Below are 50,717 nucleotides of genomic sequence, written 5' to 3' on the forward strand. Positions count from 1 at the left end.
GCCTGCGCGCCCAAATCGATGATAAGCTGCGCCTGCTGCAAACGCCTGTGCGCTTGCTCCTGGTCAAATATCGGATTAATGCTGCCGTTGGCGTGGTCAGTATCCCGGCTCAGCTCGGCCACATCCTGCCGCTGCTGGTTCTTGTCCCGAATCATCAACTTACCCGCGCTGACGGCCGCTTTGGTGGTACCATGCGCATGATCGCTCTTATTGACGCCGCTTATGGGTAGGGCGGAAAGGTTGCTGAGAATATTGCCGCCTACCGGCCCGCCGCTGTTGAAACCCGCGCTTTGATGTTTGACTTGATAGTCGGCCTGATTGTGGATATCGCTCCAGCCCAAGGTGCCGGTATCCAGGGTATTCTTAGCGACTCCGGCCTGGCTGGCGATGACCGCGCCATCCAGTTGGGTATGTCCCTCGACCTTGATGTCATACCCGCTCCCGCGCGCAAAAAACCCGGTCTGCTCCGCCACGCTGTTATAATCGCTTTTGATCGTGTCCCGACTGACGTTGACGCTGGCCGAGCCGCTCATGGTGCCGAAGGTGAAACTGCCACCAGCGCTCATGTTCTGCTGTTTGGCTTCGTAATGGTCGCTGTTGCGCTCGCTTTGCAGCGTGAGATGGCGGCCGATGTCGGCGGTGATGCGATCGCCGCTCGCCTGCGCGCCCTTCAAGGTCGTATCCCGGCCGCTGGTGAGTGTCAAGCGGTTGCCCGCATCCAGTGTGGTATCGGTATGGGTCAGGCTATGGCCTTTATGGTAACCTTTGCCTTTGTTAACGCTGGCCGATACGCTCAGGCCGGCCCCGCCTGAGCCGACACCGATACCCACGCCAATGCTGCCTCCCTTGCTGCTGTTTTTGCCTTCCGTTTGTTCAGTGCTGTGCGCTGAAAGCAGGTTGATATCCCGCGATGCATTAAGAGACAGATCATTGCCCGCCTTCAATTGGTTGCCGGTAATTATAATGTCCCCGCTATGGCGGGCATGATTTTTCCCTGTGGCCGTTATCGACAGATTTTGTCCGGCAGTGAGTATGCCGCTCCGCGCCTGGGTGCTTTGGCTGCGCGTTTCACTCTTGGAGGACTGACTGCCGTATGACAAGGTCACGCCCACGGTATTGGTAGCGCCACTTTCCGCGCCCTGATCGCCGGCCTTCAGGCCGGCCGCGGCATTCTTCGCATCCGCCGCTTCCGTTAGCGCATTGTCATAATGATATGCCTGTACCGCCTGAATTCCCGACAGGGCGGCTTTGGTGTTTTGCAGGGCGCTGAGACGGCTGTCGCTTTCCTTCCTTGCCCGTTGCGCCGTGGTAACCGCCGCATTGACCGCGCTGCCTACTGTTCCCGACAGCGCCAGTGTCAGGCCACTTTGTTTTGTTTCAAATGTTTCTTCTCGCGTCCATTTATCATAGCCGGCGTCAATCCGCACGCTATCGCCGGTCAGGTTAAGATCTTTACCGGCCACCAGATCGGCTCCGTCAATATGCAACTGATTGCCCGCCTGAATATTGACACTGCCTTGACTGCTCCCCACCGTACTAACGCTTTGACTATGGGTGACGCCGTTTTCGTCCACTTGATGGCGGGTCGATTGGCTACCCACACTGAAACCAATACCGCCGCTGCCGCTCAGGCCGCTTTTCTTGTGCTCCTCCAGCAAGTAATGGGATTCGGTTTCTGTGGCGGCGGCAATGACGACATCACGCCCGGCTTGCAAGTCGACGGTCTGGTCGGCGGCAATGGCCGAACCGGTGAGCACCAGGTCGTTGCCTGCGGTAACGCTGATACTCCTACCGCTGAGCAAAGAGCCTATTTCATGGGTAACCTTATCATCCTTTATCGTGTGGCTGGCGCTCTTGCTGGCAACGCCGGTTTTATTTGAGTGCGTTTCCGAGAATTGCGATTGCCGTTCGGTGGCGCTGTTGAGTTTCACATCCTGTGCAGACTGTAGTGCAATGGCGCCCTGTTCGCTGTGCAGGGTGCTGCCGGTCATGGCGATGTTTCCCTTACGGGCAATAACCGCGACGCCGCCACGCCCGCTGAAGGTGCTCCCCATGGCCTCATCCCGTGATGTCGACATATCACGGCGGCTTTCGGTATTGTTTAGCCGTATCTGCTCGTTGTCCTCATCAATGACTTGCTGGCGCGCTTCCCTGAGGAGGATATTTTCAGCGCTCAGGGTTAAGCGCCCCCGTGTACTGTCAACCTGCGCGCCCTCGGCAAGCAATGTCTTGCCGGCAGCCAGAAAAACGTCTTGCGCGCCGCTTAGCATGCTGGGCAGCAAACGCTCTTCCTCCCGCCTATTGCTCACCAATGACGTGCGGCTGTTGGCGGTCAGTTGCGTTGTGTTGGTTGTGGTCTGTGTCAGTAATTTGACATCGCCGCCCGCCTGTATGTTTAGCTGTGCGCCGGCTTGTGCTTGACTGCCTTGAACCTTGATATCCTGTCCGGCCTTGATATTGAGCCGGCCGCCAGCGCTAAGCTGGCTTCCCAGCGCCTGCTGCCACTCACCTTGGATTGTTGCCAGGCGTCCGCCGGCATGTATATCCCCCTCGTTGAGGGACGAGCGCCCCGCAGCGAAAAGCGTTCTACGCCCGGCCGAACGATCGCCCATCGCCCCGGCGAGCACATCCAGACTGGCAGTATGACTGCTTTTGGCCGTAGTGATCTCCAGGTTGTTTGTCGCGTTCAGGCCAAGAGTATTCATGGCGTCGATTTTCGCGCCCCGCAAGCGAATATCGGTTCCACTCAGGTTGATATCTCTAGCGCTCATGGCGGCCTGCCGCAACGCATCTTGCAAATTCGTACTGAGCGTTAGACTCTCCGCCTGTATATCGATGGCGTCGGCTTTAATATCGCCGCCCTGATGAAGGACATGTTTAGCGTCGAGCGTCAGCGCCTGATCGGCACAAAGCGTGCCGGCGTTGTTGATGCTCTCGGCCGAGAGGTGCAGTTCACCCCCCGCGATCACTGCGCCATCGCCGGTTAGACGTAACCTGGCGTGTGATAGATAGACTTTCGGTACCCAAACCGTTTGCGGCCCATTCACCGTCTCAACCGTCTCGCTTACCAGCCAAACGATATCCTGCGTCAGCGCCGCAATCTGTTCTGGCGTCAGCGCCACCCCGGGCACCAGATGGAAATCCGCCGCAACCCTCACGCCGTTATTCATGAGTTGTTGATAAGCAGCCAAGGCATTTTCACCGCGTGCCGATGACCGTCCGGTAAGTTTTAGCCACTGTTCACGCACCAGACGCTGTTCATAGAAACCATCCCCCAGGCGTTTAAGCGTTTGCGCCGGAGAAAAACCGACCCGCGAGAGCAGGTAGTCACTGCTGATAAACTGGCTTCGGCTGGTGAAGCGTGGGTCGGTTACCACAAGGAACGGGCTGTCCGACGCGGTATGTTGCCGGAACAGGCCGTTATCGGGTATGGTCGTCGCCACGCGGCTCAAGTGTTGCTTTTGCGTCAACGGCAATTCGGCCGGCAGGAAAGGATAGTCGGGTGAATGGTTTGAAAAACGGCCCGTTGCACGTTGGCTATCGTCGTCCTTCTGGCCTATACCCTCAATGCCGAATGCCAGAGGGTTGCGCTCCCACTCGGCGCGTTCGGCGTCAAGAGCATGCAAGGCCGCCTCGGTACTGCTGATTTGCGCCTGGTTGACCGTGTTATTTCTGATGCTTAACCCGGTAATGGCGGTTTTGCCGCTACTCTCTATGTTGCCCTTTATGATGGCCAGCTCGGTGGATTCGTCGCGGTTGAATGTGGGATACCAGTGCACGGTGTCTTTGTCATAATGGTCGACAATATATTCCTGGCGCCGTTCGTTAATAGAATAGCTTTTGTTTTCCACCCGACCGCCGCCGTTGATGTCGAGATTATCGTTCGCCGTTATAGTGCCGGCATCGTTGAGCAAGTGCCCGGTAACACGCATCGTCATGTTACCGCCAGCCTGGATTCGGGGGCCTGTCCCCTCGGATACAAGGATATCGCGCGCCACCGTGCCGGTGACGGTACGCTCGCGGAAGTTACTATAATCATCTACCCAAGGCGCTTGGGCGATATCGATGTGTTTCTCGGGCGTCCACTGTTCAATGCGTCCACGATTATATTCGCGCCATACGGTATTGTGATAGGGCGTCGGCGCGTTGTCCTGCCGGTGTCCGCGCGTTTCGTAGAAGGTCATATCGTGACTGCCGTCCGCGTTAGGCTTCAGGGCCAGATAATTCACCCACAAGTCCACAAGCGGTCCTCTGGCCGTCTTGACCCGCACTTGGGCGCGTTTACCGGTTGCATCGATATTCAGCAAGGTGCCATAGCGGTTATGTCGCGCCTCGGCATCATCCCGGAAGCTCAAGCGTTGAACGGTCGGCGTCATGGTATTTTTATCATAATTGATGCCCGAGCCGTAAGAGCGCCAATAATAGTTATAACGGCGCCATTTGTATTCGTTCTTTTCAGCGGCGCGTTCGATTAGCAGTCCTTCGCGCAAATTGTGCAGCCGGCCCGCCGCCACCTTAACCTCGCCTGCCGCCTCAATGACGCTAGCGTTATTCTCAATCAGCCCCTTGCTGTCGAGGTTAAGATCGCCGCCGCTGTTGAGAAGGGCGCCGTCCCGGTTGGTCAGGCGCTCCCCGGACTGAAGACGCAGCGACCGGCTGGCCGCTATCACGGCATCACGGCCATGGTTGTCAATGTTGCGGCCGTGCGCTTCGATATCATCGCCAGTTATGGTTGCCGGATTATCCAGAGTATCGATATGCAACAACATACTGTCGGCGTCGATTCGACCCTGATTAAGCAATTGCCCGGTGGTCAGTTGCAAAATCTTGCTCACTATCTGCCCTTGATTGATAAGTTGCGCGCTGGTGATAGCCAGACTGGCTGGCAATTCCCATTCAGTCAGGTTGGTCAGTACGCCCGCCACCGATAGGGAAACAGCGCCATTACTCATCAGGGTACTGTCGGCCCGATGGGTGTAATCATGCGGTAAGGTCAGCGCCAGAGCCCGCCCCCCCTCAAGCGTGCCTCCCTGGTTATCAAGCGAGTGGGCATTAATGGTCAGACTCTCACCGCTCTTTATCATACCATTTTGATTATTAATGGCTTTTATGCGGTAAACACTATCGCGCTGGCCAATAAGCCGACCTTGATTGTTGTGTAATTCACCTGTCGTAAGCGTTAAGCCGCCGCGTCCGTTAAATTCGCCTTGGGCATTGACGATCCGATCGGCGGTTATTGCCATGTCATTATTGCCGCGTATGGCGCCCGCGTTGTTGTCCAGTAAAGTGGAAACACTCAGGGCAAGATAGTGCTGGCTCGCTATCGTTCCCCCGGCATTTTGCAACGACCGCGTATCCAGCGTCAGCGTTTTACCGCTTTGCAGTTTGCCTTGGCGGTTATCAAGCCGGCCCGTTAGACGGATCTGTAAGGCATCGTTACTGCGCAACAGACCATTGCGGGTGTTATCGAGGCTAAACCCAGCTATGTTCAGCGCCTCACCCGCCAGCCATTGACCGCCGACATTGTTTATTTCGCCAGTTGAACTCTCTTGTGCGGCGCCACTCGCGTCCAATCGCCCCTTAGCCATTATCTTGCCGGCGGCGTTGTTGATAGTCTGAGCAACATGCAATCGCTGATTAGCATTTGATTGAAACAGGCCCTGGTCGTTATCCAACCCAGCCGAAGTGAGTGTCATGTCTCGCTGACTTTGTACACTGCCCTCCCGGTTGTCAAAGAGGTCACTGACAGCCGTCCACGCCCCCAGGCTCTTCATTTCCCCCCGCCTGTTGGCGATGCTTTGCGCTTGCAGTGTCTGAGTTGATCCGCTGAATATGCGGCCCTTGCTATTTTCCAACATGCCGGTAGATTGCATGTTCAGGTCGCCCTGACTTGTGATTTGACCCTGCGCATTGCCAAGATGGACTGAGCTCAGTTGTAATTGCTCGCCATAAAGCAAACCGGACTGATTGTCGATAACCCCCCCGGCATTGATGACTAATTGTTTCCCCGCACGGAGTTTTCCCTCGGCGTTATGAACGTCGGCATTTGCATTAACATACAGGGAAGATCGGCTAGTGAGTATGCCAGACCGGTTGTTGAGGCTGCCGGCATCGACCCACAAATCGCCGTTGGCGCTTAATTTGCCGCCATCATTATCAACCTTGCCGCTAATCCGCCAATGCTGCGCTGCGCCGCCTATCCCCAAAACGCTACCACGTTGATTCATCAGGGCGCCCGCAGTGATGTCCTGTTGACGCGCCTCAATAATGCCCCCGGTATTGTCCAGGACGCCGGTCAAGGCGAAGCGGCACTCCCCGTCATTGACCTGCGACCACACGGCATGCTGGTTGAAAAGACTATCGGCATGGATTTCCCAGCGCCCGGCCCAGACCTGCGACTGCCGCGCATCAACCTTATCCTTGGTATGGATTGTTAACTGACCGCTGTCGATCTTCGCCTGGCGCAAAGCGACCCCGCCTTTCTTTGACGTAACGAGAGTATGAACGGCCGACAATGTACTTTGGCTGATATCGACTTGTCCGGTGGCATTGAGATGAATATCACCCGACGCCACCAACGTACTCGATTGCTTGATTGCCCCCTCACAGCTGTGTATCGAAATCGCGCCGCCGCTGTGTAATTTGCCGCCATGCTCAATTCCATTTCTGGCGGCAAGCGTAATATTACCGCCGGCTTTCGTCACCGCTTCAGGTTCATGGACTTGCCAACTGAGACGGCCGGCGCTGCTTACAGTCAGGGTTTTGCCCACATGGATATAACCGCCCTGATTACGCACGCCCACGCCCGCCTCAGTGCCGATCATGCGGATACTGCCGCTGTACATGCCACCCATCTGTCCCATATCTATCGCCACTTCCGGCGTATCGTCGCCGGCGTTCTGCGGCGTGATGGTCTGTCCATCCGCACTGATATGGTTTACGCCGGCGACTATCGATAATTTTTCATTGGCCCAAATCCCGGCGTTGATCTCCACGGCACGCGCCAGAATATCCACGTATGGGGTGTCGCCTCGACCATTGTTATTCAGTCCGCTCCCCTCTACGCGCACCACGCCGCGCTCGACCTGATAGCCCGCCAAACTGCCGTCGGCATTCAATCGTGGTTTCCCCGTGGATAACGTCATTTGCCCAGCGTTAATGGTGCCGCAGCCATTGCACACTATCCCCGCCGGGTTAGCGATAATGACATGCGCGCTTGACCCGGCCACCTCGAGGAAACCGCGCAATTGGCTTGGATTGTTGCTATTGATTTCATTGAGAATAACTCGCGCCGGCGCGGCATCCGGATGCAGATTGGGGTTACCCTGGATCATCCCGGCCAGCTGGGTGGACGTCATTAGCGCGGAGTTGTTGAGAATGGCGCCGCGACTGCCGATATCGAACTGCTGATACGCGTTGTGCGACACCCCCGCCTGATTGGGCGCGGAAATATTGACTTGCGGCAACCCGTTGTGGGTGGCAATGACTTCCGCTTGCTGCCCCGGCATGGCGCCACCGTCCGCAACAATGCCGTGCGCCGCCACAGGACCGGCGATCATCGCGCATCCCAGAAACCACGCCATTGGGCGTATTGTCACCCACAACCGCGACGTTCCACCGCCCCGGTTCCGCCCCGATGCCGTATGGCAACGGCGGGCCAGTTCACTTACTACGCGTAACTCTCCGCGAGCGCGGCTAAAGATAAGGCGGTAGCAATGTTTATTCATGGGCAATATCCCTCTAACGGCGATCACGACCGCCAGCATCCGTTTGGATACAGGTCGATATTTGATAAGTGCGGAGCTTCTTCGGACGACGTCTCAGATCGTCAGATTGAGATTGAAGCCGGCTGTCACGCCGGAGGTGGTAAAATTTTGGGGTTTGTAAAGCGGTAGGCCGACAAAGAGGTCGTAGTTGACTTGTCCTGGCAATGCGCCGCGCAGGCCGATGGCGCCGCCCGCCAACTGACGCCCGACCAGATTACGCGCGGCGGGGCCGCCCACATATCCATAGTCCATGGCAAGATAGACTTCATGGCCGCGCGAGCGCACATTCCATGCCAGCTCATTGCGCCATAACAGGCCCCGATCGCCGGAAAGCACATGCTCGCCATCGAATCCGCGTACCGTATAACGACCGGCAATATCCATCCGATCCTGGGACGTCAGCGCCTTCGGACTCGATTGTCCGCGTATCACGCTGTAGTAACGCCACGGTTGCTTTGCGATGGAGAACGGTTGGTGGAGGCTGATGTCTCCAAGCAAGATCCCACTGCGGGCGCTGCCGGTGTGGGTGGCTTCCCCCGGGGCCGGCCGTGCGCCGAACATGCCGGTACCGCTGCGCCAGCTAAGATTGCCATCCAATGTGGCGCCGCCAGGGTAGCTGCGCTGGTTAACCCCCATTTCCCAGCCCGCGGTGCGACGGCAGTACAATTTCATCTCATAATCGTTTACCGCGTTGGTGGAGTTCCTGCGATAAACCGTTACATTGATTGTGGTTCTGTGCGATTGATTACGAAATATCAGTCGTGACGCGGTTAGCTGCCATTCATCGCTTTTACCACTGAAGTTCAGCACTTGGTTAATATTGGAAACGACCTGTTTGTAGGTTAACCTGTTGTAATAAGCCGAAAATGCCCAGTAACCCAGCGGGAAAACATAATTCAGGGTTTTCGAACGCTTACCGGAAGGGCCTGACTGGAACTGGTTTTCACTAAGACTGATATAAAACAGATCGTTATGCGCCAAGGGGGCGTCCACCGATAGGGTCGCACTGCCCAAATAGACGCCCGTTTTTTTGGAGTTGCCGTCTTCCAGCCCAAGACGCAGTCGTACCGCGCGGCTCTCTTTCCAGCTTACCTGTAAGTCACTGGTCGCATCGCGCGCGCCGGGCATAATTTTAATATCCGCGGCGGCGCTGGGGGCGCGAGTCAGGTTCTCCAATCCCTGCTCGATATCGCGCAGGTTGAGGATATCCCCCCTGGATGCCGGGATGGCATTCCATATCCGGCCGCGCCAAGAAACCGACTCATCGAAACGAATATCATTTATACGACCAGGCTGCAGGGTGAGCGTCAGAACGCCTTTTGTCAGGTCTTGCTCCTGCGCCATTACCCGGGTGGTGATATATCCCCTGGCCAGGATGGCGTTTTGCACTTTATTGATGACCAGAACAATCCCTTGTCCGCCCAAACATCGACCCTTGGCGTCGTTTGCCGCATGGAGCGCCCATTGGAACCGTTCTGATGAATCTCCTTTTAAAACCAGGTTATGAATGGTAAAGCACGGGTGTTCTTCTTTCGGATAATCCGGCAGGACGGTCGTGGGGTGCGCCAAGCGTACATCGGAATCGTAAGAATTCTTCTCGCGTTGGGCGCGCTCGCGGATTTGGTGGCGCTGTCGTTCACGCTCGTCCAAAATCGCCGCCTCTTGAACTGGCTTGTTAGACAAGGCAGTCGCCGAAAGCGCGCCGGGAAAGATAAACAGAACCGGCATTCCACACTTGAACAGATAATGTAAAACATGCGCATAACGGATGCTCATCCCTGGCTCCTCGTCATTTTATCGTCTTAAAAACATCATGTGTGTTTCGCCTTTATCACGACGAAGGTGTAAAAAGAAATATCATTATTGATACAGTGAAATATCATATTTTATTTCGAATAATATTATGAGAACAACATACGGGAAGTTAATCGTTTTTGGCTGGTGTGTGCCGTTGGAGGTTTGAGAACGCATACAACATGCGGGCGAGCATTACCTATTCTGAAGGAGACTGCTGAATTCAATGAGGCGCGACCTCTGTCGTCGGCGTTATCAACTCATTGTTTTTAAAGAACCACGTGAGCTTAATAAAGTTAGGATTTATATCTTCTCTTCCCTAGGATATTTATTTTATTTGAATTATATGAAGTAAATATCGATAATATTTGACAAGGCTACCGCCTACGTTAATTTACCGCGACCGCATGGACACAGTATAAATATCTTTTTGAAGCGGTGGGCAATTATCGTTTTTCGTTGGTGCTTTGTTCAAAAACATATTGGCTGAGGAACCGCTTGGACGATAAAAGCGGGTTAGACGTTGCCCAGGAAAGATCGAAAGAGTTGGTCGGCGAGAGAGGATTTGAACCTCCGACCCACTGGTCCCAAACCAGTTGCGCTACCAAGCTGCGCTACTCGCCGATAAGATGGTGCCTGATAGAACCCCGGAACCTCCGGCATCCAAAGCGCGGCCTGCCATCGCCCGCAGATACGCTAACGATGCCCCGCTTTTATCGCCTTTCCCACCGCCATCGCCTGCCCGATAATTCAGCGGCTAACGGAAACAGGGGAAGAAAGAGGACGATTGCCGACTATCATCGATAAGGGTGTGGTGCGAAGAGAGGGACTTGAACCCTCACGTCCGTTAAGACACTAACACCTGAAGCTAGCGCGTCTACCAATTCCGCCACCTTCGCATGCCCACATATTCTGGGGTGACTGATGGGGCTCGAACCCACGACAACTGGAATCACAATCCAGGGCTCTACCAACTGAGCTACAGTCACCATTATCGATTACCGCAACGCGGCTATGCAACTACTGCTACAGCGCTTGCGCACGACAGCAAAATGGTGCGCCCGACAGGATTCGAACCTGAGACCTCTGCCTCCGGAGGGCAGCGCTCTATCCAGCTGAGCTACGGGCGCTTAGCGCCGTTGCGGGTGGGGATAGTACGGAATCGCGGGCTGACTGTCTAGTGCTTTTTCATACTTTTGATGCGTTTGATGACGCTTTGCTCATTTCCTACCCGTTAAGAGCCTTTTCCCATCACCAGGATAACACCCGTCCCCACCGCCACTTTGCATCAAGCAAAGTATCCACATATCACGGGCAGAGTTTAACGGCGCAAGGGCCGCCCCTCCCGCCCCGCTTTTTCAAAGACGCCCGCTAAGATAGTAGCCGACATAACGCAACAGTCTAAGCTGGCGCCAAGCCCGTCCCGGCTGGCGCAGCAACCGGTAAAACCACTCCAGCCCCAATTGCTGCCAAAAAAGCGGCGCGCGTTTGACGCGCCCGGTAAACACATCATATGTCCCGCCGACCCCCATGTACAACGCCCCGGGATAAACCCGCCGGCACGCGCGCATCAGCTTTTCCTGTCGGGGAGAGCCCATGGCAACCGTGACTATGGCGGCGCCACTGGCCTGAATTCGCTCAAATAACGCCCCTTGCTGCTCGGCGGGGAAATAACCGTCCTGGCTGCCGACAATGTTCACCCGCCATGTATCGCGCAATTTGGCCGCGGTTTGCGCCAGCACATCCGGTTTGCTGCCCAGTAGAAATACCGGCGTGCCTTCCCGGCCGGCCCGCGCCATTACGGCCTGCCATAAATCAGCGCCAGCGATGCGCGAAACCCGGGCCGCGGGATATTTGCGTCGGATGGAATGCACAATGCTGATACCGTCGGCATAGTTAATTTCCGCTTCGGCCAGCAATCGCGCCAAGGCCGGATCCCGCTCAGACCTCAACACTTTCTCGGCATTGATCGCCACCAGGCAACCGGTTTTCACCCGGCCATCGGCAAACAGATAATCAACGCATTGTTGCTGATCGCGAAACCCCCAGAGGGTCAAGCCACGGATCAGATATTGGGTCACCCCGATATGATTATTCATCTTTTTCCCTACAGAGGTAAGCCATTACAACGCCTCTGTTGCGCCGCGCGTCCGCCGGGGACGGATCAGTCCCGCGCGGTTGAACACCCAGTACATAACTTTAGCCATTACCAGGCAAAGCACATAGACAAAGGCGAAAAACACCACGCGTGACACAAACGCATCGACGCCTTCCCGAGCCAGTACGATCATATTGAACACCGCGCCGAAGCAGAACGATTGAAGCAACGCCGAACGATAGCGATCGGATGCCGCCTTGCCTCGCTCGTAGAGACTATCGAATCCCTTCAGGATCAGCCCCACCACGACGGCGCCCAGGGGTATGAACCACACGCCGCCCATCACCACCAGCGAGCCGATGAGCGTCGGCGAAATCGCCAGCCCGGAATGGTTGTTCAGCACGTCCCAAGTGAAATAATTGGCGCTGTTAAACACCAGATTGGGACGATCCGGCCAAAGCCAGGACGGGATGAACACATAGAAATCCCGCACGATGGGCGCCAGCCCCTGAAAATCGATTTTAGAGTAATTTTGCAGGAGCAACGCCAGATTTTCCCAGGGGGAAAACGTATCCCGGGTTAAATACAAGAACGTGTAGAACGCTTCATCGCCGCTGACGTTTAATCCATAGCGCTTAAGCGCCAGCCAGAACATCCCCCCTATCGCCATAATGCCGGCGCCGGCCAGCATCCATAAATTGATCCAGCCGCGCTGAATGCCGATGAACAGGAACAGGGCGAAAGCGATAATAATATTGGCCCGCGTACCGCCCACCACTAAATAGGTAAAAATCCCGAACGCCACCGTGCTGCACAGGAAGAAAAACCAGCGGCGCCGATCCGGCTTGAGGAAATATACCACCAGCATCGCCGGGATGAAAAAATAGAAAAAGCGCTTAAGCGCCACATCGGAAACATCGCGGGAAAAGATCTGGCTGTAGGAGTGCAATCGGAACAACAGGAAACCGTTATTTATAAAAAAAACAGCGACGGTTCCGACCGCGATCAGCGCCAACAGCAGCCAGGCCAGATGCGTCTCCACACGGTTGAATCGGACTATTCGGCGCGCAGCGGTTGCGGACGGGGCGAACCAGCGGGTTTTGTAGCTGACATAATATATTGCGTAAAATCCGGTCGCCGCCAGCAATGCCTCGAGTAAATCGCCCACCGGCGGCACCTGGACGTGATAACGAAATACCAGTAGGCAGCTGAGCGGAAAGCCCAGGTAGAAGGTCAGCAGATAAAGCAAAGAAAAAAACACATTAAAGCTGAACCTGATACGCCGGAATTCCCGATAGGCCAACGTCAGGACGAAGCTCAACGACAGCAAATAGACCACCAGCAAGCCGCCAAACTGCCCCAATGTCATAGATATTCCCCTGCCGCGATTGCCAACGCCTGCCGCCAGCCCTGTACATAGTTGGGATAAAAGAACGCGATCCGGCTTTTGTCCACCTCGGCCATTTGCCGCTGCGCCTCACGCACCGTCGCCATGTTCAGGTCGTCGCCATGAAATAAAACCGGCACCTGCTGTCCAGACAGGTCCTGCCAGAATGGGTTTTGCCGACTCAGTACAAAAGGCACGCCGAATTGAATCAACAGGCAGAGCGTACCGATGCCTTGTTGGCGATTGAACAGAAAGTAACCCAGATCGCATTGTCGCAGCAACGCCAGATAATCGTCAAACATAACCGGTTCGGTGAGCAATTGCAGTTGCCGGCCGGGAAACCATTTTTCGCCCGCCTCGCGCACCCGGGCGATATAGGCGTCGTTATGGGCCGGATACCCCAGCGGGACAATGACCCTGGTCCCGGCGCCAAATTGCCGATGGATGGACGCCAGTACGTCGAGATGACGGTTGGAGGCGTCGCCGGAGTTGCCCACCAGGACAGTCAGCGATCGGTCTGGCTCGTCCGCTGGCGGCCGATAAGACAGATTGGGGTTCATGCGGGTCGGGAAATAGAGCGTCGTTGCCGGTACGCCGGGATGCCTGCGCCGATATACCGACAGATCCCCCTGAGTGGCGAAGACATGTCCCACCCGGCCTTGGGCGTAACGGCGCGGTAAATAGAACAGTCGGTGCTTCCAACGCCGGGAATCTTCATATAAATCCGCGCCCCAAATATGCCAGCTAACCCTGGCGCCGGGCAATTGTCCGATGAGCAAGGCCAGCCACAGGCCCCGGTTGAATTGACCGTGCAGCAAAAATCGCACGCCCGGCTCGGCGGCGGCGCGGGCGACCACCGCTTTGGCCAGCGCCGCCTGGGTAGGGAAGATTTGCAGCGTCAACTGCCGGAAAGCGGCTAAGGCCGCGCCGTCTTTGGCGGTTACCATGAATTGCCGCGCCTGGCCGGCGGGCAACCCCTCGGCCAGGTGATCATTGAAAAACTTCAGCACCGTCAGGTTGTGGTGGGGAATATCGGCGCCTAGCACATGAATCAACACGGTTTTTTGTTCCTGATATAAAGGATGAACACGCCGCCGCACAGAATGAAATAGACGATATAGGTCGCCATATAGGCTTGCGTGGCGCCAAGGGCGCCATGGCGGGGTATCAGCCAGTGTGAAAATGCCATCAACAACGCGAATTGGCTTATTTCAGTTAGAAAGTAGAAGCGCAGCGAGGCTTTGGCGATCACCAGATAGCCAAATATGTAAGCACCCACTTTCAATACATCGCCGACTAGTTGCCAAGCGAATAAATCACGCATAGCATCAAATTGCGCCGACAACAGCAGGCGGATCACCAGATCGCGCAGCAGCCACAGCAGCAAGCTGACGGACGCCACCGCCGGTAACGCAAACCGCAGGGCGCGGCCGATTTCCCTGGCGATATCGCGCTTGTCCGTCAGACGGGACAGCGTCGGCAGCAGATAAACCGAGAACGATGCGGTGATAAATTGCAGGTAGGCGTCGGAGATACTGCTAACGCCCTGCCATATGCCCACATCAGCCCAACTGTATTGCCGCGCCAGCAGGTTTCGCATCATGATATAGGCCAGCGGTAAGGTAAAAGATGTCATCACCGCCATTAAGGTGAATTTACCCAGTTGCACCGCTAATGTCCGGTCCAGCATCGGTCGCAAATCGCCGATTCTGATAAAATTCCGCCGGGCCAGGATCACCGCCGCCGGCGCCAGGGCGGCGGCCGGCACCAGCGCCAGACCGGCCAAGGCGCCCGGATAACCGCCTATCAGATAACTCAGTAAGTAAGCGCCCGCTCCTAGAATGCTGCCGCCGGCTACCGCCAATGCATTGCCCGCCGCGTCACGAAATCCTTTCAGAATCGCCATCAACAGATTGGCATAGGCGATGCCAAGTTGGATGAATGCCACCGCGTAGATCACCTGGCGGTAGCGATCATGCCCGAACAACCCGCGGCCGATAGGATCGGCGGCCAGCAGGAAAACCGCCGTCAGCAGGGTGGAAAAACCCAGCACCAGGGCGGAACCGGTACCCAGCACCCTGCGCAATTGAGCCGGTTGTTGCTGGTATTGGGCGACGTATTTGGTGATACCATTGAAAATGCCCGCGCCGGACAAGACGCCCAAGACCGTGACCAGTTGCCGGAAATTGCCGGCCTGGCCGACTCCGTCCGGCCCAAACGACACCGCAAGCAGTTTCACTACCAGCAAACCGACCGCGATTTTGACCGCCGTCGACCCGGCGGTCCAGATTGACGCCCTGGCCAGCGACATGTCAGGCGAAATAACCCAAAATCGCCGCGATAACCTTGGCCTGATCGCCGTCAGCGAGATTATAAAACAGCGGTAGCCTGACCAGACGACGGCTCTCCCGGCCGGTAAAGCGGTCCATACCGTGAAAACGCCCGAAACGCAGCCCTGCAGGGCTGTCGTGCAGGGGGATATAGTGAAAAACGGTCAGAATATCCGCCGCTTTCATATGGCGGATGAACGCCGCGCGGTCCTGTTCATCGCGCAATTTGATGTAGAACATATGGCCGTTCTGCGCGCAACCCGGCGCAATTGTCGGCAAATCGATACGACCTTGCTCCGCCAGCGGCTTTAGGGCATCTGAGTAGCGATTCCAGATAGTCAGCCGACGCTGATTGATAAGCTCGGCCGAGGCCAGTTGCGCCCAGAGATAGGCGGCCTGGATATCGGCCATCAGATAACTGGAGCCAATATCGCGCCAGGTGTATTTGTCCACCTGCCCGCGGAAAAACTGGCTTCGATCGGTGCCTTTTTCCCGGATAATTTCCGCCCGCTCCACCAGAGCCGGATCGTTTATCAGTGCCGCGCCGCCTTCGCCGCCGGCGGTGTAGTTTTTGGTTTCGTGAAAGCTGAAACAACCAATATGGCCGATAGCGCCTAACGCCCGGCCCCGGTAAGCGGCCATGACGCCTTGGGCGGCATCTTCCACCACCCAGAGGCGGTATTTTTCCGCCAGGGCCATGATAGTGTCCATTTCACAGGCCACACCGGCATAATGCACAGGCACGATGGCACGGGTTTTCGGCGTGATGGCCGCTTCGATCAGGGTTTCATCCATATTCATGGTATCAGGGCGAATATCCACGAAGACGATAGCCGCGCCCCTCAGCACAAAGGCGTTGGCGGTGGAGACGAAGGTGTAGCTCGGCATGATTACCTCGTCGCCGGGACGGATGTCCAGTAACATGGCGGCCATCTCCAAGGACGCGGTGCAAGAGGGCGTCAGCAGCGCCCTGGCGCTGCCGAACCGCTGTTCAAGCCATTGTTGGCAACGCCGGGTGAAATCGCCGTCGCCGCACAGTTTGCCGCTGCCCATCGCCCGGCGCATAAATTCGATTTCGGTACCCACCACCGGTGGCGCGTTAAACGGGATCATGTGTTCACCTGTAGAACCAGTAAGCGGCGCTGTCAATGTTGGCGCCGCAGGTTATATAAAGCCGTAACGCGGCGATATTGCCAGTCTGGGTCGCAACCCGCAAGCCTTGCCGACCCTGCTGGCGGCACCAGGCCAACGCCCCTTGGAACAACAGGCGGCCATAACCCCGTCCTTTCTGGGCGGGATCCACCGCCAGCAGACCGATGCGCATTTGCCCGCCGCCGAGTTCCCGCAGGGTGACCATGCCGAGAACGGCGTCGGACCGGCCTATCACCAGACAATGGTGATCGAATCGGCCAAGCACGGCGTTTTCCGCCCAAAGCGCGTAAAACCGCCGGTTATCTTCCTGGCGATACCAGGGTTCGCGAAACCGGCTCAGGGTGAACGCCGTGGCGGCCAAACGGCGTAACGCCGGAATGTCGTCGCGTTGGGCAAGGCGAAGCCCCGCCGCCACGCAGGCCTGCCACTCGGCGGCGCCGGCCGGCGCCGTCAGTCGGACGCCAAGGTCGATTTCCCCCTCCACCAGGCGAAAACCCAGCGCCGCCAGCGCATCGGCCTGTTGCGGATCATCGGCCGCCACTTTGGCCTGCACTACCGCAAACGCATCCAGCCGCTGCGTTTCGACCGGCGGTCCCGCCGGGTCGCATACCAGTCGGGCGTTAGAGAAGCCGAAGAACCGGCTTTCCCAGCGCAGGAGGTCAATATTGCCGCAAACGCGCATTAAGCAGATTCACAAGATACTGGCCGTAGCCGGTTTTGGCCAATGCCCTCGCCGCGTGGCGAACGCCGTCGTCATCCAACCAGCCGTTGCGCCAGGCAATCTCTTCCAGGCAAGCGATTTTAAAACCTTGCCGTTTTTCCACCGTTTGCACGAAGGTGCTGGCTTCGATAAGGCTGTCATGGGTACCGGTATCCAGCCAGGCGAACCCCCGCCCCAGCAGTTCCACCGTCAATTCGCCGCGATCCAGGTACATTTGGTTAATAGTGGTGATCTCCAGTTCGCCGCGAGACGAGGGCTTGACTCGCTTGGCGAAATCCGTGACCTGTGCGTCGTAGAAATACAGGCCGGTTACCGCCCAGTTGGACCGGGCCTTGGCCGGTTTCTCCTCCAACGACAACGCGCGGAAATCATCATCAAACTCCACCACGCCGAAACGTTCAGGATCCATGACCTGATAGCCGAAAAGGGTAGCGCCCTTGTCCCTGGCCGCCACCTGTTTCAGTTTCGGACTGAACCCCTGGCCGAAATAGATATTATCGCCCAGCACAAGGCAACTTGGTTCGCCGCCAATGAATGTCTCGCCTATCAGAAAAGCTTGCGCCAGGCCATCGGGGCTGGGCTGCGGCGCATAATGCAGATGGATGCCGAACTCGTCGCCATTTCCCAACAGACGTTGGAAAAAAGGCATATCGTCGGGCGTGGTGATAATCAGGATGTCACGGATTCCGGCCAGCATCAGAACCGATAACGGATAATAAATCATCGGTTTGTCATAGACAGGCAATAGCTGTTTTGACACGCCGCGGGTGATGGGATGAAGGCGGGTGCCCGATCCGCCCGCCAGAACGATACCTTTCATAGGCTCTCCTGCCGTCATGCTTGGCCGGCGACCCGGCCGGAACGGACTGCCCATTGGCGGCGGCTCAGCGCGCCAGCCCGAGACGCTCGCCGGAATAATAGCTGCCGTCCTGAACCCTTCGCCACCACGCCTCATGGCTTAAATACCATTGCACGGTTTTGCGCAGACCGCTGTCGAACGTTTCCTCGGGCTGCCAGCCCAGCTCCCGTTGTATCTTGCCGGCATCAATGGCATAACGTCGATCATGACCGGGGCGATCGGCCACGAACGCGATCCGATCGCTATAGCTCGTCACACCGATCGGCCGAGGCGCCAGCTCGTCCAGCAAGGCGCACAGCGTTTGCGCCACCTCGATATTTTTACGCTCATTGCCGCCGCCAATATTGTAAGTTTCGCCGATTTTCCCCGACACCACCACTTGATATAACGCCCGTGCATGATCTTCCACATACAGCCAGTCGCGAATCTGCATACCATCGCCATAGACCGGCAACGGCTTGCCCGCCAGCGCATTAAGGATAACCAGCGGTATCAGTTTTTCCGGGAATTGGTAGGGGCCGTAATTATTGGAACAATTAGTGATAAGCACGGGCAGGCCATAGGTGCGATGCCAGGCGCGGACCAGGTGATCGCTGGCGGCTTTCGACGCCGAATAGGGACTGCTTGGGGCATACGGAGTTGTTTCGCTAAACAGCCCGCCGGTGTCCGCCAGGTCGCCATAGACTTCGTCGGTGGAAATGTGGTGCAGCCGAAAGCGCCCCTGCTGCGGCGCGTCCAGCGACTGCCAGTAGCGGCGGGCGGCCTCGAGCAGGCGGTAAGTGCCGTCGATGTTGGTGCGGATGAAGTCGGCCGGACCGTCGATGGAGCGATCCACATGGCTTTCCGCCGCCAGATGCATAATGCAATCCGGCCGATAGTCTTCCAGTGTCTGCCTTAGGGCCGGGCCATCGCAAATATCCAACCGCCGGAACGCGTAGCGCCGGTGGGTTGATACCGGCGACAGTGAGTCCAGATTGCCGGCATAGGTCAGTTTATCCGCCACCATTACGCTGTCCGGGGTCGCGGTAATGATAAGCCTGACCAACGCGGAGCCGATAAAACCCGCCCCGCCGGTAATCAATATGCGTCTCACCGCCATACCCCCCGGGTATCCACCACCCATGGCTGGGTAACCGCATCGGCGGGCACGGATTTAAACTGGCGGTGGTCCACCAGCATGACCAGGATGTCCGCTTTGGCAAGGGCGTCATCCAATCCCGCAAGCGTTGTTCGCTCCGCCAGCATCGCCGGCAAGGCCAGGATATTGGGTTCCACCGCAAGCGTCGTTCCCCGATGCCACTCGGCGATCCGGCGGGTGATGGCTACTGCCGGGCTCTCGCGCAGGTCGTCGATATCCGGTTTAAACGCCAGGCCCAGGCAGGCTATCACGACTTCGCCCGCTCGCTTGTCGGTGTGATACAGGCAATCCGCCACCGCCGCCTTGACCTGATCCACCACCCAGTCCGGCTTCCCGTCGTTCACCTCGCGGGCGGTACGGATCAAGCGGGCCAGATTGGGGTTCTGCGCCACGATAAACCAGGGATCAACCGCGATGCAGTGGCCTCCCACCCCCGGTCCCGGCTGTAGGATGTGAACGCGCGGATGACGGTTGGCCAGACGGATCAGTTCCCAGACATCGATTTGCTGTTCGGCGCAGATCAACGATAATTCGTTGGCGAACGCGATATTGACATCACGGAAACTGTTTTCAGTCAGTTTGCACATTTCCGCGGTGCGGGCATGGGTAACGACGCATTCCCCTTCCAGAAAGACTCGGTACAGCTCGCTGGCCCTCGCCGAACAGCGAGGCGTCATGCCGCCTATCACCCGGTCGTTCTTAATCAGTTCCACCATCACTTTGCCCGGAAGCACGCGCTCCGGGCAATAGGCGATATTGATATCGGCCTGTTCTCCCGCCGTCTGGGGAAAACGCAGATCCGGCCGGGCCTGCGCCAGCCATTGCGCCATGTGTTCGGTGGCGCCTACCGGCGAGGTGGATTCAAGAATGACCAGGTCGCCGGTTTTCAATACCGGCGCCAACGATAGCGCGGCGGATCGGACAAAGGACAGGTCCGGTTGATGACCATCCTTGAAAGGCGTGGGCACGGCGATGAGGAAGGCGTCCGCCGCCTGCGGCCGGGTGACCGCCGTCAGACAACCGTTTTCCACCGCATTTTTCACAACCCGATCCAGATCCGGCTCGATAATATGGACTTCGCCGCGGTTGATGGTGTCCACCGCTATTTGATTGACATCCACGCCTATGACCCGTTTACGGCGCGAAGCAAACGCCGCCGCGGTGGGCAAGCCGATATAGCCCAAACCGATGACGGATATTGTGTCAAAACTCATATTTTCACCTGATGATTTTTGAGGGCTTCGATAATACGCCGGCAGGCTTGCCCGTCACCATAGGGGTTGTGCGCCTTGCTCATGGTCTGGTATTCCCCGGCGTCATTAAGCAACGCCGATACGGCGGCCTGGATCCTGCCAGGATCAGTGCCCACCAGCAGCACCGTACCTGCCGCCACGGCCTCGGGCCGTTCGGTGGTCTCCCGCATCACCAATACCGGCTTGCCCAGGGCGGGCGCTTCTTCCTGAATACCGCCGGAATCGGTCAGGATCATGTACGACCGGTACATGAGATAAACGAACGGCAGGTATTCCTGCGGCTCAATAAGCTTGATATTGGCGATGCCGCTTAATATGCGATTGACCGGTCCGCTGACATTGGGATTGAGATGAACCGGATAAACCACTTGCACCTCGGGATGCAGACGGGCGATGTGGGCCAGCGCGCCGCAAATACGCTCGAAACCGTCGCCAAAACTTTCGCGGCGATGACCGGTGACCAGAATGAGTTTTTTTTGTGGGTCAAGGAAATCGTAATGCTGTTCCAGATTGGCCTGTAGCGCGGCATCGTTCATGATCCGGTCGCGAACCCAGAACAAGGCGTCAATGACCGTGTTGCCGGTAATAAAAATCCGCTCCGACGCCACCCCCTCGCGCAGCAGATTTTGCCGGGCGTTTTCAGTAGGCGCGAAATGATACATGGCCAAATGGCCGGTCAGCTTGCGATTGGCCTCCTCCGGCCAGGGGGAGTAAAGATTGCCGGTGCGCAGTCCCGCCTCTACATGACCGACCGGGATATGCTGGTAGAAAGCCGCCAGACTGGCGGCGAAGGTGGTGGTGGTATCGCCATGCACCAGCACCACGTCAGGTTGAAAAGATTCCAGCACCGGCTTCATACCGGTCAGGATCCGGCTGGTGATTTCGGTCAACCCTTGATCCGGCTTCATGATATTCAGATCATGATCGGGCGCGATGGCGAATAACCTTAGCACCTGATCCAGCATTTCCCGATGCTGGGCCGTAACGCAGATCCTTGACTCGAAAGCAGGATCCTTGGCCAGGGCCAAGGAGAGCGGTGCCATTTTGATGGCTTCCGGCCTGGTGCCGAAGACGATCAACACTTTCACAGCAATTCCCTTCCGTCTCGAGTGAACCACCGGGGTGGTTCGTTTAAGTTCTGCCGCGTGGCGGGCGGCGCATCCATCCGAGTTGATGCCTGTTATTCCGGGCTGTGACGGCGTTATCGGCGGCGAATCAGCGCTATACCCGCGCCGACCAGCATGCCCACGGTCCCCCAGAGAATAAGCAGGAAAACCCGGCGAGGCCTGTCGCGTTTAACCGGTTCCTCGGGCGTCCTTAAATAACGGTAAGTCTGGAAATGAAGTTGCAATGTCGGCCCGACATTCAGCGTCGACAACATCGCGCGATTTTGATCATATTCTACATCAAAACCGGGACCGGCGGCCTGCAATGCCAGCAATCTGGCCTGTAATTCCGGCTGCCCCAGCAGAAACAGCGCCGACGGCGGCAATGCGTCCGCCTCGGCGCTGGTTTGACTATGACCGATGCCTTGCCGCTTCGCAATATCCAGCGCTTGGCGAAGCGCGTTCACATCACGATCGTAAATCGCCTTGGCCACGGCTTCCTGCCGTTTGACCTGGGCTTTCAGCGAGACGGTGCGCGCCGCCCAGGCGACGGCGACGTCTTCGTTGAGCAGGCCGGTCGCCCGCTGGTTGGCGAACGCGACATAGGCGCGCAGCAAGGTATCGGCATCCGCCGCCGTTTCCGCCGTCAACATCACCTGATCAGGCTGGTGTTTGCCGTCGTCGCGGGGAATGAACCGGATATCGTCGATAAGTTCATCCAGCAGCACAGCATCAGCATGGGCATGACCTTCCTTACGGGCGGTGTAATAAGCGCTACCCAGCCAGAATTCGCGCCGGGTATCGTAGGAAGAGAGCTGCCGGATGAATTCCTGGTAGGCATCGTCACTGATGGACGCGGTATCCGCGGTGGGTAAGGTGGTATTCCTCACATCCAGGTTGCGTAGAAACTGCTGCTGCGAAAAATAGCTGCCCAGCATGTTCACGGTCGGCCGATCGGTAATGGCGGTGGACGTCCATTCCTGTTTGACGATAAAACTGTACACCAGGGCGATAATGGCAAAGAGCGCCGCCGTGGCGACAATCCAGCCTTTGCCCCGCCATAGCTTGAGAATGAGTCCGTGAATATCCAGTTCATTATCAAGCTGCCCAGACTGCGCGCTGGCCTGCATGTCCGATTTCATTTCCTCTCCGAAGAATGCACGGCGGTGTTTTTCCTGTTGGCGAACCGGCGTTTCGTCCGTTTAACGAAACGGGCGACGCGCCAGGCGCATTTAAGCAGATAGCCATAAAGTAGAAAGACCAGCACGAACAGGAGCATCATCACTGATTCGGGCCAGACCAGCCAGCGTTCGCCGGCAACGCCGAACGCTGCCAGTAGCGCCGCGGCAACTGTAATGATAACAAAGGCTTGACGGGAACTAAAGCCGGCTCGCATGATAAGATGATGGATATGTTGCCGATCGGGGGAAAACGGACTCATCCCCTTGCGCATCCGGCGGTACATGATGGCGACCATATCCATCAGCGGAATGGCGATAATCCACAGCGCCGTGACCGGATTCATGGGATGCCCGGTGCCTTGGGTGCTTTGCAGGATAATCCAGATAATGCTGAAGCCTATCATGGTGCTGCCGGCATCGCCCATAAACACCTTGTAGCGCCTGCCGAACACGCCAAGATTGAGCAAAATATACGGCATGATGGCGGCAATCATCGCAAAGCACCACAGACCCAGGCCAGGGTTGTTGTCCAACCACATCAGTATGCCCATGGCGCCGAGCGAGACACAGGAAAGTCCGCCCAGCAACCCATCGATGCCGTCGACCATATTGAAGGCATTGATGGCCGCCCAGACGGCGAACAGGGTCACTGGATAACCGAAAAGGCCGAGCACCATCTCCCACGGCCCGAGAATATAACCAAGACTATTGATATACAGCCCGCCATACGCCATCATGACGATAGCCACCAGGGCTTGGATTGTGGCGCGGGATTTCACGCTGATATCGTATTTGTCGTCAAGGGCACCGGTAATAACCAGAATGGCGGCGCAGAGCAAATACAACCCGACATGGGGCACAAACTGGTCAGTGTAAATAAATGTAAAACAGAGACCGGCGTATATTGAAATACCGCCGACCAATGGAACCTGTCCCTGATGACGTTTGCGGTAGTTGGGCCGATCTACCAAGCCTATTTTCTTGGCTACCTTGCGCGCTAACAAGAGAAAAACCATTGAAAAAACAAAAATGGCAATAAAGTCAGTACTCATATTGAGTAAGTTCACAATTGAAAGCTCTCTGCGTCCATCGGGCCGTTTTGAGACGCTAACGCGATGTTCGTCCCATACTTTTTGCCTCAGTCGCCATCAAATTCCATGACACTGAATTATTGTTTTGTGCATCTTTTTTCATCCTCCCTGACTGCCGGTCAGGTTTAATGAAGCAAAAAGACCGCCTGGCTTAGCCTTATTTAAAGGTACGGCAAGCAAGATGCGACTATCCTAGCATCTGAAACAAAAAACGCCACGTTTTGACGTGGCGTTGCCCGAGTTTTTATTGTTTAGGAGCGTTTCATCATGTCGAAGAATTCGTCGTTGGTTTTGGTCATCGCCAACTTATTAATCAGGAATTCCATCGCGTCAGTCTCGCCCATCGGATGGATGATCTTACGCAGAATCCACATCTTTTGCAGTTCTTCCTGCGTGGTGAGCAATTCTTCCTTACGGGTGCCCGATCGGTTGTAGTCGATGGCGGGGAATACGCGTTTTTCGGCGATTTTGCGCGAAAGATGCAACTCCATGTTACCGGTGCCCTTGAACTCCTCGTAGATAACCTCATCCATCTTGGAACCGGTATCAATCAACGCGGTGGCGATAATGGTCAAGCTGCCGCCTTCCTCCACATTGCGCGCCGCGCCGAAGAAGCGTTTCGGACGATGCAGGGCATTGGCGTCCACGCCGCCGGTCAAGACCTTGCCGGACGCCGGAACCACGGTATTATAGGCCCGGGCCAGGCGGGTGATGGAGTCCAACAGAATGATAACGTCTTTTTTATGTTCCACCAGGCGCTTGGCTTTTTCGATGACCATCTCGGCGACCTGTACGTGCCGGGAAGCCGGCTCATCGAACGTCGACGCGATAACCTCGCCCTTGACCAGGCGCTGCATTTCCGTCACTTCTTCCGGCCGTTCGTCGATAAGCAGCACCATCAACACGCAATCGGGATGGTTGTAGGCGATGCTTTGGGCGATATTTTGCAGCAACATGGTTTTACCGGCTTTCGGCGGCGCCACAATCAGGCCGCGCTGGCCGCGGCCGATAGGCGCCGCCAAATCCAGCACACGGGCCGTCAGGTCTTCCGTGGACCCGTTGCCGCGTTCCATACGCAGACGCGAATTGGCGTGCAGCGGCGTGAGGTTTTCGAACAATATCTTATTACGGGCGTTTTCCGGCTTGTCGTAGTTGACTTCGTTGACTTTCAGCAGCGCGAAGTAACGTTCACCCTCTTTCGGCGGCCGTATCTTGCCGGAAATGGTATCGCCGGTACGCAGGTTGAAACGGCGGATTTGGCTGGGGGATACATAGATATCGTCCGGACCGGCCAGATAGGAACTGTCGCCGGAACGCAGGAAACCGAAGCCGTCCTGCAAAATTTCCAGCACGCCGTCGCCAAAGATATCTTCGCCGCTTTTGGCATGCTGCTTCAAGATGGCGAAGATGATGTCCTGTTTGCGCATGCGGGCCAGGTTTTCCAGGCCCATATTCTCGCCGAGAGTAATCAGCTCAGAAACCGGCGTATTTTTTAATTCGGTAAGGTTCATAATGGTGGGTTCTTAAACTCGGGGTAATTCTCGAACTGTTTTTGTGGATGGTATGGCAGCGTAAATTCGTGCCTGTCTAACGGCATTTGATTCCAGTATATCCCGTTTGGGCTGATGAACAGCAAATCATGCAAAATGAATACTAGAAGACTGAAGGTTGAGAACGCCTAAAAGGATCAATTCAAATCCAGATTGCCTGAACACCTTGCTTGAACGCGCCAATGCTGTTCTAAAACCACGGGACAACAACGGGACTCTGGCAATGAGTAAAGCTGAGATTCAAGCTACGGGTAAGATCTAAATGCAGTGGACATAAACTTAGCACGGTTCTTGGCGGGCGTCCAGCGCTCAATACGAGAAAACGTAATGAACGCCGACACCCTGAAGGACTCACCCGCGCGACATTACAAATTTTTGTTCAGGAACTCTTTCAGTTGTCCTTTGGATAGCGCGCCAACCTTGGTGGCCACCACTTCCCCGTCCCGGAACAGCAACAACGTCGGAATGCCGCGGATGCCGTATTTGGGCGCCGTGGCGGGGTTTTCATCAATATTCAGCTTGGCGACGGTCAGTTTACCTTCATATTCTTCGGATACTTCGGACAGGATGGGGGCAATCATTTTGCAAGGGCCGCACCATTCCGCCCAGAAATCGACGAGAAATGAACCTTTGGCCTGCAACACATCCTTGTCGAAGCTATCGTCACTCAAGTGAATAATTTTATCGCTCATGTTTTACTCCACAGGATTATTTTTATCCAGTCGTACTAGGCTCTACCGACACCGGCTTGACTTTATTTCACTGGATACGCTTTCGTAATGCAATAGTTAACTGTTATTCTACCACACTATGAGCAAAACACACTTAACCGAAAAGAAGTTCTCCGACTTCGCCCTGCACCCGCTGATTATTAAAGCCCTTGAAAGTAAAGGGTTTAGTAACTGCACGCCCATCCAGGCATTGACGTTGCCCATTACACTGGAAGGCAAGGACGTCGCGGGCCAGGCGCAAACCGGAACGGGCAAAACGCTGGCTTTCCTCACGGCCGCGTTTCATCATCTACTCACCCACCCCGTCGGCGAACAGCGCCAGATCAATCAGCCAAGGGCGTTGATTATGGCGCCGACCCGCGAACTGGCGGTGCAAATCCACTCTGATGCCGAACCCTTAGCCCAGGCGACTGGCCTGAAAATGGGCCTGGCCTACGGCGGCGACGGTTACGACAAGCAACTCAAAGTGCTGGAAGCCGGCGTGGATATTCTGGTCGGCACCACCGGCCGTCTTATCGATTACACCAAGCAGAACTATGTCAACCTGGGCAATATCCAGGTCGTGGTGCTCGACGAGGCTGATCGGATGTTCGATCTGGGCTTCATCAAAGATATCCGTTGGTTGTTTCGCCGTATGCCCTCGGTTGAACAACGGCTCAATATGCTGTTCTCCGCCACGCTCTCCTACAGGGTGCGCGAGCTGGCGTTCGAACATATGAATAACGCCGAGTACATAGAGGTTGAGCCGCTACAGAAAACCGGCCACCTGATACGGGAAGAATTGTTTTATCCGTCCAATGAAGAAAAAATGCGCCTGCTGCAAACCCTGATCGAGGAAGAGTGGCCGGATCGCTGTATCATATTCGCCAATACCAAGCACCGCTGCGAGGAAATATGGGGCTATCTGGCGGCGGACGGTCACCGCGTCGGGCTGTTGACCGGCGATGTCTCACAAAAGCGCCGGTTGCGCATTTTGGATGAATTCACCCACGGCGTGCTGGATATTCTGGTGGCTACCGATGTCGCCGCCCGCGGCTTGCATATCCCGCAGGTGACCCATGTATTCAATTACGATCTGCCCGATGACTGCGAAGATTATGTACATCGCATCGGTCGGACGGGGCGCGCCGGTGAAAGCGGTTCGTCCATCAGCCTGGCTTGCGAGGAGTATGCCCTGAATTTGCCGGCCATCGAAAGTTATATCGGCCATCAGATTCCCGTCAGTAAATACAATAGCGACGCGCTGCTGACCGGGCTTCCCGCGCCAAAACGGTTGTCCCGTCCCCGTCCCGGCGCCGGCCCGCGGCGGCATTCCGTTTCCCGTCGCGGCGGCGCCGCGCCGCGTCATAACCGCAAACGCCCGGGCTAACGCGATGCACAGTGGATCCTCGCTTTATGCCGCTATCGATCTTGGTTCCAACAGCTTCCACATGCTGGTGGTTCGCGAAGTGGGCGGTACTCTGCAAACGTTGGCGCGCATCAAGCGCAAGGTCCGTCTGGCGGCGGGTCTGGATGGCGATAACCGGCTTTCCCGCGACGCCATGCAACGGGGCTGGCAATGCCTAAGATTATTCGCCGAGCAGTTGCAGGACATTCCGCCGGACCACACCCGCGTCGTGGCGACCGCTACCCTGCGTATCGCCACCAATGCCGGCGATTTTCTCGGCCCGGCGGGCGAGATCCTGGGTTGCCCGGTGCAGGTCATTACCGGCGAGGAGGAAGCGCGCTTAATCTATCAGGGCGTGGCGCATACCACCGGCGGTTCCGATGAACGGCTGGTGGTGGATATCGGCGGCGGCAGCACCGAGCTGATCGTGGGCCGCGGCGCGCAGGCGCTGGAGCTGTTTAGCCTGGAAATGGGTTGCGTCACCTGGCTGGAGCGCTGGTTCACTGATAGAAGCCTGACCAAAGAGAATTTTGACCAGGCCGAGCAGGCCGCTCGCGCCATGATTCGGCCCGTGGTGTCCCCCCTGTTGTCCCGCGGCTGGCAGATTTGCGTCGGCGCTTCCGGCACGGTGCAGGCGTTGCAAGAGATCATGGTGGCGCAGGGTATGGACGAAAATATCACCCTCAGCAAGCTGTTGCAGCTTAAACAACGCGCCATCCAGTGCGGTAAACTCGAGGAACTGGAAATCGAGGGATTGACACTCGACCGGGCGCTGGTTTTCCCCAGCGGGCTGTCGATTCTGCTGGCGGTTTTCCATGAACTCGGCATCAAGACCATGACCCTGGCCGGCGGTGCGCTGCGTGAAGGTATCATGTACGGCATGCTGAACATGTCGGTGTGCGAGGATATCCGGGAGAGGACGCTGCAAAACCTGCAGCGCCGTTATCAGTTGGATGTCGGTCAGGCGCGGCGGGTTAGCTGTCTGGCCGATGATCTCGCCCGCCAGGTCGCCGGACAATGGCGACTTGACGAACGATGTTTCGCCCTGCTGCACTGCGCGACCATGATCCACGAAATCGGCTTGAGCATTGATATCAAAAACGCCCCGCAACACGCCGCTTATCTTGTCAGCCACATCGATTTACCCGGGTTTACGCCCGCCCAGCAAAAGCTGGTCGCCACGCTATTGCTCAATCAAAGTCAGCAAATCGACGTCGCGCAGCTCAATCAGCAAAATAGCCTGCCACCCCGCCAAGCGCAATATCTCTGCCGGCTGATGCGATTGGCGATTATCTTCTCCATCCGGCGGCGCGACGGCACGGTGCCGGCGATCACATTGCGGGCGGAAGACGATACCCTGCATGTTCTGCTCCCCCAGGGGTGGTTGCAGGCACATCCGTTGCGCGCGGAGTATCTGGAACACGAAAGCCAGTGGCAAAGCTATGTCCATTGGCCGTTATTACTGGAAGAAGCGTTGCCTGCATGATTCGGCGGCCGGCGCCGTGGGTTCAGACTTTGCGTTCGCGAGATTTGGCCAGTTGTTCACGGAGGTTGGCCACATGGCTTTTGCCCCGGGACATGCGCTCCTCGGCGCTGACGGTTTTCTGTCCCCGTTCCCAGGCCAAATCGTCCTGCGGCAATTCCAGCAAAAACCGGCTGGGTTCGGGGCGGATCATCTCGCCATATTGGCGCCGCTCCTTGCATAACGTGAACGTCAGCGCCTTTTGCGCGCGGGTGATTCCCACATAGGCCAGCCGGCGTTCTTCCTCAATATTGTTTTCATCGATACTGCTTTGGTGCGGCAGCAACCCTTCCTCCATGCCCACCAGGAAGACATAAGGAAACTCAAGGCCCTTCGAGGCATGCAGCGTCATTAACTGCACCTGATCGAGCTCTTCGTCGTCCTCTCCCCGCTCCATCATTTCCCGCAGGGTGAAACGCGCCACCACCTGATCCAGCGTCATGGGATCATTCAGTTCCGTTCCCGTTAGCATTTCGCCCATCCAGGAAAACAGCTGATCGACATTTTTCATCCGCATCTCGGCGGCCTTCTGGCTGGGGGACGTCTCATAAAGCCAGTTTTCGTACTCCATGCCGCGAATTAAATCCCTTACCGCCGGCACCGGTTCGCTTTCCACTTGCCGGGCGATATGCGCCATCCAGACGGTGAAATGCTGCAAGGCCTCCAGGCCGCGACCGGTAAGCGTCTGACCGAGACCAACGTCGAAGCTTGCCGCGAACAGGCTTTTACCGCGCGTCGCCGCCCACTCGCCCAGTTTTTGCAAGGTCGCCGGACCAATTTCCCGCCGGGGCGTATTTACCACCCGCAAGAAGGCGCTGTCATCGTCCGGATTGGTCAATACCCGCAAATAAGCCAGCAAATCCTTGATTTCCGGTCGGGCAAAGAATGACGTGCCGCCGGAAATGCGGTAGGGGATGCGGTTTTGCAACAGCATTTTTTCAAATAACCGGGACTGGTGATTGCCGCGATAGAGAATGGCGTAATCGCGGTAACGGGTTTTATGGATAAAACGGTGGGCGATCAGCTCGCCCACGACCCGCTCCGCTTCGTGATCTTCGTTATTGGCGACCACCACTTTCAATTCTTCGCCATAACCCAGGCTGGAAAACAAGCGTTTTTCGAACAAATGGGGATTATTGGCGATCAGGATATTGGCGGCCTTGAGGATACGCTCGGTGGAACGGTAATTCTGTTCCAGTTTGATCACTTGCAATTGAGGGAAGTCCTGGCGTAGCAGGGCCAGATTTTGCGGGCGGGCGCCACGCCAGGAATAGATGGATTGGTCGTCATCGCCCACCACGGTGAAACGGGAACGGGCGCCCACCAGCATTTTGACCAGTTCATACTGGCTGGTATTGGTATCCTGGTATTCGTCCACCAGCAGGTAGCGCAGGCGGTTCTGCCAGCGCTCGCGCGCTTCGGCGTCCCGTTGCAGCAATAACGTGGGGCGCAAAATCAAATCGTCGAAATCCAGGATATTGCAAGCGTTGAGGTGCGCATCGTAAAGGCCGTAGCAATGGGCGAACAGCTTTTCCCGCTCGGAACGTGCCGAGGCGGCGGCCTGCGCCGGATCAAGCAGATCGTTTTTCCAGTTGCCGATGGCCGAGGCCAACTGTTTCAAAAGATCTTTGTCGCCTTCAAGCCATTTCTCGGTAAGATCTTTAAGCAGCGCCTGCTGGTCGTATTCGTCAAATAGCGAGAATTTGGCGCTCATGCCCAGCGCCCGGTGTTCCCGTTTGATGATTTCCAGGCCCAGGGTATGGAATGTGGCGATAGTGAGGCCGCGCGCCTCCTGCCGGCCCAGCGTTTGCGCCACCCGCTCCTTCATTTCCCGCGCGGCCTTGTTGGTAAAGGTCACCGCCGCGATGTGCCGGGCCTGATAACCGCACTGCCGGATTAAGTGGGCGATTTTATTGGTGATGACCCGGGTCTTGCCCGAACCGGCGCCGGCCAGCACCAGGCAAGGCCCGGTAACGAATTCGACGGCGTGTTGCTGGCTGGGATTGAGGCGCATAAGGCTTTTCGACTCCTGGCGGTACAAAAACACGGAGGAAGATTGTAGCAGAAAGCGGCGATGAAATTGACCGTAATGGGCCGGCGGAGGGAGCCTGTCCACGATTCTGTGCCATCGCCACTTCACGCGAAGAGGGTCGCCCTCACAATCACCAAACTCAATAATAATGCGGCTCATGGTCAGACGCCGGTTCTGCGACGGGGTACGTCGACAAATTCGCCCGGCCCGCCCGCCAGGTCCGTCCGTATGCCGCGGCATGAGCGATAAAAAAACCGGCGCAAGGCCGGTTTATCCCATAATCGGACATTATCGGTACAGTAACGAAGCCTCAGTTGGCCACCGCGATACGCTTCATATCCGTCATATAACCGCGCAGCCTGGCGCCGACGGTTTCAATGGGATGCTGGCGGATAGCCTCGTTGACATCGCGTAATTGAGCATTGTCAATGGCGCTGTCGGGCACAGGTTTACCGATATCCCCGGGCTGCACGCTTGCCATGAATTTCTCTTTCAGCAACGGAATGGCCGCATTGGCAAACAGGTAATTACCGTATTCGGCGGTATCGGAAATGACCACGTTCATTTCATACAAACGCTTGCGGGCAATCGTATTGGCGATAAGCGGCAGCTCGTGCAGCGATTCATAATAAGCCGATTCGGCGATAATGCCGGAACGGGTCATGGTTTCAAACGCCAGTTCCACGCCGGCTTTCGCCATGGCAATCATGAGCACGCCGTGATCGAAATATTCTTGTTCGCTGATTTTACCATCGTATTGCGGCGCATTCTCAAACGGCGTCGCGCCGGTTTCTTCGCGCCAGGTCAGCAGCTTCACATCATCATTGGCCCAATCGGCCATCATGCCGCTGGAAAACGCGCCACTGATAATATCGTCCATATGCTTCTCAAACAACGGTTTCATCAGTGCTTTCAACTGCTCGGACAAGGCCCAGGCACGCAATTTGGCGCTGTTGGACAGCCGATCCATCATCAGGGTGATGCCGCCCTGTTTCAGCGCTTCGGTGGTGGTCTCCCAACCGTACTGCACCAGCTTGCCGGCATAGGCGGGGTCGATGCCATCAGCCACCAGCTTATCGAAACACAGCAGCGAACCCACCTGCAGCATACCGCACAGAATGGTTTGCTCGCCCATCAGGTCTGATTTCACCTCGGCCACGAAGGAGGATTCCAGCACGCCGGCGCGGTGGCCGCCAGTGGCGGCGGCCCAAGCCTTAGCCAGCGCCATGCCTTCGCCCTGCGGGTCGTTTTCCGGATGCACCGCGATAAGGGTCGGTACGCCGAAACCGCGTTTGTACTCTTCCCGCACCTCGGTGCCGGGGCATTTGGGCGCCACCATGATAACCGTGATATCTTTACGGATTTGTTCGCCCACTTCGACGATATTGAACCCATGGGAATAACCCAGCGCCGCCCCTTTTTTCATCAGCGGCTGCACCGCTTTCACCACGGCGGAATGCTGTTTGTCCGGCGTGAGGTTCACCACCAGGTCGGCCTGGGGAATCAGCTCTTGGTAAGTGCCCACTTTGAAACCGTTCTCGGTGGCCTTGCGCCAGGAAGGACGTTTTTCATCAATGGCGGCCTGACGCAATGCATAAGAGATGTCCAGACCGGAATCGCGCATGTTCAGGCCCTGGTTCAGCCCCTGGGCGCCGCATCCCACTATCACCACTTTTTTGCCTTTCAGATAACCCGCTTCGTCAGCGAATTCGGACCGGTTCATAAAGCGGCATTTACCTAATTGTTCCAGTTGTTGCCGCAAACTCAATGTGTTGAAGTAGTTGGACATTCTATGCTCCATAAAGGGTATGTCGTCATGCTGTTCATGTCTTTCCGCCGGATAGGCCGCCGCTTTCGTCTGGCGGCGGCGCGCTGCCTCGGCTCGCGGGCGAAACCGGGGGCGCCTGTCGGGCGGGTTCGGTTTGGTATTCACTATAAAACATGTATTACGTTGCTTAAATTGATATATTAACAATCTCACATTGCAGATCATGCAATACAATATCAGGCGGCGCACATCATGGACCTTAGGGATCTGAAACTGTTCCTTCATCTGGCGGAAAGCCGCCATTTCGGACGCACGGCCAAGGCGACCCATGTCAGCCCTTCCACGTTGTCGCGGCAAATCCAGCGGCTGGAGGAAGATGTTGGGCGCGTACTGTTTCTGCGCGACAACCGCACGGTGCAACTTACCGACGCCGGCGAGCAATTGAAAGTATTCGCCCAACAGACATTGCTGCAATATCAGCAGTTGTCCCATCGTCTGGGCCAGCACGGGCCGTCGCTAAGCGGCGAACTACGGCTGTTTTGTTCAGTGACCGCCGCCTACAGCCATTTACCGCCTATCCTGGATCGTTTCCGCGCCGAACATCCGCTGGTGGAAATCAAACTGACCACCGGCGATGCCGCCGATGCCGTGGACAAAGTGCAATCCGGCGACGCGGACCTGGGGATCGCCGGACATCCGGAGATCTTGCCCGCCAGCATCGATTTTGCGCCGATCGGCCAGATCCCCATGATCCTGATCGCCCCCGCGTTGCCCTGCCCGGTACGCTCGCAAGCGCTGGCCGAGCAGCCCGATTGGTCCCGCACGCCGTTCATCCTGCCGGAACACGGCCCGGCGCGCCGCCGTATCGATCACTGGTTTCGCAGTAACCGGATTGCCAATCCGCTCATCTACGCCACCGTAGCCGGCCATGAGGCCATCGTTTCCATGGTGGCGCTGGGCTGCGGCATCGCTCTTATTCCCTCGGTGGTGATGGATAACAGTCCCGAGCCGGTGCGCAGCCGGGTGCAAATCATCGAACACGGCACGGCGGTCGCGCCGCTGGAACTGGGGGTCTGCGTGCAGATTAAACGCTTGCAGGAACCGCTGATCGATGCGTTTTGGCAATTACTGGCACGTTGAACCCCGCCGTAAACCCCTTGGGCGGTATTCTCCCATATGCCGGGGAATCCTTTCCCCTTGGCCAAGGCGCTCGCCGGGCCGTCATCCAGGGAGCGCGCCTTCCCGAGATGGCGGCCGGCCATCCTCAGCCTCGCAAAAAAAACCGGAAGGCGGGGTTTTGCGTTTCGTCATGACACTCGTAGCCCAACGCCGACAAATGGCGCTCGAATTCCGGCTCGTTTTCCCCGAGTTCAAAGGCGGCCAGTACCCGGCCGTAATCGGTGCCGTGACTGCGGTAGTGGAATAATGAGATATTCCAAAACGTGCCCAATGTGTGCAGAAATTTTAATAATGCTCCCGGAGATTCGGGAAACTCGAAGCTGAACAGACGTTCGCGCAGGGGTTTCGACGGCCGTCCACCCACCATATAGCGCACATGCAGTTTGGCCATTTCATCATCGGACAGGTCCACGACCTGATAACCGCCGGACTGCAATTCGGCAATGATCTCATCCCGCTCCATGTGGCCTTGCGTCAGACGGACGCCGACGAAAATACAAGCGTTATCCGCATCGGCATATCGGTAATTGAACTCGGTGACCGCCCGTCCGCCCAGCAACTGGCAAAAGGTCAGGAAGCTGCCCTTTTGTTCCGGGATCGTGACCGCCATCAAGGCCTCACGCTGTTCGCCCAGTTCGCAGCGTTCGGAAATATACCGCAGGCCATGGAAATTCACATTGGCGCCGGACAGGATGTGCGCCAGTCGCTCGTCGCGGATGTTATGCTGCTGAATATACTTTTTCATGCCGGCCAGCGCCAGGGCTCCCGCCGGTTCCGCGATCGCCCGCACGTCTTCGAAAATATCCTTCACCGCCGCGCAAATGGCGTCGCTATCGACAGTGATCACATCGTCGAGATAGGCCTGGCAGAGCCGGAAGGTTTCATCGCCGATCCGTTTCACCGCCACCCCTTCGGCGAACAGGCCGACCCGGGTCAGATTCACCGGTTCGCCGGCATCCAATGCCGCCCGCAGGCAAGCGGAATCTTCGGCCTCGACGCCGATAACCTGGATTTGCGGCATCAGATGCTTGATAAGCACCGCGATGCCGGCAGCCAGGCCGCCGCCGCCCACCGGGACGAATATGCGGTCCAGATGCGAATCTTGTTGCAGCAGTTCCATCGCCAAGGTGCCCTGGCCGGCAATCACCGCCGGGTGGTCGAACGGCGGCACAAAGGTATAGTGGAATTCCCGCGCCAGCTCGATGGCCTTGGCCTTGGCCTCGTCGAAATTGGCGCCGTAGAGTAGGGCTTCGCCGCCCAGACTGCGTACCGCGTCGACTTTGATATCCGCCGTGGCCACCGGCATGACGATAAGCGCCTTGATACCCAGTCTGCTGGCGGATAACGCCACCCCTTGCGCGTGATTGCCCGCTGAAGCGGTAACCACGCCATGGGCTTTTTGCTCTTCATTAAGGCCGGCTATCATGGCATAAGCGCCGCGCAGCTTGAAACTATGCACGGGCTGCCGGTCTTCCCGTTTCACCAAAATCGTGTTACCCAGGCGACCGGACAGCTTATCCATCGTTTGCAAAGGCGTGACCTGGGCCACTTCGTAGACCGGGGAACTCAACGCCGCGCGCAGATATTCCGCGCTATCGGGCGTGGAGGAAAGCGGTAGTAATTCTGCCATTCCCGGTTAGCCCCCCAGCTTGCTCTTATCGCGTACCGCGCCTTTATCGGCGCTGGTGGCCAGCATGGCGTAGGCCCGCAAGGCAAAGGATACCGGTCGCTGGCGGGCGGTCGGCGTCCAGGCTTCTTCGCCGCGCGCCAGTTCCGCCTCGCGCCGGGCGGCCAGCTCGCCGGCCGGCACATCCAGCGCGATAGCGCGGGCATGGATATCGATTTCGATAATATCGCCGTCACGTACCAAACCGATGAGGCCGCCGCTGGCCGCCTCCGGTGAAACATGGCCGATGGACAGGCCGGAGGTGCCGCCGGAAAAGCGGCCGTCGGTGATAAGCGCGCAGCTTTTACCCAGCCCCATGGATTTCAAAAAAGTGGTGGGATACAGCATTTCCTGCATGCCCGGCCCGCCCCGCGGGCCTTCGTGACGGATAACCACCACGTCGCCGGCCACCACCTTACCGCCCAAAATGGCCTCCGACGCGTCTTCCTGGCTTTCATAGACTTTGGCTGGACCACGGAATGTCAAAATGTTTTTATCGACACCCGCGGTTTTTACGATACAGCCGTCTTTGGCGATATTGCCGTAAAGCACCGCCAGTCCGCCATCCTGGCTGTAGGCGAATTCGCGCGAGCGGATGCACCCTTCCTGGCGATCGGTATCCAGCGACGGCCAGCGGCAATCCTGGGAAAACGCCTGCGTGGTGCGAATCCCCGCCGGGCCGGCGGCATACATTTTTTTCACGTCCTGATCGTCGGTCACCATGACATCGTACTGGCGCAGGGTTTCGGATAAGGTCATTCCCAGCACATTGCGGACATCGCGATGCAGCAGGCCGACACGGTCCAGTTCGCCAAGGATGCCCAGCACCCCGCCGGCGCGATGCACGTCTTCCATATGGTATTTTTGCGTGCTCGGCGCCACTTTACACAGGTGGGGCACCTTACGCGACAGCCTGTCGATATCCGCCATGGTGAAATCCACCTCGCCTTCCTGCGCCGCCGCCAAGAGATGCAATACGGTATTGGTGGAGCCGCCCATGGCGATATCCAGCGTCATGGCGTTTTCGAAAGCGTCTTTAGTGGCGATGCCGCGCGGCAATACGCGTTCATCGTCTTGCTCGTAATACCGTTTGGCCAAATGGACGATACGTTGGCCGGCATTAACGAATAATTGCCTGCGATCGGCGTGGGTGGCCAACAACGAACCATTGCCCGGTTGTGACAGGCCAAGGGCCTCGGTCAGGCAATTCATGGAATTGGCGGTGAACATGCCCGAACAGGAACCGCAGGTAGGACACGCGGAACGTTCGATCTGGTTGCTGTCCTCATCGGAAACCTTCGGATTGGCGCCTTGCATCATGGCGTCTATCAGGTCCAATTTAATGATTTTGTCCGACAACTTGGTTTTGCCGGCCTCCATCGGACCGCCGGAGACGAAAATCGCCGGAATGTTCAATCGCAACGCCGCCATCAGCATACCGGGGGTGATTTTATCGCAATTGGAAATACAGACCATGGCGTCGGCGCAATGGGCGTTGACCATATATTCCACCGAGTCGGCGATCAGCTCGCGGGAGGGCAGCGAGTAGAGCATGCCGCCATGCCCCATGGCAATCCCGTCATCAACGGCGATCGTGTTGAATTCCTTCGCCACGCCGCCGGCGGCTTCGATCTGTTCGGCGACCAGTTTGCCCAGATCGCGCAGGTGGACATGGCCAGGCACGAATTGGGTGAACGAATTCACCACGGCGATAATCGGTTTGCCGAAATCATCGTCGGTCATACCGGTGGCGCGCCATAATGCGCGGGCGCCAGCCATATTGCGACCGTGGGTGGTGGTCGCGGAACGGTACTTGGGCATGCTCAATACTCCAGTTATTCTTTGGGCCGGGCGGCGGATCGGCCGAATTCGAGCGGGATATCTGTGTCTGCCGCGCTCCGCCTCTCAACGCCCGGACGGACGCTTGGTCTTGCGACGGTAAGCCGCCCGCGCCCGGGACATTCTTGTTATTGTGGGACCGTTAGTCGTTGACCGGATCCAGCCAGCCCCATTTATCTTCGGTCTCACCGGTAAACAGGCCGAAGAAAGCCTGTTGCAAACGTTTGGTTACCGGGCCGCAACGCCCAATGCCGACTTGGATCTTATCGACGCTGCGCACGGGAGTGATTTCAGCGGCGGTGCCGGACAAAAAGACTTCGTCGGCCAAATACAGCGATTCGCGAGACAACACCTGCTCGCGCACTTCTATTCCCAGCGTTTTCGCCAGCTTGATGATAGCGTCGCGGGTTATGCCCGGCAGCGCCGAGGAAGTGAACGGCGGGGTAAACAGGATCCCGTCTTTGACCTCAAACAGATTTTCGCCGGCGCCTTCGGAAACATAACCGTGCACATCCAGAGCGAGACCTTCCTGGTAACCATGGCGGCGGGCTTCACTGCCCACCAGCATTGATGACAGGTAGTTGCCCCCGGCTTTGGCCGCCGTGGGAATGGTATTGGCCGCCACCCGATGCCAGGAGGACACCATGGCATCGATACCCTGATCCAATGCGTCCTCGCCCAAATACGCCCCCCAAGGGAAGGCGGCGATGATGACATCGGTGTTGTAATCCGGCGGCGGGTTCACACCCATGCCGACATCGCCTACAAATATCAGCGGCCGGATATAGGCGCTGACCAGATTGTTCTTTTTCACCACCGCCCGGGTGGCGCTCATCAACTCATCAACAGTGAAGCTGACCGGCATACGGTAGATCTTGGCGGAATCGTGCAGGCGGCGCATGTGTTCGCGATGACGGAACACCACCGGCCCTTTATGCGAATCGTAACAACGCACGCCTTCGAAGACTGATGATCCATAATGCAACGCATGGGACATTACATGGACTTTGGCCTCGCCCCACGGAACCATTTCGCCGTTGAACCAGATATAATCAGCTTTGTTCGTTGTCATTTTCTTTTTCCTTTATCGTGCCTCAGGCGCGTATTTGTTGTGTTGTCAATTGCTGGATCTCGACAGCGGCGACATCCATAAGTTTAGTTAATTGCGAAGACAGTAAATCGACCGGCCGCTGGCTTGCAACGGTCAATTGAATATTTATGTTGTCCTCATTGATTCGCGGCGCCATATTCAACGCGCAAACCCGGAATCCGCGGTGGCGGACCACCCGCAGTACGCGTTCCAGCAATTCAGGCCGAAAACGCGCTTCAATGGAAAGCTGATGCTGCATCATGATGATTTCTCCAACATGGTTTCATTACCGGCGCCGGGAGGCACCAGGGGCCAGACATTTTCGTGTTCGTCGATGGAGACATGTAACAGGTAAGGCCCCTGCTGAGAAAACATCGTTTCCAGGGCGGCATCGATCTGGTCTTTACGGGTGATGCGTTGGCCGGGGATATCAAACGCGCTGGCCAGGACAAGAAAATTGGGGTTATCGGAAAGAATGGTTTCACTGTAACGCGCATCGAAAAACAATTGCTGCCACTGTCGAACCATGCCTAATCGCTGGTTATCCAGCAAAACGATCTTTAAGGGCAGCCGTTTTCGTTTGATGGTGGTCAATTCCTGAACGTTCATCATGAACGAACCGTCGCCGGAGATACAGACCACGGTATCTTGCGGACGCGCTATCTGAGCGCCGACCGCGGCCGGGATACCGAATCCCATGGTGCCCAGACCGCTGGAAGTGATGAAATTCTCCGGCCGGCTAAAGCGCATATGCTGGGCCGCCCACATCTGGTGCTGACCGACATCGGTGGTAACGACCATATCGGCCGGCGCCCGCCGCGACAGGGTATTAAGCAGCGCCGGGGCATAAATCGCTTCGCCCGGATGATCGTATCGCCACAGGTACTCCGCTTTAAGCGCCTGGGTTTCGGTACGCCATGCCTGAATGGACAGCGGCCGCGCCAGGGCGGGCAACAACAGATTCAGATCGCCGCGCAGCGCCACATGCGGCTGTCGTAATTTCCCCAGTTCCGCCGGGTCGATATCTAAATGGATAACCTTGGCGTTAGGGGCGAAAGCATTCAATCGGCCGGTGACGCGATCATCGAAACGCGCCCCCACCGCCATCAGTAAATCGCAGCCTTGTACTGCCAGATTGGCCGCCTGATTGCCATGCATGCCCAACATGCCCAGATAACAGGGGTAATCCGGATCCGGCGCGCCCAGGCCCTTGAGAGTCGCGACACAAGGCATACCGGTTTGGTCGATGAACGCCCGCAGCGCCGGCACCGCCCGCGCTATCCCCACGCCGCCGCCGATGTACAGCATCGGTTTGTCGGCCTGGGCCAGCAGCGCGCGCGCCGCGTCAAGATCGCCGTCGATAATGCCGTCCTCGCCGCTCACACTCACCAGATGTGGATTAAGATCGCCACAAGCCAGTTGAATATCTTTGGGAATATCGATAAGCACCGGTCCTGGCCGACCGCCGGCGGCGATGGTGAACGCTTCGGCCATAACGGCGGGCAGTTCATCAAGCGATTCCACCAGAAAGCTGTGCTTGGTGCAGGCCAGGGATAACCCCAACACATCGATTTCCTGAAAGGCGTCGGTGCCAATGAACGACGAGCCGACCTGCCCGGTAATCGCCACCAGCGGCACCGAATCCATAAGCGCGTCCGCCAGGCCGGTTATCAGATTGGTGGCGCCGGGACCGGACGTGGCGATGCACACCCCGACCTTACCGGTGGCCCGTGCGTAGCCAATTGCCGCCATGGCCGCGCCTTGCTCATGACGGCAAAGCACATGTTCCACTCCGCCATCATATAGCGCATCGTATACCGGCATTATAGCGCCGCCGGGATAACCGAAGACCATGTCCACACCTTGTGCGCGCAGCGCTTGCACTACCCACTGGGCCCCATTCATATTGACTTCCCCGCCTGTGTAGGGCAGGAACAGGATTTTATGCTAATGTTCATTTTCTGTTCCTCTTGCATTTTTGGTTTTTCCGCCAGCTCGACAATATAGGATGCAAAAAAAACCCCCGCTTCGTTGCGGGGGTTTCTTGAGAATTAAGCTTGTTCGCTAAGCCGTTCTTCGTCCAAGTGCTGCCCCGCACGGTGGGATAATAATCACCACCACGCTAATCACGACTAGGCTAATCACTTGGGTTAGGGCTTTCATAAATAGGTTTTCAATAATACTTTGTGTCGTATGAATGGCTACAGAGTTATCACAGTCAGGGGCGTGCTGACAACTGTTTTTTCCCGCCGCCGCCGCGGGGCGCGGCATAAAACCGGAATAAATATAAGCATATTCAATAATTTGATATCTCATGAATTTTTTTCACTCTGCCGGCTGATTTGACCGCCGCTCCATCTCGTCATCATCATGACCGTGCTTTTGCGTATCAGCCCGCATCCCGGATTGTCCCCGCCGCATTGCCGAAATTTTCTTTACGAGCGGCGCCGCAAGCCAGGGTGATTACCGGGTCCTCCCGGCGGCGTTAAGGCACAATGTCGGCATCAACGTTTTTTCGGAGTCTTTATGTCGCTGGCGTTTGTTTATACCCGCTCTTCCATCGGCATTGAGGCGCCGCTGATCATCGTTGAGGCCCACATCAGCAAGGGTCTGCCCGGATTTACCCTGGTCGGATTGCCCGATGCGCCGGCCAAAGGCGCCCGAGACCGGGTACGCAGCGCTTTGCTCAATAATGGTTTCGATTTCCCCGCCCGGCGCATTACCGTCAATCTGGCGCCGGCTGACCTGCCCAAAGAGGGCGGCCGTTATGATTTGCCCATCGCCCTGGCGGTATTGGCGGCATCGCGGCAAATCCCTCCGCATTCACTGTCGGGCCTCGAGTTCCTCGGCGAACTGGCGCTGTCCGGCGAGATACGTCCGGTACAAGGGATTATTCCCGCCGCGCTGGAGGCGAAACGGGCGCAACGGTCACTCGTGTTGCCCGAACACAACGGCCCCGAAGCGATGCTGGTCGCCGAAAGTCAGGTATGGTTGGCGGCCAGCCTGCGGGATGTCTGCCGTTTCCTGCAAGGGGCATCGCAACTTCCCGCCGCGGCCGATTGCGCCGCGCCGCCGCCCGAACCGGACGAGGCGGATTTGCGGGATATCATCGGTCAACATCAGGCCAAGCGCGCGCTGGAGATCGCCGCCGCCGGCGGCCATAATCTGCTGTTGCTCGGACCGCCGGGCACGGGTAAAACCATGCTGGCCGGCCGGTTGCCCGGTATTCTCCCCCCCTTGAGCGACGATGAGGCCATTGAAACCGCCGCCGTCGCCAGTTTGCTTGGCCAGGATAACGCCCGGCGATACTGGCGGCGTCGCCCCTTCCGCACGCCCCACCACAGCGCCACCCCGGCGGCATTGATAGGCGGTGGCGCCTGGCCTCGCCCAGGCGAGGCGTCCCTGGCCCATAATGGCGTGCTGTTTCTCGATGAATTGCCCGAATTCCAACGGGGAGTGCTGGATGCGTTGCGGGAACCGCTGGAAACGGGAGAGATCAATATCTCCCGCGCCCAGGTCAAAGTGGCCTATCCGGCGAGGTTCCAGTTGCTGGGTGCGATGAACCCCAGCCCCACCGGCGATGTGCAAGGCGTCCACAGCCGGGGCGGACCACAACAGGCTTTACGCTATCTCAACCGTTTATCCGGGCCTTTTCTCGATCGTTTCGATATGTCGGTGGAGGTGCCGCTATTGCCGCCCGGCCTGTTGGGTCGGACCTCAACGGATGGCGAAAGCAGTTCGGCGGTACGGGAAAGGGTGAGACAGGCGCGGGAAATTCAATGGCATCGCTGCCGAAAAATCAATGCACACCTCACCAACCGGGAATTAGCGGTCCATTGCCGTCTGGAAGAAACTGACGCGTTGTTCTTGGAAGGCGTGATGGAAAAGCTCGGTCTGTCGGCGCGCGCCTGGCACCGGACCCTGAAGGTCGCCCGCACACTGGCGGATCTGGCCGGTGAATCCGGCATACAACGTTGTCATTTGTCGGAAGCTGTGAGCTATCGCAGCATGGATCGCCTGCTGCAACAGCTTTGGCGGCAATTGGAACAATAAGGGGCCGCCCCCCCGCCTCGCCGTCAATCTTCGCTGTCGGTATAATCTTCCAGCACGTCCATTTGCGGTTTTCCACCGGATAACGTATGAAACCGCTTAGGCCGGCGGATATGCTCAATATATTTGAACCAAACTTTTTCATGCTCCGTGGCGGGTTCACGCTCGCCATGGCATACCGCGACGAACTGTTTTTCTTCGTCGGTCACAGGTGCGCGTTTACCGCTATCCAGATCGTTGTAGGCATGACCGTAGCGTTCCAGTAATTGCGCCTCCCGAATGGTGAAATGACCATGCCGGGAAAACCCGCGTGGATAATTTTTGTTATCAAAATAACGATTGGTAGTAGAAAAGCTGTCCGCCATCTTAAGCGCTCCCCATCCTTTCATAAGCCGTACTGTTTATGGCGCGGAGTATTAGATAGGCTTGACTTTCTGTAAAACAAAACATTTAAATCGTCACGATAAAATTTTTTGGAGATGGAACGTGGATACGGAATTACTGAAAACCTTTTTAGAAGTCAGCCGAACCAAACACTTCGGCCGCGCTGCGGAAGCGCTCTACCTGACGCAATCAGCGGTCAGCTTCCGTATCCGCCAGTTGGAGAACCAACTGGGCGTAAGCCTTTTTACCCGCCATCGCAACAATATCCGCCTGACGCCGGCCGGCGAAAGCCTGCTGCCTTACGCAGAAAACCTGATGTCCACCTGGCAATTGGCCAAACAAGACGTCACGCGTTCCTTGCAACACAACCTGTTGTCCATCGGCGCAACAGCCGCGCTTTGGGAGGCCTGGCTCGGCCCCTGGGTCGAGCGGCTCTACCAGCAACGCGACGCGCTACAGGTGGAGGCCCGCATCGCCTTGCGGCACTCGCTGGTAAGCCAGTTGCACGAAAGGCAGTTGGATTTGCTCATCACCACCGAAGCGCCCAAGATGGAAGAGCTAACCTGTCAGCTGCTGGGTAACTTTTCGCTTTCGCTATTTACCGCCGCCGAACCGGTGGAAGAGGAACGGCCCTATCTGCGGCTGGAATGGGGCGCCGATTTTCATATCCACGAGAACCGCTTGCTGATGAATCATTCGACGCCGGCGCTGAGCACCACCTCGGCGCACCTGGCCCGCCGCTTACTGCCTTCCACCGGCGCGTGCGCCTTTTTGCCCAGCCAATGGGCCGAGGACTACCCCGAACTCCGTCTCGTCGCCGACGTGCCGCCACTGCTTCGCCCCCTGTATGCGGTTTGGCTGCAAAACAGCGATCAGCGTTCTATGATCCGCCACTTACTTAAAACGCCTGTTTTCTGAAATCCCCTGAACCCCGCCACGTCGTTTTTCAACGCAAGGCATAGTTCTCCCCGTTTGGGGGTTAAAAATGCGTTAAAACCGTTTCTAGGCTGTTATATCCGCGACTCTTCATCGCGGTTCGCCTAATCGCCTCTTTTATCCTCCATCCCGACAAACCTAGGCGCCGGAGAGTTTTTCCGCCGTTGGGGGAATATTGGTCACCCTGGCATTTTGCTGCCCTTCCCACACCGAGGTCAGTAAACGCTGGAGCCCGATAAACACAAATAAGAGAATGCCGATGACGATTTTGGTCCACCAGGAACTTAACGTCCCGTCGAAGTTGATATAAGTTTGAATCAACCCTTGAATCATTACACCGAACAATGTACCCAACACGGTGCCTACGCCGCCGGTCAACAGCGTACCGCCTATCACCACCGATGCGATGGCATCCAGTTCAACGCCCACGCCCGCCAGAGCATAGCCCGCGGAGGTGTATATGGAGAAAACGATACCGGCCAGCGTAGACAGCCCAGTGGACAGCATGTAAATACGGATGGTGGTGCTGCGCGTGGATATGCCCATCAGATTGGCCGCCATAGCATTGCCGCCGATGGCGTAGACCTGGCTGCCGAATCGGGTATAACGAGACAAAATGATGCCGAAGGCCACCACAATCAGCATGATCACGCCCAGGACGCTAAGCTCCCCGCCGCCGGGCATTTGCCAGGACAAGCCTGATAAGGTCTCGTAGATGGGATGATTAATGGGCAATGATTCTTCCGATACCAAAAAACTGGTGCCGCGCAAGAAAAACATCCCCGCCAAGGTGATGATGAACGCGGGAATCTTTAGGGCATCCACCAGCCACCCCATAAAAGCGCCGAAACCACAGCCCATTGCCAATATCAACGGAAAAGCGATCAACGGGGAAATATGCCAATCGCCAATGGCCCGCGCCAGGAATACACCGGTAAAGGCGATAACCGAACCCACGGAGAGATCGATACCGCCGGAGAGAATGACAAACGTCATCCCTACCGCGATAATGCCGAGAAAAGCATTATCCGTCAGAATATTGCATATCACCCGGGTGGAAGCGAAGCCGGGGAAGCGACTGAGACAGAAGAGGTAGCCGACAATAAATACCGCGAAGGTAATCATCAGCGGAAGATTACGTTTAAACATGGCGGCGCCTCCTGCCGAGAAAAGCGATGAAACTGGGCGATTGGATGACCAGTACGCACATGACGACAACGGCTTTCACCACCAGGTTGAGTTCCGGTTGGAACCCGGACAGCAAAATACCGGTGTTCATTCCCTGTATAATCAATGCGCCCAGTACGGATAGGAAAAGATTGAATCGGCCGCCCATCAAGGAACCTCCGCCGATCACCACCGCCAGGATGGCATCCATTTCCAGATATAAACCCGCATTGTTGGCGTCCGCGCCCCGGATATCCGCAGTCACGATTAATCCGGCGATGGCGGCGCAAATGCCGCTGACAACATAGGTGGACATCACGATAAGACGGGTTTTGACGCCGGCGTTTTTGGCCGCGCGGATATTGATGCCCACCGCTTCGATAAACAATCCCAAGGCGGTCTTTCGCGTCAACAGCCAAACCGCCAATAAAGCAAATAGCGTGATAAATACCGGTACGGGGAAATAGAGCCAGGCGCCACTGCCGATCCAGGCCAGCGAGGGGTTGTCGAACGTGACGATTTGACCCGCGGTAATCAATTGGGCGATACCCCTCCCCGCCACCATCAGTATCAATGTGGCGACAATGGGTTGTATTTTCAGTATCGCCACCAATATCCCGTTCCAAAGCCCGGAGAGAATACCGACGCCTATCGTGGCGGCGATGACCGTCGGCAAGCTGTACCCGTGCACGGTGAGCGCGGCGGCGGCAGCCCCGGCAATCGCCATCACCGCCCCCACCGAAAGGTCGATGCCGCCGGTGGCGATAACCAGCGTCATACCGATGGACAGCAACGCCACCGGCGCGCAACGGTTCATGATATCAATGACGCTGCCGAACAGGCGCCCGTCCTGGATATGTATGGAGAAAAAGTTATTGGCGACGATGAAATCAACCAGCAGCACCACCACCAGCGCCGCCAGTTGCGGCATTCCTGCGCCCGACCAGCGCTTAACGGCGGCCGGTTTGGCAAGGGAAGGCGTTTGACCAGACATGACATCTCACTCCTTAAGCGGCAATCGCATTCATGATGGCGCTGACGGATAACTTTTCGAGGGGGATGGCGGCCGTATGTTTGCGGTCCCGCAAGATGATTACCCGATCGGCGTAACCCACCAGTTCTTCTAGTTCCGAAGAGATGACCACCAGCGCGAGGCCATCGGCGCATAAGGTTTCGATCAGACGGATGATTTCGGCGTGCGCGCCGACGTCGATACCGCGGGTAGGTTCATCAAGAATCAAGAATTGCGGCTTGGTCAACAGCCAGCGAGACAATAACACCTTTTGTTGGTTGCCGCCGGACAGATATTCAATAGGCTGCTCCACACTCGGGGTGCGAATCCCCAATTGCCGGATAAAACGCTCGGCGATATTGTTCTGCTCCTTGCGGGAAATGGGACGCAGCCAGCCCCGCTGGGCTTGCAAGGCAAGAATGATGTTCTCCCTTACCGAGGCGGCGGCGATAATACCGTCGGTTTTACGATCTTCCGGGCAAAATCCCAGCCCCAGGCGCGAAGCCTTGCTGGGCGAACGTATCGCCTGCTTTTTGCCCTTGATGCGCGCAACACCGGTATCCGCCGGGCGGATACCGAAAATCACCTCGGCGGTTTCCGTTCGGCCCGATCCCAGCAAACCAGCCAATCCCACGATTTCGCCAGGTCGTACATCCAGATCAAAAGGTTGTATGGTATTTTTCTTGCCGTATCCCTCAAAGGATACCACCGGCTTATCATTGAGCAACGTGCGGCCGGCTCGTTGCAAGGCGCTATCGTCCAGTTCCCTGCCCAACATCATTTTGACCAGTTCGATATGGGGTAGCTCATGGGTCACCCGGGTGCCGACAAAGGCGCCGTTGCGCAGAACCGTGATTCTGTCGGAAATGGTGTATACCTGATCGAGAAAGTGAGTGATAAAAATCAGGCTAATACCCCTCTCACGCAGTTGCCGCATGATGCCGAACAGCATTTCCACTTCGTGGGTATCCAGACTGGCGGTGGGTTCGTCGAGGATCAAAACTTTCGCGGAAAGATCCACTGCCCGGCAAATTGCCACCACCTGTTGCATGGCGACGGAAAAATGGCCGAGCGGCTCCGTTACGTCCAGGGAAAATCCGTAACCGGCCAGCAGATCCTGAGCCCGCCGATTCATTTTTTTCCGTTCGATAAAACCAAAACGACGCGGCTCCCGGCCTATGAACAAATTGTCGGCCACCGGCATATTCGGCAACAGATTGACTTCCTGATAGACGGTACCAATACCCAGGGACTGGGCATGCGCGGTATTTTTTGGATGTATCTCCCGCCCATCGAGAATGATGGATCCGCTATCAGGCTGGTAAACACCTGTCAGCGCTTTGATCAAGGTCGATTTTCCGGCGCCATTTTCGCCCAGCAGCGCCATGATCTCACCTCGCCGCAGGCTTAACGACACATCATTTAACGCTTTGACCCCGGGAAAACTTTTACTTAGACCGGTAATGGAAAGCAATACGTCATTTGGGTTTTCGTCAATGCTCACGTTATCTGCTCCTAATACGTAACCGGAAAAAGGCGTTCTGATATGCAGCAATTGGCCATACAACAATCCGGCCGGAAAGCCGAATACACACTTCCGATAAATCCCTCTTATGGAGCCGGTACCCTCGCGCGGCTCAATAACACAACAACCGGGTTTCGCGGCTCGGGCCTGAGCATAAGGGCGCGATGCCGCGACAATCCATAACCGGGAAAGGCGATAACCGATGTTTTGCTGGCGCGTCCGGCGCTTGTCCTCGCGCCGAACTTTCGGTCTCGCCACTTCCCGAGGCTAGTGGCTATTGTTCGCGCAGTGGCGACTAATAACCCATGCCGCTCTTCTTATCCAACTGCGCTTGAGCATCGGCGGGTAAATAGAGCCGACTTTCCGTCCTGATAATCTTAGGCGGCTTGGTGCCATCTTTGAGGTATTTATCCAGCGCATCGAAAGCGGGCCCGGCCATATTCGGTGTCAATTCGACATTGGCATTGGCCTCACCTGCCAGCATGGCCTTATAAATATCCGGGACACCGTCAATCGAGCCAGTCAGGATATCTTTGCCCGGCTTGAGGCCGGCTTCTTTGATAGCCTGTATGGCACCGATAGCCATATCGTCGTTATGGGCGAATACCATACAAATATTTTTGCCATTGTTTTCCGCTTTGATGAAACTTTCCATAACTTGTTTGCCGCCACTACGGGTGAAATCACCGGACTGCGAGCGAATAATCTTGATATTCGGCGAGTTCGCTATCGCTTCGGCAAATCCTTTTTTACGATCGATAGCCACGCTGGCGCCGACCGTACCTTGCAATTCCACGACATTGCAGGGTTTACCATTGAGGGTTTTCACCAACCAATCGCCTATCAGCTTGCCTTCCAAAACGTTATCGGCAGTGACGACGGAGAGATAAAGGGATTTATCTTTAACTGTAATAGCCCGGTCCAGCAAGAATACCGGAATTTTGGCTCTCTTGGCTTCCTCTAGCACCGGTTCCCAGCCAGTCTGTACCACTGGGGCGATAAAAATGGCATTAACGCCCTGGGCAATGAATGAGCGAACCGCTTTGATCTGGTTTTCCTGCTTTTGTTGTCCGTCGGCGATCTTTAACGTGATTCCCCGTTGCTGGGCCTCTCTTTTCGCCACTGTAGTTTCCGCTGATCGCCAACCGGATTCGGAACCGACCTGAGAAAAACCCACGATCAGGGGCGCTGCGAATACCGTGGAGGACATCGCCATAGCAATAGCAGTTCCTAAAAGTAAACGCTTCCACATAGTCATCATCCTCTGAATTATTAGGCACATGGTTACTGATACGCAATTAACAGCTTTAAAGCTAAACAAAAAATTAACTTTTAATCTCGTACTACATCACATTTTCGAGAAATATTTATTTCCAGGATATGTGACCCGTTTTATTCAGATGGACAAATCAGCGATGATCGGTTTATCAAAGATAACCGTAGTGGATTGAATTATAGATGATTACGCAAGAAAGCATACCAATATGATGGCATTTAACGAACCTTAGCATGTAAAAATTAGCTATTCTGTCGATCCAAGAAAAGATAGTCTATTTCCTTTTTTTACTTTATAACGAGGTTCAATAATATCTCGACAGGATGGCAATGGTCTAAACCGTTTTTTATATGGACTGTACTGCTCTCGTGACATTCATTGATCACTTAACCCGCAAATGCTCCCATTTTTATTAAAATTTATACTTTGTTTTTATTATTTCCACATTAGATTATTCATACACTGAATAATTCAAGTTATACCGCAGCGGCAAGTCAGCCTCACATTCGCCCTAATCGTGTTTTCACCACCGATGACGGCTTCCACTGAGAGGCAGAATGTCTCTCTTACTGACTGGAATACAATTTATGACAAGTATATCGAAAAAATGACAACGCTTCACGAATGGATAGCGAAGAAAAGTAATAAATATTGTTGCCGGATGGATTGGATGACCCCGCTTATATAACCGCTGGAATATCCCCCTCCTGAAACGTCATGATTATACCCTATAATCAATGAGTTAGAATTGGCTTTATAAGCAAGCCGTAGTCATTGCAAGGACAAGACATTGATGAAAAACGATGAGTAAGGGCAGTTGGCGTAACCCGGGAAAGGGGGAATCAATGTTAATGTGAGGTTAATGACTTGCTATGATTTTCCTATTTCTTAATTTCGACTTCTCTATTTCTTCGCCTATTTTACCTATCACATAGCCTATTTTCGGGCGCTGATATTCACTGGCCAGACATTGACGAATGAACAATTGGGTAGGAGGCGGGATTTCTTCCGCCGTCCTCTCATACCACCGTACGTACGGTTCCGTATACGGCGATTCATTTACAACTCTGGAACTGCCGGTGCAACTTTACCAGTGATATCAAGCCTACGCGATCAAAGACTTTCTTCGGCAGCGTTTGATTCATATGACTTGCCCCCGCGTTCCACCAAGGACCGCGCTGGTTCGTCGCCGATATTCATGCCCTTTCTTCACTCAGGCCGCCTTCACCGTCGGCCAGTGCCGTTTCAGCCAGTTTTTGAGTTCGCTGATGTCCAGGTTATCTACCCTCGCCACGCCTTTGTTCTCAACTACCCGCTGATAGGCCAGCATCAAGTTGCTGCGTGTTATCACCGCCTCGATTGACAACGGGTGTTCCGCTTTCGTTTGCCCAGATTTCGCCGTACGTGTTTCAGCACCCTTGCCGTTCGGCTAGCACTTCCCCTTGCCGGGTGTGCAGAGGACTTGCGCCTCCAAGCCGCCCCTTGACTACCACGGTCAAGAGACAGCGCCCGTCAAGGCGCACAAACAAAAAAGCCCTTCGCCAAAGCGAAGGGCCTTATATTTGTATGGCAGGGGCGGAGAGACTCGAACTCCCAACACCCGGTTTTGGAGACCGGTGCTCTACCAATTGAACTACGCCCCTAAATAGGGTGGCGGTGCGGACGGGACTCGAACCCGCGACCCCCGGCGTGACAGGCCGGTATTCTAACCGACTGAACTACCGCAC

35 protein-coding genes, 5 tRNA genes and 1 pseudogene are annotated in these 50,717 nt (G+C 56.4%); 5 read left to right on the forward strand and 36 right to left on the reverse strand.

Annotation, left to right across the window (positions count from 1 at the left end):
- The 21 genes and pseudogenes from FCN80_RS19840 to trxA form a co-directional block, all read right to left on the reverse strand.
- On the reverse strand, nt 1-7,559 hold a 7,559-nt coding region (locus tag FCN80_RS19840; RefSeq protein WP_230492803.1), incomplete at its 3' end, for a hemagglutinin repeat-containing protein.
- 30 nt (nt 7,560-7,589) lie between these two features.
- A pseudogene (locus FCN80_RS27490) lies at nt 7,590-7,766 on the reverse strand (ESPR domain-containing protein); the annotation flags it as partial.
- Nucleotides 7,767-7,820: 54 nt separating this feature from the next.
- Nucleotides 7,821-9,542, reverse strand: coding sequence for a ShlB/FhaC/HecB family hemolysin secretion/activation protein (locus FCN80_RS19845; protein ID WP_230492804.1), 1,722 nt, complete (start codon nt 9,540-9,542; stop codon nt 7,821-7,823).
- A gap of 565 nt (nt 9,543-10,107) precedes the next feature.
- Nucleotides 10,108-10,184: transfer RNA gene (locus FCN80_RS19850), tRNA-Pro, on the reverse strand.
- A 188-nt stretch (nt 10,185-10,372) separates the two neighbouring features.
- Nucleotides 10,373-10,459, reverse strand: a tRNA-Leu gene (locus tag FCN80_RS19855).
- A gap of 14 nt (nt 10,460-10,473) precedes the next feature.
- A tRNA-His gene (locus FCN80_RS19860) sits at nt 10,474-10,549 on the reverse strand.
- Between the two features lie 64 nt (nt 10,550-10,613).
- Nucleotides 10,614-10,690 (reverse strand) — tRNA-Arg (locus FCN80_RS19865).
- A 228-nt stretch (nt 10,691-10,918) separates the two neighbouring features.
- Nucleotides 10,919-11,659 carry a lipopolysaccharide N-acetylmannosaminouronosyltransferase gene (gene wecG / locus FCN80_RS19870; protein ID WP_136992029.1) on the reverse strand — a complete coding sequence of 247 codons (741 nt, stop codon included), beginning with the start codon at nt 11,657-11,659 and terminating at the stop codon, nt 10,919-10,921.
- 24 nt (nt 11,660-11,683) lie between these two features.
- A complete protein-coding gene (gene wzyE / locus FCN80_RS19875; RefSeq protein WP_136992031.1) occupies nt 11,684-13,027 on the reverse strand; it encodes an ECA oligosaccharide polymerase in 1,344 nt (447 codons plus the stop codon).
- On the reverse strand, nt 13,024-14,103 hold the full coding sequence (locus FCN80_RS19880) for a TDP-N-acetylfucosamine:lipid II N-acetylfucosaminyltransferase (protein ID WP_230492805.1): 1,080 nt from the start codon (nt 14,101-14,103) through the stop codon (nt 13,024-13,026). Before FCN80_RS19880 ends, wzyE begins: the two co-directional genes overlap by 4 nt.
- Entirely contained in the window at nt 14,097-15,356 is a 1,260-nt protein-coding gene (wzxE, locus tag FCN80_RS19885) for a lipid III flippase WzxE (RefSeq protein WP_136992034.1), read from the reverse strand. The genes FCN80_RS19880 and wzxE overlap by 7 nt, the downstream gene beginning before the upstream one ends.
- 1 nt (nt 15,357) lies before the next feature.
- On the reverse strand, nt 15,358-16,488 hold the full coding sequence (gene rffA / locus FCN80_RS19890; RefSeq protein ID WP_136992036.1) for a dTDP-4-amino-4,6-dideoxygalactose transaminase: 1,131 nt from the start codon (nt 16,486-16,488) through the stop codon (nt 15,358-15,360).
- A 4-nt stretch (nt 16,489-16,492) separates the two neighbouring features.
- Nucleotides 16,493-17,209, reverse strand: a complete 717-nt coding sequence (rffC, locus tag FCN80_RS19895) for a dTDP-4-amino-4,6-dideoxy-D-galactose acyltransferase (RefSeq protein ID WP_136992038.1) — start codon at nt 17,207-17,209, stop codon at nt 16,493-16,495.
- On the reverse strand, nt 17,187-18,068 hold the full coding sequence (gene rfbA, locus FCN80_RS19900; protein WP_136992040.1) for a glucose-1-phosphate thymidylyltransferase RfbA: 882 nt from the start codon (nt 18,066-18,068) through the stop codon (nt 17,187-17,189). Before rfbA ends, rffC begins: the two co-directional genes overlap by 23 nt.
- Nucleotides 18,069-18,132: 64 nt before the next feature.
- Complete coding sequence (gene rfbB / locus FCN80_RS19905) at nt 18,133-19,206, reverse strand: dTDP-glucose 4,6-dehydratase (RefSeq protein ID WP_170975467.1); 1,074 nt, start codon at nt 19,204-19,206, stop codon at nt 18,133-18,135.
- Nucleotides 19,197-20,459, reverse strand: a complete 1,263-nt coding sequence (gene wecC / locus FCN80_RS19910; RefSeq protein ID WP_136992043.1) for a UDP-N-acetyl-D-mannosamine dehydrogenase — start codon at nt 20,457-20,459, stop codon at nt 19,197-19,199. The genes rfbB and wecC overlap by 10 nt, the downstream gene beginning before the upstream one ends.
- Nucleotides 20,456-21,586 carry a non-hydrolyzing UDP-N-acetylglucosamine 2-epimerase gene (wecB, locus tag FCN80_RS19915; RefSeq protein WP_136992044.1) on the reverse strand — a complete coding sequence of 377 codons (1,131 nt, stop codon included), beginning with the start codon at nt 21,584-21,586 and terminating at the stop codon, nt 20,456-20,458. Before wecB ends, wecC begins: the two co-directional genes overlap by 4 nt.
- A 113-nt stretch (nt 21,587-21,699) precedes the next feature.
- Nucleotides 21,700-22,746, reverse strand: a complete 1,047-nt coding sequence (gene wzzE / locus FCN80_RS19920) for an ECA polysaccharide chain length modulation protein (RefSeq protein ID WP_136992046.1) — start codon at nt 22,744-22,746, stop codon at nt 21,700-21,702.
- Nucleotides 22,743-23,837, reverse strand: a complete 1,095-nt coding sequence (gene wecA / locus FCN80_RS19925; RefSeq protein WP_373880353.1) for a UDP-N-acetylglucosamine--undecaprenyl-phosphate N-acetylglucosaminephosphotransferase — start codon at nt 23,835-23,837, stop codon at nt 22,743-22,745. Before wecA ends, wzzE begins: the two co-directional genes overlap by 4 nt.
- 290 nt (nt 23,838-24,127) lie before the next feature.
- Entirely contained in the window at nt 24,128-25,387 is a 1,260-nt protein-coding gene (rho, locus tag FCN80_RS19930) for a transcription termination factor Rho (RefSeq protein ID WP_136992049.1), read from the reverse strand.
- Nucleotides 25,388-25,791: 404 nt separating this feature from the next.
- Nucleotides 25,792-26,118: a thioredoxin TrxA gene (gene trxA, locus FCN80_RS19935; RefSeq protein WP_136992050.1), complete on the reverse strand. Its 327-nt coding sequence runs from the start codon at nt 26,116-26,118 to the stop codon at nt 25,792-25,794.
- Between the two features lie 118 nt (nt 26,119-26,236).
- Between trxA and rhlB the strand changes: the two genes are divergently transcribed.
- Both rhlB and gppA read left to right on the forward strand, forming a co-directional pair.
- Nucleotides 26,237-27,526, forward strand: coding sequence for an ATP-dependent RNA helicase RhlB (gene rhlB, locus FCN80_RS19940; RefSeq protein ID WP_136992052.1), 1,290 nt, complete (start codon nt 26,237-26,239; stop codon nt 27,524-27,526).
- A 4-nt stretch (nt 27,527-27,530) separates the two neighbouring features.
- The gene (gene gppA, locus FCN80_RS19945) at nt 27,531-29,030 is read left to right on the forward strand and encodes a guanosine-5'-triphosphate,3'-diphosphate diphosphatase (protein ID WP_136992054.1); all 1,500 of its coding nucleotides are present in this window, start codon (nt 27,531-27,533) and stop codon (nt 29,028-29,030) included.
- 22 nt (nt 29,031-29,052) lie between these two features.
- Here the strand turns inward: gppA and rep are convergent, their stop codons facing one another.
- Together rep and ilvC are read right to left on the reverse strand one after the other, a co-directional pair.
- Nucleotides 29,053-31,080, reverse strand: coding sequence for a DNA helicase Rep (gene rep, locus FCN80_RS19950; protein WP_136992056.1), 2,028 nt, complete (start codon nt 31,078-31,080; stop codon nt 29,053-29,055).
- 328 nt (nt 31,081-31,408) lie between these two features.
- A complete protein-coding gene (gene ilvC, locus FCN80_RS19955) occupies nt 31,409-32,887 on the reverse strand; it encodes a ketol-acid reductoisomerase (RefSeq protein WP_136992058.1) in 1,479 nt (492 codons plus the stop codon).
- A 231-nt stretch (nt 32,888-33,118) separates the two neighbouring features.
- On the opposite strand from ilvC, the gene ilvY reads away from it, so the two are divergent.
- The gene (gene ilvY / locus FCN80_RS19960) at nt 33,119-34,006 is read left to right on the forward strand and encodes an HTH-type transcriptional activator IlvY (RefSeq protein WP_136992060.1); all 888 of its coding nucleotides are present in this window, start codon (nt 33,119-33,121) and stop codon (nt 34,004-34,006) included.
- Between the two features lie 124 nt (nt 34,007-34,130).
- Here ilvY and ilvA read toward each other — a convergent pair whose 3' ends face one another.
- The 6 genes from ilvA to ilvL all read right to left on the reverse strand — a co-directional run bounded on the left by ilvA (nt 34,131) and on the right by ilvL (nt 40,956).
- On the reverse strand, nt 34,131-35,675 hold the full coding sequence (gene ilvA / locus FCN80_RS19965; protein ID WP_136992061.1) for a threonine ammonia-lyase, biosynthetic: 1,545 nt from the start codon (nt 35,673-35,675) through the stop codon (nt 34,131-34,133).
- 6 nt (nt 35,676-35,681) lie between these two features.
- Nucleotides 35,682-37,532: a dihydroxy-acid dehydratase gene (gene ilvD, locus FCN80_RS19970; RefSeq protein ID WP_136992063.1), complete on the reverse strand. Its 1,851-nt coding sequence runs from the start codon at nt 37,530-37,532 to the stop codon at nt 35,682-35,684.
- A 160-nt stretch (nt 37,533-37,692) separates the two neighbouring features.
- Nucleotides 37,693-38,622, reverse strand: a complete 930-nt coding sequence (locus tag FCN80_RS19975; RefSeq protein ID WP_136992064.1) for a branched-chain amino acid transaminase — start codon at nt 38,620-38,622, stop codon at nt 37,693-37,695.
- Between the two features lie 22 nt (nt 38,623-38,644).
- Nucleotides 38,645-38,902, reverse strand: coding sequence for an acetolactate synthase 2 small subunit (gene ilvM / locus FCN80_RS19980; protein WP_136992066.1), 258 nt, complete (start codon nt 38,900-38,902; stop codon nt 38,645-38,647).
- Complete coding sequence (ilvG, locus tag FCN80_RS19985; RefSeq protein ID WP_136992068.1) at nt 38,899-40,545, reverse strand: acetolactate synthase 2 catalytic subunit; 1,647 nt, start codon at nt 40,543-40,545, stop codon at nt 38,899-38,901. The genes ilvM and ilvG overlap by 4 nt, the downstream gene beginning before the upstream one ends.
- A 159-nt stretch (nt 40,546-40,704) precedes the next feature.
- Nucleotides 40,705-40,956: an ilv operon leader peptide gene (gene ilvL, locus FCN80_RS27495; RefSeq protein WP_373880354.1), complete on the reverse strand. Its 252-nt coding sequence runs from the start codon at nt 40,954-40,956 to the stop codon at nt 40,705-40,707.
- A 210-nt stretch (nt 40,957-41,166) separates the two neighbouring features.
- On the opposite strand from ilvL, the gene FCN80_RS19995 reads away from it, so the two are divergent.
- Nucleotides 41,167-42,693, forward strand: a complete 1,527-nt coding sequence (locus tag FCN80_RS19995; protein ID WP_136992070.1) for a YifB family Mg chelatase-like AAA ATPase — start codon at nt 41,167-41,169, stop codon at nt 42,691-42,693.
- Nucleotides 42,694-42,716: 23 nt separating this feature from the next.
- Here FCN80_RS19995 and FCN80_RS20000 read toward each other — a convergent pair whose 3' ends face one another.
- The gene (locus tag FCN80_RS20000; protein WP_136992072.1) at nt 42,717-43,055 is read right to left on the reverse strand and encodes a MaoP family protein; all 339 of its coding nucleotides are present in this window, start codon (nt 43,053-43,055) and stop codon (nt 42,717-42,719) included.
- A gap of 121 nt (nt 43,056-43,176) precedes the next feature.
- Here FCN80_RS20000 and hdfR point away from each other — a divergent pair, with 121 nt between their 5' ends.
- The gene (gene hdfR, locus FCN80_RS20005) at nt 43,177-43,992 is read left to right on the forward strand and encodes an HTH-type transcriptional regulator HdfR (RefSeq protein WP_136992073.1); all 816 of its coding nucleotides are present in this window, start codon (nt 43,177-43,179) and stop codon (nt 43,990-43,992) included.
- A 156-nt stretch (nt 43,993-44,148) separates the two neighbouring features.
- Here hdfR and yjfF read toward each other — a convergent pair whose 3' ends face one another.
- The 6 genes from yjfF to FCN80_RS20040 form a co-directional block, all read right to left on the reverse strand.
- A complete protein-coding gene (gene yjfF / locus FCN80_RS20010; protein ID WP_136992075.1) occupies nt 44,149-45,159 on the reverse strand; it encodes a galactofuranose ABC transporter, permease protein YjfF in 1,011 nt (336 codons plus the stop codon).
- The gene (gene ytfT, locus FCN80_RS20015; RefSeq protein ID WP_136992077.1) at nt 45,152-46,171 is read right to left on the reverse strand and encodes a galactofuranose ABC transporter, ATP-binding protein YtfT; all 1,020 of its coding nucleotides are present in this window, start codon (nt 46,169-46,171) and stop codon (nt 45,152-45,154) included. Before ytfT ends, yjfF begins: the two co-directional genes overlap by 8 nt.
- Nucleotides 46,172-46,184: 13 nt before the next feature.
- Nucleotides 46,185-47,693 (reverse strand): galactofuranose ABC transporter, ATP-binding protein YtfR, encoded by a 1,509-nt coding sequence (ytfR, locus tag FCN80_RS20020; RefSeq protein WP_230492806.1) that lies wholly within the window; start codon nt 47,691-47,693, stop codon nt 46,185-46,187.
- A gap of 316 nt (nt 47,694-48,009) precedes the next feature.
- Nucleotides 48,010-48,972: a galactofuranose ABC transporter, galactofuranose-binding protein YtfQ gene (ytfQ, locus tag FCN80_RS20025; protein WP_373880355.1), complete on the reverse strand. Its 963-nt coding sequence runs from the start codon at nt 48,970-48,972 to the stop codon at nt 48,010-48,012.
- A gap of 1,231 nt (nt 48,973-50,203) precedes the next feature.
- Nucleotides 50,204-50,356, reverse strand: a complete 153-nt coding sequence (locus FCN80_RS20035; RefSeq protein ID WP_230492807.1) for a hypothetical protein — start codon at nt 50,354-50,356, stop codon at nt 50,204-50,206.
- A gap of 201 nt (nt 50,357-50,557) precedes the next feature.
- Nucleotides 50,558-50,633 (reverse strand) — tRNA-Trp (locus FCN80_RS20040).
- Between the last annotated feature and the right edge of the window lie 84 nt (nt 50,634-50,717).

The sequence above is a fragment of the Martelella alba genome (assembly GCF_005217455.1).
In the GTDB taxonomy this organism is placed as follows: Bacteria; Pseudomonadota; Gammaproteobacteria; order Enterobacterales; family Enterobacteriaceae; genus Acerihabitans.

What these genes read in the sequence shown, in the direction of transcription:
- FCN80_RS19845 (WP_230492804.1), bottom strand. Translation starts at nt 9,542, where the DNA reads ATGAGCATCCGTTATGCGCATGTTTTACATTATCTGTTCAAGTGTGGA.
- wecG (WP_136992029.1), bottom strand. Translation starts at nt 11,659, where the DNA reads ATGAATAATCATATCGGGGTGACCCAATATCTGATCCGTGGCTTGACC.
- wzyE (WP_136992031.1), bottom strand. Translation starts at nt 13,027, where the DNA reads ATGACATTGGGGCAGTTTGGCGGCTTGCTGGTGGTCTATTTGCTGTCG.
- wzxE (WP_136992034.1), bottom strand. Translation starts at nt 15,356, where the DNA reads ATGTCGCTGGCCAGGGCGTCAATCTGGACCGCCGGGTCGACGGCGGTC.
- rffA (WP_136992036.1), bottom strand. Translation starts at nt 16,488, where the DNA reads ATGATCCCGTTTAACGCGCCACCGGTGGTGGGTACCGAAATCGAATTT.
- rffC (WP_136992038.1), bottom strand. Translation starts at nt 17,209, where the DNA reads ATGCGCGTTTGCGGCAATATTGACCTCCTGCGCTGGGAAAGCCGGTTC.
- rfbA (WP_136992040.1), bottom strand. Translation starts at nt 18,068, where the DNA reads ATGAAAGGTATCGTTCTGGCGGGCGGATCGGGCACCCGCCTTCATCCC.
- rfbB (WP_170975467.1), bottom strand. Translation starts at nt 19,206, where the DNA reads ATGGCGGTGAGACGCATATTGATTACCGGCGGGGCGGGTTTTATCGGC.
- wecC (WP_136992043.1), bottom strand. Translation starts at nt 20,459, where the DNA reads ATGAGTTTTGACACAATATCCGTCATCGGTTTGGGCTATATCGGCTTG.
- wzzE (WP_136992046.1), bottom strand. Translation starts at nt 22,746, where the DNA reads ATGAAATCGGACATGCAGGCCAGCGCGCAGTCTGGGCAGCTTGATAAT.
- wecA (WP_373880353.1), bottom strand. Translation starts at nt 23,837, where the DNA reads ATGAGTACTGACTTTATTGCCATTTTTGTTTTTTCAATGGTTTTTCTC.
- rho (WP_136992049.1), bottom strand. Translation starts at nt 25,387, where the DNA reads ATGAACCTTACCGAATTAAAAAATACGCCGGTTTCTGAGCTGATTACT.
- trxA (WP_136992050.1), bottom strand. Translation starts at nt 26,118, where the DNA reads ATGAGCGATAAAATTATTCACTTGAGTGACGATAGCTTCGACAAGGAT.
- rhlB (WP_136992052.1), top strand. Translation starts at nt 26,237, where the DNA reads ATGAGCAAAACACACTTAACCGAAAAGAAGTTCTCCGACTTCGCCCTG.
- gppA (WP_136992054.1), top strand. Translation starts at nt 27,531, where the DNA reads ATGCACAGTGGATCCTCGCTTTATGCCGCTATCGATCTTGGTTCCAAC.
- rep (WP_136992056.1), bottom strand. Translation starts at nt 31,080, where the DNA reads ATGCGCCTCAATCCCAGCCAGCAACACGCCGTCGAATTCGTTACCGGG.
- ilvC (WP_136992058.1), bottom strand. Translation starts at nt 32,887, where the DNA reads ATGTCCAACTACTTCAACACATTGAGTTTGCGGCAACAACTGGAACAA.
- ilvY (WP_136992060.1), top strand. Translation starts at nt 33,119, where the DNA reads ATGGACCTTAGGGATCTGAAACTGTTCCTTCATCTGGCGGAAAGCCGC.
- ilvA (WP_136992061.1), bottom strand. Translation starts at nt 35,675, where the DNA reads ATGGCAGAATTACTACCGCTTTCCTCCACGCCCGATAGCGCGGAATAT.
- ilvD (WP_136992063.1), bottom strand. Translation starts at nt 37,532, where the DNA reads ATGCCCAAGTACCGTTCCGCGACCACCACCCACGGTCGCAATATGGCT.
- FCN80_RS19975 (WP_136992064.1), bottom strand. Translation starts at nt 38,622, where the DNA reads ATGACAACGAACAAAGCTGATTATATCTGGTTCAACGGCGAAATGGTT.
- ilvM (WP_136992066.1), bottom strand. Translation starts at nt 38,902, where the DNA reads ATGATGCAGCATCAGCTTTCCATTGAAGCGCGTTTTCGGCCTGAATTG.
- ilvG (WP_136992068.1), bottom strand. Translation starts at nt 40,545, where the DNA reads ATGAATGGGGCCCAGTGGGTAGTGCAAGCGCTGCGCGCACAAGGTGTG.
- ilvL (WP_373880354.1), bottom strand. Translation starts at nt 40,956, where the DNA reads ATGAGATATCAAATTATTGAATATGCTTATATTTATTCCGGTTTTATG.
- FCN80_RS19995 (WP_136992070.1), top strand. Translation starts at nt 41,167, where the DNA reads ATGTCGCTGGCGTTTGTTTATACCCGCTCTTCCATCGGCATTGAGGCG.
- FCN80_RS20000 (WP_136992072.1), bottom strand. Translation starts at nt 43,055, where the DNA reads ATGGCGGACAGCTTTTCTACTACCAATCGTTATTTTGATAACAAAAAT.
- yjfF (WP_136992075.1), bottom strand. Translation starts at nt 45,159, where the DNA reads ATGTTTAAACGTAATCTTCCGCTGATGATTACCTTCGCGGTATTTATT.
- ytfT (WP_136992077.1), bottom strand. Translation starts at nt 46,171, where the DNA reads ATGTCTGGTCAAACGCCTTCCCTTGCCAAACCGGCCGCCGTTAAGCGC.
- ytfQ (WP_373880355.1), bottom strand. Translation starts at nt 48,972, where the DNA reads ATGACTATGTGGAAGCGTTTACTTTTAGGAACTGCTATTGCTATGGCG.